We start from the raw sequence: 53,901 nt of genomic DNA on the forward strand, positions 1-53,901 counted from the left end.
TGGACGCCGAGACTCTGCCGATCGTGCAGGAGAGCATCGCCGAGCATCGCCTCGTCGACGCGGACATCGCGCTGGAGCTGCTGTCCGCCGAGTCGGACGGCCGTCTGATCGGCGTCACCGGCGGCGAACAGCGTCAGCACCAGAGCATGACGGAGTACGTCGGCAACGGTCATTTCCCGTACGGGCCCGGTCCGGTCGATTACGTGGAGCGCGCCTCGGGGCCGGGGACGACGCGGCGCGTCGTGGCGCTGGGGGTGCGCCTGCTGCACTTCGACGGACAGCCCCTGGCGATGACGCAGCGCGGCGCCGCGCCGCAGTTCGGGCGCAGGAGCGCATCGCTGGAGGTCATGGGGGCGGACTCCGACGTGGTCTCCGGCTTCCTCGCCGCGGTTCGCGCCCGGATGATCTCGCACAGCGTCCTGCGCGGGCGGGTGCTGTCCTTCGTGCCCACCGAGTACGGGCAGGACGCCGGTGCGACCTTCGTGCCGCGTCCGTCGGTCGCGGCGGAGGACGTCGTCCTCCCCGACGGCCTGCTCGACGGGGTCGTCCAGCACGTGATCGGGATCGGCGAGCACCGCGAGCTGCTGCGGGCCTCGGGGCAGCATCTGAAGCGCGGCGTGCTGCTCTACGGCCCGCCGGGGACCGGGAAGACGCTCACCGTCCGCCACCTGCTCACCCGTGCGCCGGACATGACCGTGGTGCTGCTGTCGGGCCCGAGCATCCGGTTCGTGTCGGCGGCGGCGGAGGTCGCGCGCACCTTCCAGCCGTCGATCGTGGTGCTGGAGGACATCGACCTCGTCGCGATGGAGCGGAACGCCTCGCCGCAGCCGCTGCTGTTCGAGGTGCTCGAGGCGCTGGACGGCCTGGACGGGGATGCCGACGTCGCCTTCGTGATGACCACCAACCGCGTCGAGGTGCTGGAGCGCGCCCTCGCCGAGCGACCCGGCCGGGTCGATCTCGCCGTGGAGGTGCCGCGGCCGGCGCGCGCCGAGCGCGAGCGGCTCTACCGCCACTACGCGCGGGGTCTCGGCTTCGGCGACGAGGCGCTGCGCGCGGCGACCGACGCGACCGAGGGCGTGACCGGATCGTTCGCGAAGGAGCTCGTGCGCCGCAGCGTGCTGCGCGCGGCCGAGCGCGGGGAGGCTCCCGGGGATGCGGACCTGTCGGCGGCGCTCGCGGAGCTCCTCGACGCACGGCAGGAGCTCACCCGGCGGATGCTGGGCGACGACCCCGGCGCCGGGGAGGGGAGTGCGCCGCAGGGCTTCCCGCCCCACGGCGCATACTGAGCGGGCGTCAGCGGGGGCCGGGCGAGACCGGACGCGTGTCGTCCTCGTCGACGGCGAAGCGATAGCCCACGTTGCGCACGGTGCCGATGATGTGCTCCTGGTCGCCGAGCTTCGCCCGCAGTCGCCGCACATGCACGTCGACGGTACGGGTGCCGCCGAAGTAGTCGTACCCCCACACCTCGCTGAGCAGCTGCTCGCGGGTGAAGACCCGGGACGGATGCGTGGCGAGGAAATGCAGGAGCTGGAACTCCTTGTACGTGAGGTCCAGGGGAGTGCCGCGCAGCTTCGCCGAGTACGACTGCTCGTCGATCGTGAGCCCGGACGTCTGCACGCGCACCGGCTCGGACGCGGGAGCCTCGCGGGACAGGGCGAGACGGATCCGGGCGTCGATCTCGGCCGGGCCGGCCCCGGTGAGCAGCACGTCGTCGATGCGCCATTCGCCGTTCACGGCGGTCATCCCGCCCTCGGTGACGACGAGCAGCAGCGGTCCCCGCAGCCCGGTCGTGCGGATGAGGGTGCACAGCGATTTGGCCGCCACGAGATCGGTGCGGGCGTCGACGATCACGGCATCGGCATCGGGTGCCGTGACCAGCTCCGCCGGCTGCGCGGGGATGACGCGGACGCGATGGCCCAGCAGCTCGAGGGCGGGAAGAACAGGCCCTTCGCTGCTGGGAGACGTCAGCACCAGGAGTTGCGCCACGCGGATCCTTTCCGTTTGACACTCTACTCAGCAGCGCAGGCACAGCGCGGATGGGTGACAATGGGCGCATGGCCGAACCCGTCCTCGCACCGCGCAGCCCCTTCGTCGGGCTCGTCGTCACCTGGGCCGCCGCCGCCGTCGCGGCGATCCTGATCGGGGTGATCGCGCCGGCAGGGCTGCTCATGCCCTGGTACGTGATCGGATTCGGGCTCTGCGTGCTGCTCTCGTTCACGGTGCAGCTGTTCCGCGGCGAGACCCGCGGGTTCATCCTCCGGGTCTCGGCCGGCTGCCTCGGTGCGCTCCTCGTGATGGGCATCGTCTCGGCGGGCTTCGGCGTCGCCGCGCTCTTCGGCGCCTGACCCCGCGCGCCGACGACCCTGTCGACCGCGTTAGAGTAGGGACATGGACATCGTCGCGCTCGAACTCTTCTTCGTCGGCCTGCTGGCTCTGGCGGGGCTTGCGATCGCCTTCTGCGCGGGAGCCGTACTGGTCAACCTGTTCCGCGGCCAGCGCTGACCGCTTCCGCCGGACTGACTCCGCCGATCCGGAAGGCCGCGCATGCTCGATCTCCCCTCTGACCTGCCCGCCGACATCGTTCCGCTGTCGTGGCTGCTCGGCGTCTGGGAGGGCACCGGCGTCATCGACTACGACGTGCCGGATCCCGACGGCGGCGAGGAACACCGGTTCCGCGGCGAGTTCGCCCACCGCGTGAGCTTCAGCCATGACGGCGGGCCGTTCCTGAACTACGCGGCGACGGCGACGTTCACGCCCGAGGAGGGCGAATCCGTCGCGCTCGTCGCCGAGTCCGGCTACTGGCGGCTGGCGCGTCCCGCCGACGCCCAGGACGCGGGTCCCGCACTGCTGCCGCCGCGCGAGAGCCGCTCCGCGGCGCGCACGGTCGACGACGTCGAGGCGTTGCGGCTGCCGGAGGGCGGTTTCGCGATCGAGGTGTCGATCGCGCACTCCGACGGCACGCTCGAGCTCTACCTCGGCCGCATCGACGGCCCGCGCATCGACATCGCGACCGACGCGATCGTCCGGGCCGAGGGCGCCAAGGAATACGGCGCGGCAAGCCGCATGTACGGTCTCGTCGACGGTCATCTGCTGTGGGCGTGGGACATCGCCGCCCTCGGCGCCGGGCTGGGCTCGCACGCTTCCGCGCGGTTGGCGAAGGTCTGATCGTGGCCGGCTTCCCGGCACTGCCCGGGGCGATCCTCGACGGCGACGCCGTGGCGCACTTCGGCGATCCGGTGCGCGAGCAGCGCGCCCTCGAGCGAGGCGAGGCGCTGGCCCCGCTCACCGACCGGACCGTGATCGAGCTGACTGGATCCGAGCGGCTCGGCTGGCTCGACTCGATCACCTCTCAGTCCGTCGCGCGCCTGGGCGCGGGTGAGAGCACGGAACTGCTCGTGCTGGATCCGCAGGGGAGGGTCGAGCACGTCGCCGCGGTCGTCGACGACGGCGCCTCCACCTGGCTGATCGCCGATGCCGCGGACGCCGAGCCGCTGGCCGTCTGGCTGCAGCGCATGGTCTTCCGCGCCGACGTCACGGTCTCCGTGCGTCCCGAGCTGACGGTGGTCGGGTTCTTCGCAGGCGCCGCCGCCGAGCAGCAGGCCGAGCGCGCCGCCCTCGCTCCGCAGGGGGTCGCCGTGGTCTGGACGGACCCGTGGCCCCGGGTGCAGCCCGGCGGGCACCAGTACTACGTCGGCGTCGGAGGCGACGGCAGCGAGCACCCCGGTGCCGGCTATCACTGGCGCACCGCCGTGATCGACGCCGAGGCCGCGGCCGGACTCGCCGCCGACCCCTCGACCGTCTGGGCCGGCGCGCTCGCCGCGGAGGCCCTGCGCATCGCGGCCTGGCGTCCGCGCTGGGCCGCCGAGGTCGACGAGCGGTCGCTGCCGCACGAGACCGACTGGATCCGCAGCGCGGTGCACCTGAACAAGGGCTGCTACCGCGGGCAGGAGACCGTGGCGAAGGTGCACAACCTCGGGCACCCGCCCCGCCGCATCGCGGCCCTGCACCTGGACGGCAGCGAGAGCGTGCTGCCCGCTCCGGGGAGCCCGGTGCTCGCGCAGGCGGCGGACGGAACCGCCGAGGACGAGGTCGGCCACGTCACCTCGGCGGCACGTCACCATGAGCTCGGGCCGATCGCGCTCGCCATCCTGTCCCGGCGCGCGCCCGCCGGCGACCTCGTCGTGCGCACCCCGGAGGGGGACGTCGCGGCGGCGCAGGAGGTCATCGTCCCCGCCGACGCCGGCGCCACGGCGGAGGTGCCGCGGCTGACCCGGCTCTCCCGACGGCCGTCCGCGCCGGATCCGCGCGGCGCGCACTGACGCGGTGCCGGCGGTGGGCGGCGCGACCGGGGAGGCGGGACCGATCGGCGCGAACACGGGGAGCGTCGCGCCGTCCCGGCCGCTGCGCATCCTGCTGATCGACAACTACGACTCGTTCACCTACAACCTGGTGCATCAGATCGCGGCCACCGCGGGGCAGGCGCCCACGGTGGTGCACAACGACTGGCCAGGCTGGCACCCGTCGGTGCTCGACGCCTTCGACGCGGTCGTGCTCTCGCCCGGCCCGGGGGATCCGCGGGTGCCGGAGGACTTCGGGATCTGCGCCGAGGTCATCCGCCTTGCGGCACGACGGCGCATCCCGCTGCTGGGCGTCTGCCTCGGGCACCAGGGCCTGGCGCACGCCTTCGGCGCCGTGGTCCGCCGCGCTCCGGAGCCCCGCCACGGGCGGCCTTCACCGGTCCTGCACGACGGCACCGGGCCGTTCCACGGGCTGCCGTCGCCGGTGGAGGTCATCCGCTACCACTCGCTGCTGATCGACGAGGTGCCGGAGGAGATGGTCGTCACGGCCCGCGCCGACGACGGCGTCATCATGGGCATCCGGCACCGGGAGCTGCCGCTGTGGGGGGTGCAGTTCCATCCCGAATCGATCGGCACCCGCGACGGTGCCCGCATGATGGCGAACTTCATCGCGCTCGTCCGGGAGGGACTCGACGACCGCCCGCGGCCGGCGGAGGTCCTCGAGCGCACACGGCCGGAAGGGGCCGCGCCGGAGGTCGCCGGCTCCCGGACCGCACCGCGCGAGATCCTGCGGCGCACGCTGACCCGTGCCGTCGACACCGAGGCCCTGTTCACGGCGCTGTACCGCGACGCCGCGCAGGCCGTATGGCTCGACGGGAACCGGCCCGGCGACGACCGTGCGCGCTATTCGATCCTCGGTGGCGGCGACACGCTCCCGACCGCGCTCGCCGATGTGCACGCCGGCACTGTCACGGTGCGCGACCGCGACGGGATCCGCGAGGTCCGGTCCGGGTTCTTCGACTGGCTGGAAGCCGAGCTGGCCGCGACCGCGGTCGTCGCGGGAGACCTTCCCTTCGCGCTGGGCTGGGTGGGCGCGCTCGGCTACGAGCTGCGGGCGGAGTGCGGCTCCCCGCACGAACGGAGGTCGGAGACGCCCGATGCCCTGCTCGTCCGACTCGATCGGACGCTCGTCGTCGACCATCGCGAGAACCGGATCCACCTCCTCGCCCTCGACGACGCGGGCTGGATCGAGAGCACGGCGGCTCGCATCGCCGCCCTCCCCGATGATGCCGCCGAGCGCTCCGCACCACCCGCGGAGCAGGGCGCGCCGCCGGTGCTCACCGCGCGGCACTCGCGTGCGCGCTACCTCGAGCTCATCGCCGCCGCGCAGGAGGAGATCGCGGCCGGGGAGACGTACGAGGCCTGCCTGACGAACCTGCTGCACGGTGAGGACGCCGCGGATCCTCTCGAGGTCTACCGGATGCTCCGCCGGCAGAACCCGGCCCCGTTCGGCGCGTTCCTGCGCATCGATGGGGTGAGCGTGCTGAGCACCTCCCCGGAGCGCTTCCTGCGCATCACCGCGGACGGCGCGGTCGAATCGAGCCCGATCAAGGGGACGCGTCCGCGCGGCGACACCCGGGCGGAGGACGAGCGGATCCGCGCCGAGCTCGCCGCTTCGGAGAAGGATCGCGCGGAGAACCTCATGATCGTGGATCTGGTCCGTCACGACCTCGGACGCACTGCGGAGCTCGGATCCGTGCACGTGGACGGGCTCTTCCGGGTGGAGAGTTATGCGACGGTGCACCAGCTGGTCAGCACCGTCCGCTCACGCCGCGCCGCGTCGCCCGTCGCGTGCGTGCGTGCGGCGTTCCCTCCCGGATCCATGACGGGCGCGCCGAAGCTGCGCACGATGGCCATCCTGGATCGACTGGAGGGCGGCCCGCGCGGGCTCTACAGCGGAGCCCTCGGGTACTTCTCCTTCGACGGGTCCGTGGACCTCAGCGTGGTGATCCGCACCATGATCCGCCACGATCGGGGCTTCGATTACGGCGTCGGGGGAGCGATCGTCTCCCTCTCCGATCCGGACGAGGAGTACGCCGAGACCGTGGTCAAGGCCCGCCCATTGCTGCGTCTGACCGGTGCGGTGTTCCCCGAGGCCTGAGTCCAGGCTCTATCGCTCGACGAAGAGGCGCGGGCGCGGGCCCTCGATGCGCGCGACGGCGATCTTCACCTCGGTGAACTCGTGCTCGAGTGCGTCGAGCTTCCGGCTGAGTCTCTGGTCGACGGCGTCGATCTTCCGGCTGAGTCTCTGGTCGACGGTGTCGATCTTCTGGCTGAGCTTGTGCTCGACAGCATCGATCTTCTCGTCGAGTCTCTGATCTCCGCTGTCCATCCGGACGATGAGCCGGTGCTCCATCGCGTCCATCCGTCGGATCACCCACGCGAAGCCCGCGAACATCGCGATGCCGAGCGTCAGCAGGCCGCCGATGCCGCTGCCGATCACGGCCAGGGTGTCCGTGGACATGTACATGCCCCCATTCTGTGCGTTCCGGGTGGTGAGGGCCAGCCTAGAGCGGCACTTGTACCTCTCGACGTCTCGTGCGGAATCGGTGCAGAAGCCGGCTCCTCCCGTCGCTGGGGAGGATCGTTCAGGCCGGGGCGACCGCGCTCCACGGCACGGTGAGCTCGCCCAGGCGCCAGCGGGTGCGGCCGCCGAGCACGGGGCGCCCGGCGGCGCGCAGGGCGGCGACCGCGGCGAGGAAGCGCTGCGTCGCCCCGAAGGCGGAGAGACCCGCGGCGCGCTCCCACTCCCGGTCGAGGTCGGTGAGCAGCGCGTGGATCCGCTCGCCCGGCACATTGTGGTGGATCAGGGCCTTCGGCAGCCGTTCGGCGACGATCGACGGGCGTTCCAGATCGGCCAGCCGCAGCGAGATCGTGAGGCGCTGCGGAGCCCCTGCCTCATCGACGTCGACGAAGCTCGCGATGCGTCCGATCTCGTCGCAGGTCCCCTCCACGAGCAGGCCGCCGGGGGCGAGGCGGGAGGCCATCCGCGCCCACGCGTCGGGCACGTCGGCCTCGTCGTACTGCCGCAGCACGTTCATGGCGCGGATCACCGCGGGGCGGCGGCCGTCGGGCAGCGGGACCTCGAACCCGCCGCGGGCGAAGGAGACGGGCAGGTCGGCGGGGAAGTGCCCCGCGCCGCGGCGCAGCTCGGCGAGCTGGGCGCGAGCGGTCGACACGCGCTCAGGATCGAGCTCGAGCCCGAGCACCTCGGCATCCGCGCGCACCCGCACGAGTCGCGCGGCGAGCTCGAACGCGGTCACGCCGCTGGCGCCGAAGCCGAGGTCGACGACGAGCGGATCCGCGGCGCGACGGAAGGCGTCGGAGGCGGCGATCCAGCGGTCGTTGCGGCGCAGCCGGTTGGTGCCGGTCGTGCCCCGCGTGGGCCGGCCGAGCGGTGAGGACGCCATGGCTCCATCCTGCCCGGTCCCGGTGGCCGGCGCGGTCCCGGCCTAGGCTTCTGTGCGTGCAGACGATCGAGATCGGGATCCCCGGGACGGCGGATGCGGACGGGATCGTGCGCACCTTCCTGACCGAGGTGGTCTCGCGATACCACGGAAGACCCGCGACGCACCGCGAGCGCGATGCGGTCCTCGCGGACGAGCCGTACGACGACCTCCAGGGCGACACCGGGATCCTGCTCCTGGCACGGGACGACAACGCCGTGGTCGCCTGCGCCGGAGCGCGCTTCGTGGACGGCCATGCCGAGCTCACCAAGGTCTTCACGCTGCCGGAAGCGCGGGGGAGGGGGATCGCGCGTCGGCTGGTCCTCCAGGTCGAGGAGGCGGCGCTCGACCGCGGGCTGCGGTCGCTCCGGCTGGACACCCGCTCCGACCTCGTCGAGGCGTGCGCGATGTACGAGAGCCTCGGGTTCCGCCCGGTCGAGGCGTTCAACGACGCCCCGTACGCCGATCGCTGGTACCGGAAGGACCTGACCCCGGCGGCGGGCACGCCGCCGACGGGGTCGTAGCCCGTCCGTCGGTCAGCGCGGCCCGCCGCCCATCGATCCGCCGGTGGGTGCGGTCCTCGTGTCCACGCGCACGGTGAGCGTCGCGGAGTAGCCCTTCGAGGTGTCGCCCGTCACCGCCGCCAGCTGCAACGCCCCGCCGTCGTCGCCGAAGACGTTGTCCGAGGTCAGGGACGTCTGGGCGAGGTTCTGCGCCGAGCCGTCGTAGCCGCTGGTCGTGTACACGGCGTCGCAGGCGGACTGCGGCAGCGCGATCTGCGACGTCGCGATCGCGTTCGCGGAGTCGGTGACGTCGGCGGCGCTCGGGTACACCTCGAAGTGGATGTGGGGCCAGCGGCCGGAATAGCACCCCGGGAAGATCGAGGTGAACGACACCCTGCCGTCGGCGTCCGCCACCTGCACGCCGCGCAGGTAGGTCTCGTTCTCGATGCCCGACGAGTACATCGAGTAGCCGCCGGCGGCGTTGCAGTGCCAGGCGTAGACGGCGACGCCGGCGAAGGGCGCGTCGCCGGACGCCATGTCGAGGATGTTCAGCGAGAACGTCAGCGGCACGCCGGCGGCGGTGGTGCCGCTGCCGATCGACGAGCGGATGTCCTGCCGGACGATCCCGGACTCGGTCAGCGCATCCGGGCCGTTCGAGCCGTCGCCCGGGTAGGGGCCGGCCGTCTCGTCCGGGATCTCCGCGGCAGGGACCGCGACGGTCGTGGCCGCCGCCGTGGCGGCAGGGGTGGTGCTGGTGACGGTGGGCGCCGGCGTCGAGCTGGCCGTGGACGCGGCGGTGGACGTGCTCGGCGTGCACGCGGCCAGCACGGCGCCGCCGGCGCCGAGGCCGACCAGGCTCAGCACCGTCCGGCGCGAGAACAGGGTGCGGAGGTCGAACGGCGCCCCCTGATCGACGACCTCCTCCTCGGGGCGGTCGAGCAGTCGGCCCTCGTAGGCGGGGCCCTGCGGAGTGCGGGTCGGGTCGGGGAAGGTGCTCATGTCCGGATCCTCTCGTGCGGTGACAGAAGGATCCTCTCGACCGCGTCGGGACCAGACCTGTGCGCCTGCTATGCGTCGCCTAAGGCGTCGCTGTCACGCAGGGACCCGCGACGCGGGAGCCGCGCCCGCACGCCGTAGGCTGTGAGCATGACGCGCACCCTCATCCTGCTCCGTCACGGGCAGAGCGAATGGAACGAACTGAACCTGTTCACCGGCTGGGTGGACGTCCGGCTGACCGAGCAGGGCAAGGGCGAGGCCCGCCGCGGCGGCGAGCTGCTCGCCGAGTCGGGCATCCTGCCCGACGTCCTGCACACCTCGCTGCTCAGCCGCGCGATCCAGACGGCGAACATCGCGCTCGACGCCGCCGACCGGTTGTGGATCCCGGTGACCCGCTCCTGGCGCCTCAACGAGCGCCACTACGGAGCCCTGCAGGGCAAGGACAAGGCGCAGACGCTCGAGGAGTTCGGTCCCGAGCAGTTCCAGCTGTGGCGCCGGTCCTTCGACGTTCCGCCGCCCCCGCTCGACGACGCGAGCGAGTTCAGCCAGGTGAACGACCCGCGCTACGCGGGCATCGACGGCGAGGTGCCGCGCACCGAGTCGCTCAAGCTCGTGATCGACCGTCTGCTGCCGTACTGGGAGTCCGCGATCGTCCCCGACCTCGAAGCGGGCAAGACGGTGCTCGTCACCGCGCACGGCAACTCGCTGCGCGGTCTCGTGAAGCACCTCGAGGGCATCAGCGACGACGACATCGCCGAGCTGAACATCCCGACGGGCATCCCGCTCGTCTACGAGCTCGACGACAACAACGTGCCGACCGGGCCCGGCCGCTACCTCGACCCCGAGGCCGCCGCCGCCGGCGCCGCCGCCGTGGCGAACCAGGGCAAGAAGTAGCACCCGGACCGACGACGGATCCCGTCCCGCCCGGTTCTCCGAACCGGCCCGGGGCGGGATCCGTCGTCGGTCCGCCTCCCGACGGAGGTCGGGGATGCGTCTCGAGAGGAGAAGATCCGCCCGGGCCGGAACGGCGGGGCGGATCTTCGACGATCTGACGGCGGCGCGGGGGATCAGGCGAGCCCGGATCCGGCCTCCGCCTCGGCCTGCGCCTCGACGGCGAGGGCGATGTCCTCCTCGTCGACGGCCCAGTCGCCGGTCGCGAGGTAGACGACCTTCTTCGCGACGGCGACCGCGTGGTCGGCGAAGCGCTCGTGGTAGCGGCTGGCCAGGGTCGCGTCGACGGTCGCGCCGGCCTCGCCCTTCCAGTTGTCGCTGAGCACCTTCTCGAAGACGCTCGCGTGCAGCTCGTCCACGTCGTCGTCGGCATTGCGGATCGTGTCCGCGAGACGCAGATCCTGGGTGCGCAGCAGCTCGCTCAGGGTGCGGGCGATCTCGACGTCGAGCTCTCCCATGCGGGTGAACGTGCCCTTGAGGCCCTTGGGGATCGCCCGCTCCGGGAAGCGCAGGCGCGCGAGCTGGGCGATGTGCTCGGACATGTCGCCCATGCGCTCGAGCGACGCGCTGACGCGCAGCGCGGTGACGACGATCCGCAGGTCGCGGGCGACGGGCTGCTGGCGGGCGAGGATCTCGATGGCCTGCTCGTCGAGCGCGACCGCGAGCTCGTCGATGCGGGCGTCGTCGGCGATGACCTCCTCGGCCAGCGCCACGTCGCTGGTGGCGAACGAGCGGGTGGCCTTCTCGATCGACACGGCCACGAGGTCGGCGATCTCGACGAGCTGCGCCTGCAGGTCCTCGAGAGACTGGTGGAAGACTTCGCGCATGGCTGCGCACCTTTCGTTCGGTGACCCTGGCTCCGGCACGGTGCGGGTCGCACGGCGGCCCGCGGCGCGGGCACGGGGCGGTGCCCGCCACGGGTCGTGACGCGCACGAGCCGATTCTGTTCGGCGAAGGTTAACGGTTGGTGCCGTGCTCGTGAACAGTAGCGCGCCAGGGGGTGGGACGGCCGGGAACCCGCCGATTCCGGGGGTGAACGACCTCTACGCTGGAGGCATGGACAGCACCCTGCTCGCCCTGCTCGCCCTCGGGCTGGGGGTCGCGATCGGCGCGGGCATCGCCGCGATGATCGTCGCCGCGATGCGGGCGCGCACGGCCGCCGAGCAGCAGGCGTCCAGTGAGCTTCCGGACGGTCTGACCGACGTGCTGGCCGCGATGGACGACGCCGCCTGCGCGGTGGATCCGTCCGGGCTCGTGACCGCTGCGAGCACCGCCGCCGGACGCTTCGGCATCGGAATCGGCGCCACGCTGGAGAACCCCGAGCTGCGCCAGCTCGTGCGCGCGGTGCGCGAGGGCGGCAGTGAGACGGCGACCCTGCGTCTTGCCCGCGGCGGGCGGAGCCTGGATCCGCGGCTGGTCGCCGCACGCGCGAGCCGCATCGGACCGCGCCTGAGCCTCCTCATCATCCGCGACATCACCGAGCAGGAGCGCCTCGAGCAGATGCGCACCGACTTCGTCGCCAACACCAGCCATGAGCTGAAGACGCCCGTGGGCGCCGTGAGCCTGCTGGCGGAGGCGATCGAGTCCGCCGCCGACGATCCCGCCCAGGTGCGCGCCTTCGCCTCGCGTATCCAGGCAGAGGCAGCGCGTCTGGGACAGCTCACCGGACGGATCATGAGCCTGTCCCGGCTGCAGTCCTCCGACGGCCTCGGCCGCTTCGGCCCGGTCGCGATCGACGAGGTCATCGCGGCGAGCGTGGAGAGCCATGCGGTGCAGGCCTCCTCCGCGGGTGTGGAGCTGACGCGCGGCGGCGACCGCGGAGCGTGGGTGCAGGGCGACGCGCAGATCCTCATCGAAGCGGTCGGGAACCTCATCGCCAACGCGATCGTCTACTCGCCGCGCGGATCCCGCGTGGGCGTCGGCGTGCGCGTCGACGACGGCGTGGTCGAGATCTCGGTGTCCGACCAGGGCATCGGCATCGAGGAGGCGGACCGCGACCGCATCTTCGAGCGGTTCTACCGCGCCGACGAGGCCCGGTCCCGCCGCACCGGAGGCACCGGCCTCGGGCTGTCGATCGTCAAGCACGCCACTCAGCGCCACGGCGGGGAGGTGCGGCTGTGGTCGCGCCCTGGTCGCGGCTCCACGTTCACCATGCGCCTGCCGCAGATCGCGGCGCCCGAGATCGAGGACGATCCGGGCGCGCGCAAGAAGCCGGCCAAGGACAAGAGCAAGAACAAGAAGAAGCGGAAGGCCCGCAAGGCCTCCCGTTTGGCCGCGCCGCCCGTGATCAGCACGGACCAGCCCCGCACCGATTCCGGAGAACTCGTATGACCCGCATCCTCCTCGTCGAAGACGAGCCCGATCTCGCCGACCCGCTCGCGTACCTGCTGCGCCGGGAGGGCTACGAGGTCGAGATCGCCGAGGACGGCCCGACCGCTCTCACCCTGTTCCGCGAGAGCGGCGCGGACATCGTCCTGCTCGACCTCATGCTCCCGGGGATGCCGGGCACCGAGGTGTGCCGCCAGATCCGCACCTCCTCGGCCGTCCCGATCATCATGCTCACCGCGAAGGACTCCGAGGTCGACATCGTGGTGGGGCTCGAGCTGGGCGCGGACGACTACATCACGAAGCCGTACTCGTCGCGCGAGCTGCTCGCCCGGATGCGGGCCGTGCTGCGCCGCGTCGTCCAGGCCGAGGACGACGTCGACGAGCGCATCCTCGAGGGCGGCAGGGTCACCGTCGACATCGACCGGCACACGGTCGCCGTGGACGGGGAGGTCATCAACATGCCGCTCAAGGAGTTCGAGCTGCTCGAGGTGCTGATGCGCAACTCGGGCCGCGTGCTCACGCGCGGCCAGCTGATCGACCGGGTCTGGGGCAGCGACTACTTCGGCGACACGAAGACCCTCGACGTGCACATCAAGCGGATCCGCTCCCGCATCGAGGAGAACCCGTCCGAGCCGGTGATGCTCGTCACCGTGCGCGGTCTGGGCTACCGCTTCGAGGGCTGAGCGCGCCGCGCAGAAGCGGAAGGCCCCCGGATCCGAGGGATCCGGGGGCCTTCCGCGTGGTCTGCGCCGAGTCAGCCGACGGGGGTCTCGCTGGCCGTCGGGGTCGGCTCGACCGCCGGGGCGACCGGGGTCGTGGTCGGCGTCGGGCTGGGCGGGGCGGTCGGCACCAGCGTGGAGTAGTAGGGCAGGGTGCCGTCGAGCACCGGGATCGCGTACTTGATGCCCTCGGCGTCGCCGGACTGGAAGTAGACGTCGACCGTCTCGCCCGCCTTGGTGTCCAGGCCCTCGAACGTCAGCGGCTGGGCGTCGTCGCCGCCGAGGCTCACCGACTTCTGGCCGGCGACGCGCACGCTCTGGGCGGGGCCGTCGCCGACGGTGATGTGGATCGTGGCGGAGTCGGACGTGGTGTTCACCAGACCGGCCACGAGGTTGCCCGTGGTGCCGGACTCGTCGGCGACGAAGAAGGCGTTGCGGACCTCGATCGGACCGCTCTTGGGCACGTTCGCGCCGTCGGAGGCCGAGTAGTCGATCGTGGTCGCCTGCGGAGTGATCCCCGCGCACCCGGTGGCGCCGACGATGATCAGGGCGCTGAGGGCGATGGACGCAGCAAGGCGCGATTTCACGGGTCCTCCAGAAAATTCACGTGATGATCCAGCACCATTCTAGGGGCACGCGCCGCAGGCGCACGGCTCGGCCCACGCGCGCGATGGCGGGAGGGGAGCGGCCGGGGGCGCGAACCTTAGCGCATTCTGGCTGTGGTATCCTGGAGGTTGCCGAAAGGACACGACTTTATGCTTTTTGAGGTTGGTGAGACCGTGGTCTATCCGCACCACGGCGCCGCGACGATCATCGAGGTCAAGGACCGTGTGATCAAGGGGGAGACCAAGAAGTACCTGAAGCTGAACGTCACGCAGGGAGACCTCATCATCGAGGTGCCTGCCGAGAACGTCGACCTGGTCGGCGTTCGCGACGTGATCGGCCAGGAGGGACTGGATCGGGTGTTCGAGGTGCTCCGCGCCCCGTTCACCGAGGAGCCGACCAACTGGTCGCGCCGGTATAAGGCGAACCTCGAGAAGCTCGCCTCGGGCGATGTGATCAAGGTCAGCGAGGTCGTCCGCGACCTGTGGCGCCGCGACCAGGATCGCGGTCTCTCCGCCGGCGAGAAGCGCATGCTGGCCAAGGCCCGTCAGATCCTCACCTCCGAGCTCGCGCTCGCGGAGAAGATCGACGAGGAGAAGGCCGGGACGCTCCTCGACGAGGTCCTCGCCTCCTGAGCTCTGCGTGAGAAGGGGTGGATGCCGCGGCATCCACCCCTTCTTCGTGTCCGCGGTGCGGTCCGAGGGGCTCAGATCGACCGCTGGTAGCTGCGGATCGCGCTCAACGCCCAACCGAACGCGAGCACGGCCAGCAGGACGAGGCCGCCGGCCTGCCACCACCCTTCCGCGGGGTACGAGCCGGTGAGGCCGCCCCGGCCGAGTTCGACGGCCCAGGTCATCGGGTTGCCGCGCGAGACGTTCTGCACCCACTCGGGCATCGCCGCGGCGGGCATCATCGTGGTGGACAGGAACGTCGCCGGCAGCACGATCAGCTGCGAGAGGCTGATCAGCGCGATCTGACTGCGCGACACGAGCGCGACCGCCGTGGACGCGCAGCAGAAGATCGTTGCGAGCAGCGTCGCGACGCCCAGCGCGACGAGCACGCCGCCGACGCCGCCGGGGTAGCGCGCGCCGCCCAGCCAGCCGATGCCGAGCACGACGAGCGACTGCAGCACGTTGATCGCCAGCTGCTGCAGGAGCTGCCCCGCGATGATCGACGAGCGCCGCAGCGGCGACGTGAGGTACTGGTCCATCACGCCGGAGTCGATGTCGTCGATGTAGCCGGTGCCGGCCCAGGCGCCGGAGTACAGCACCGTCATCATCAGGATCCCGGGGACGAGGTAGTCGATGTAGCCGTGCCCGCCGAACGCGGGGAGGGCGCCCAGAGTGCGGAAGACCTGCCCGAACAGCAGGATCCAGATCACCGGCTGGATGAGGCTCATGACGGGTCCCCAGGCCTGACGGATCGAGACGATCGACCAGCGCCGCAGCACCTGCCCGGTCTGCGTGAACCAGCCGGGGCGCGCCGGGGCGGTGCCGAGGGCGGGGGAGAGGGCGATCGCGCTCATGCGGCGACTTCTTCCGTGAGGGCGGCCGCGGGTGCGTCGCCGAAGGTGTGGCCGACGAAGTGCAGGTACACGTCGTCGAGGGTGGGGTGGGAGGCGGCGACCTGGCCGTAGCGGATTCCGGCGCCGTCGAGGGCGGCGATGACCGCGCCGACCGCGGAGGCGGCGTCGTCGGTGCGGGCGACGAGCAGGCCGTCGACGCCGGCCGCCTCGACGAGCACGTCGCGCAGTCCGGGCACGGACGAGACCGCCGCGCGCACGGCGACCGGATCCGGCTCCACGAGGGTCACACGGACGGCGTCGCCGTGCAGCGCCGCCTTGAGCTCCTCCGGCGTGCCCTGGGCGACGGCCCGCCCGCGGTTCACCAGCAGCAGCTCGTCGGCGAGCCGGTCGGCCTCCTCCATGTAATGCGTGGTGAGCACGACGGTGAGGGCCTCCTCGCCGGCCAGCCGCCGGATCTCGGCCCACATGGCCGCGCGAGCCTCGGGGTCGAGGCCGGTGGTGGGCTCGTCGAGGAAGAGCACCTGCGGGCGATGCACGAGCGCGGCGGCCACGTCGAGGCGCCGTCGCATCCCGCCGGAGAAGGTGCGCACCGGCCGCCGCGTCGCGTCGTCGAGGCCGAACTCGGTCAGGAGCCGTGCGGCGCGCGCTCGGGCATCGGAGCCGCCGAGGCCCCGCATGCGTGCGGCGATCTCGAGGTTCTCGGTTGCGGTGAGGTTCGGATCCGTTCCGGTGCCCTGGGAGACGTAGCCGATCGCTGCGCGCACGTCGGCGGGGGCGTCGTTCACGTCGTGGCCGGCCACGCGGGCGCGGCCCGCGGTGGGGCGGGACAGCGTGGTGAGGATCTTGGTGGTGGTGGACTTGCCGGCGCCGTTCGGGCCGAGCAGCCCGAAGACACGACCGGCCGGGACGGCGAAGCTCAGGCCGTCCAGGGCGCGGACAGCGGGGCGGCGGCCGCGGCCGCGGTACTCCTTGACGAGGTCTTCGGCGATGATGGCATCGCCGTCGTTGCGCTGGTGTGCGGGCATGACGAACATCCCTTCCGTTCTGAGGGCTTTTCTGCGTGGAGATGGAGGGCGGATCCGGTCTGCCGAGGGGTGCCGGATCCGCCGGTCGGTCAGCGGCGGTCGCCGCTGCGCGGTGCGAAGAGCATGCGTGCGAGGAGGAGCATCATGGCGGCGAGGCCGCCGACGAACGCCACGGGCGCCCACCACCAGCCGACCGTGAAGACCAGCACGACGATCGCCGCCAGGGTGAGGAACCAGATCACCGCCGTATAGATGCCGAAGCGGGCGGCGGACTCCGGATCCGTCTCGAAGCGGTTCGGAGGCATCTGCGTGATCGCGCCGCGGGTCCAGGCCTTGTGGCGATTGGTCTGCGTCGCGCCGAGGTAGGAGAACAGCGCGAGGGATCCGGCCAGGAGCACGGCCGCGAGGATCACGAGCCAGAGCTGGTCCAGGGCGAGTGCGAAGCCTCCTCCGAGGCCGAGCGCGAGCAGGGTCCCGCCCGTGGCAAGGCCGAAGCCGATGGCGCGGGCGGCCGGCAGCGGGTGGTTCGTCGTGGTCTCCTGCAGCAGTGCGTCCGCCGTGACGATGCCGAGCGCGATCGCGACGACCGCACCGAGACCGGCGACGGCGAGCGGGGCGGCCGGGTGCACGAGCAGGACGACGAGGAGGATCCCGACGAGGGCGGCGGTGGCGAGGAGGCTCAGCAGCACGGTCCGCACCACGAATCCGGGCTTCGGTCGCACCCTGTTCCGGGCGGTGAGCGCCTCCCAGCCGAGGGAGCGCACGGCTTCGGCCGGCTCGTCGTCGAGGAGGGTGCGGACATCGCCGAGCTCGACGATCGCCCGCTGCGCGGCTTCGGCGGGGGAAGCGCCCGCGGCGACCAGCTCGTCGACCTGCGCCGCGATGTTCGCGCGGATCTCCTCCTTCAGGTCCTGTGCGGCCGGTGTCATCTCGACCCCGGCGAAGGCGTCGTCCAGCAGGCGGTGGATGTCGGTGTTCATGTGCTCAGTCCTTCGCGTCCAGAAGCGTGTCGATCACGCGGCGGGTGGCGACCCAGGCCGCGACGTTGCGCCGGTACACCGCGCGGCCGGCGTCGGTGATCCGGTAGTACTTGCGGCGTCCGCCCTGCGTCTCGTCGCCCCAGTAGGACTCGACCAGTCCGTCCTTCTCCAGACGGCGGTAGGTCGCGTAGAGGGTGGCCTCCTTGATCTCGTGGTCTCCTCCGGTGGCGTCCCGGATGGTCTTGTAGATCTCGAAGCCGTAGCGGTCGCCGCCGCGGAGCATCCCGAGCACGATCGTGTCGGTGTGCCCGCGCAGGAGGTCCGCGGAGAAGGCGTCATCGTTCATGTCAAGTACTGTATCAGATCAAGTACTGGTTCAGGCAAGAGTTTGCGCCGTTCTGCAGGGAGGCTCGGCCGTTGTGCAGGGCGAAGAGGGTCGGCGCGCGGTGCGTCCGGCACCGTTCCGCGATGTGATGCGCCCGGCGAGGAGGGTGGATCCTGCAGAATGGCGGCGGCTCCCTGCAGAACGTCGCGAGTCGGCGCGCGCTAACGTGAGAGCGTGACCGACCTCCCCGCGCCGCTCGTGCGCACCGCCGTCATCGTCGTGGCCGCCGGCTCCGGCACCCGGCTCGCCGCGGGGGCGCCCAAGGCGTTCGTGCCGCTCGACGGCCGCACGATCCTGGAGCACGCGCTCGACGGCGTCTTCGCGGCCACGCCGGCCCAGGTGATCCTCGTCGTCCCCGCCGGGCTCGAGGCCGAGGCGACGGACCTGGCGGCGGATCGTCCCGTCCGGGTCGTCGCCGGCGGCGACACCCGGCAGCGCTCCGTGGCGGCCGGACTCGCGGCGCTCGCCGAGGGCGTCGACACGGTGCTCGTGCACGACGCGGCGCGGGCGCTGACCCCGCCGGCGCAGTTCGCGGCGGTGGCCACCGCCGTCGGCCCCGGGGTCGGTGTCATCCCGGCGCTGCCCGTCGTCGACACGCTCAAGCGCGTGAACGGCGAGGACGTCATCGCTCCGGTCGACCGCGCCGAGCTCGCCGCCGCGCAGACCCCGCAGGGCTTCCCGCGCGCCGAGCTCCTCGCCGCCTACGCGCAGGCCGCGGAGCAGGGCGTGGAGTACACCGACGACGCGGCGCTCTTCGCCGCGGCCGGGGGAGCGGTGCGTCACGTCCTCGGATCCGAGGAGGCCTTCAAGATCACCATCCCGCACGACCTGGAGCGCGCCCGCATGATCCTCTCGTCCTCGTCCCAGCACGCGGCCGAGGGGCCGGTCGTCCCTCGCGTCGGCATCGGCACGGACGTGCACGCCTTCGCCGCGGGCGGCACGCTGCGTCTGGGCGGCCTGGACTGGCCGGGAGAGCCCGCCCTCGAGGGCCACTCGGACGGCGACGCCGTCGCGCACGCGATCGTGGACGCGCTGCTGGGCGCCGCGGGGCTCGGCGACATCGGGCTGCACTTCGGCACCGCGCACCCCGAGTACGCGGGCGCGCACGGGGAGGTCTTCCTCGCCCGCACCGCCGAGATCCTCGCGGAGGCCGGATTCGCGATCGGCAACGTCTCCGTGCAGTTCCAGGGCAATCGCCCCCGGTTCAGCGCCCGTCGCACCGAGGCCGAGCGGAGCCTGTCGGCGGCGCTCGGCGGAGCACCCGTCGCCGTCTCCGCGACGACGACCGACGGGCTCGGCTTCCCCGGACGCGGCGAGGGCATCGCGGTCACGGCTGTGGCTCTCGTGCATCCGATCGCCCTGAGCTGAATCCCTAACCGTAGGGATCCTCCGGATTCGGATCCGACACCGGGCGCGCGTGCTTACGCTGGGGGGCGCGGCCACCTGCCGCGTTCAGCAGACGTCGTAGAGAGGTCATCGTCATGCGCGCACTCGTCCACTCCTCCTTCGGGGATCCCGCCGAAGTCCTGACCGTCCAGGATGTGCCGACGCCCGAGCCCGGACCGGGGCAGGTGCGGCTGCGCGTGCTGCTGGCCACCGTGCACAACCACGACCTGCTGACCGTGCGCGGCCTCTACGGATACAAGCCCGAGCTGCCGGCGCGCTCCGGCACCGAGGCCGTCGGCGTCGTCGACGCGGTCGGAGAGGGCGTCGACGCGGGTCTCGTCGGGCGCCGGTTCACCGTCGGCGGTGCGTTCGGGGCCTGGGCCGAGTTCGTGCTCGCCCCCGCGGCGGGGCTCATCCCCGTGCCCGACGACATCCCGGACGAGCAGGCCGCGCAGCTCGGATCCATGCCGTTCAGCGCGATCAGCGTGCTGGACTCGCTGGGGCTCGCGGCCGGAGACTGGATGATCCAGAACGCCGCGAACGGCGCCGTCGGGCGCATGGTCGCCCAGCTCGGCGCCGCGCGCGGTGTGCACGTGGTCAGTCTCGTCCGGCGTGCCGAGGGGATCGCCGAGCTCGAGGCGCAGGGCGTGCGCAACGTGGTCGCGACGGATGCCGAGGACTGGCAGGATCAGGTGCGCGCTCTCACCGGGGGATCCCCGATCCGTGCCGGCATCGACTCGGTCGGCGGCGACGCCAGCGGCCAGGTCGCGGCGATGCTCGGTGAGGGCGGGCTGCTGGTCGTCTTCGGCGCGATGGCCTCTCCGACCATGCGGATCTCCTCGGGCGATGTGATCTTCAAGCAGCTGACCGTGCGCGGATTCTGGGGCTCCAAGGTCGCCGCGGCCATGCCCGCCGAGCAGCGCGGAGCCCTGTTCGGCGAGCTGCTGCAGCGGATCCGCGAGGGCGTGCTCACGCTGCCCGTCTCCGCGGTCCTGCCGTTCGAGGGGATCGCGGAGGCGTCCGAGGGCAACCTCCGCGCCGGACGCGAGGGCAAGATCCTGCTGCAGCCCTGACCGCACCCGTTCCGGGGAGCGATGTCGGCGCATTCCGACCCGGAATCGCGGCGCGCACCGCTCCCCGGAACTGTCAGGGGCGCCCCGGTAGGCTTGAGCGGTGACGATCCGCCTCCATGACACGCGCGCGCAGGAACTGCGCGACTTCGTTCCGCTCGATTCCTCGAACGTGACGATGTACGTGTGCGGACCCACCGTGCAGTCCGGCCCGCACATCGGGCACGTGCGCGCGGCACTGAGCTTCGACCTGCTGCGGCGCTGGCTGCAGCGGCGCTACGGACGCGTCACGTTCGTCCGCAACGTCACGGACATCGACGACAAGGTGCTCGCGAACGCGACGGATGCCGAGTCGTGGTGGGGCCTGGCCTACCGGATGGAGCAGGAGTTCTCGGCCGCCTACGCCGCGGTCGGGATCCAGCCGCCCACCTACGAGCCCCGGGCGACGGCGTCGATCCCGCAGATGCAGGAGCTCATCGCGCGCCTCATCGAACGCGGTCATGCGTACCCCGCGGCCGACGGCTCGGGCGACGTGTACTTCGATGTGCGCAGCTGGGCCGGCTACGGCGAGCTCACACGTCAGTCCGTCGACGCGATGGAGGCCGCAGAGGACGCGGATCCCCGCGGCAAGCGCGCCCCGCAGGACTTCGCGCTGTGGAAGGGGGCGAAGCCGGGGGAGCCGGCCGACGCGACCTGGGCGTCTCCGTGGGGCGCCGGGCGTCCGGGCTGGCACATCGAGTGCTCGGCCATGGCGCGGCGCTACCTCGGCGCCGAGTTCGACATCCACGGCGGCGGTCTCGACCTGCGCTTCCCGCACCACGAGAACGAGCTGGCGCAGTCCACCGCGGCCGGCGACGCGTTCGCCCGCTACTGGGTGCACAACGGCCTCGTGACGGTCGACGGGCAGAAGATGTCGAAGTCGCTCGGCAACTTCACCCTCGCCGCCGACGTGCTCGCGCAGCACGACCCGCTCGTCGTCCGTTACGCGCTCGCCGCGGCGCACTACCGCTCGAGCCTCGACCTGTCCGATTCGTCCTGGACCGAGGCCGAGGCGGCGCTGGGCCGGATCCGCACCTTCCTGGAGCGCGCGCAGCGCACGGCCGGTGGGGACGAAGGGCCGGCAGCGGAGTCCCTCCCCGCCGCGTTCGCCTCTGCGATGGACGACGACCTCGGCGTGCCGCAGGCCCTCGCGGTCGTGCACGAGACCGTGCGCGCGGGCAACGCCGCCCTGGACCGCGGCGACGTCGACGAGGTCCGCATCGCGCTGGGCGCGGTGCGGGCGATGACCGGCGTGCTCGGGATCGACCCGTTCTCGCCGGAGTGGCGCGGGACCGGATCCGACACGAAGACCACCACGGCGCTGGATGCGCTCGTGCAGGCGATGATCGCCCAGCGCGCGCAGGCCCGCGCCGACAAGGACTGGCCCGCCGCCGACCGCATCCGCGATGCGATCGGTGCGGCGGGCATCACCCTGGAGGACACTCCAGACGGAACTCATTGGAGCATCGATGGCTAAGCCGAGCCGCCCCGGAGCGGGCAACAGCAAGAAGAAGGGCGCCACCAAGGGCACCGGCGGCAACGGTCGCAAGGCGCTCGAGGGCCGCGGCAACACCCCGAAGGCCGAGGACCGCGCCTGGCACGTCGCGGGCAAGCGCAAGGCGGCGCAGGAGCGCTACGCCGCGGCCGGGGGCAAGGGCCGTCCCGGATCGCGGGCGGGACAGAAGCCGCAGTCGGGATCCAACCCGAACCGCCGCGTGTCGTCGTCGGCGGCCTCGAACGACACCGAGACCGTCACCGGGCGCAACTCGGTGCTCGAGGCTCTGCGCACCAAGATCCCCGCGACCACGATGTACATCGCGCAGCGCGTGGAGATGGACGACCGCGTCAAGGAGATGCTCGCCATCGCCCGGCACCGCGAGATCCCCGTGCTCGAGGTCACCCGTCAGGAGCTGGACCGCATGGCCGGCTTCGACGGCGTCCACCAGGGCGTCGCGCTCAAGGTGCCGCCCTACGAGTACGCGCACCCGCAGGACCTCCTCGAAGAGGTCATCGACCGCGGCCAGACCCCGCTGTTCGTGGCGCTGGACGGGATCACCGACCCGCGCAACCTCGGCGCGATCATCCGCTCGACGGCCGCGTTCGGCGGCCACGGCGTGATCCTGCCGCAGCGCCGCTCGGCGAGCGTGAACTCGGCGGCCTGGAAGACCAGCGCGGGAGCGGCGGCCCGCATCCCCGTCGCGCTCGCGGCGAACCTCACCAGCATGCTCAAGGAGTTCAAGAAGCAGGGCGTGTTCGTGCTCGGCCTGGACGGCGGCGGCGACGTCTCGCTGCCCGCGATCGAGCTCGCGGACCGTCCGGTCGTGATCGTGGTCGGCTCGGAGGGCAAGGGGCTGTCGCGCCTGGTCACCGAGACCTGCGATCAGATCGTCTCGATCCCGATCTCCGCGGCGACCGAGTCGCTCAACGCGGGCATCGCGGCCTCAGTCGCGCTGTACCAGGTCTCGACCGTCCGGGGCGCGAAGGGCTGACCGCGGGGCCCGAGGCGCGATGCCGCCGGAGCCGGTGCGCCGTCCCGGCGTACCGCGCCCGGGCATGACCGCCCGCGCACGGCGTTGATCCGGAGTGCACATCCGTGCAGGGATCGCGCCGGCGCGGAATAGCGGGCGGGCGCGGATCCTTCCACTCTCCGTACCCAGTGCAGCAACGGAAGGAAACGCGCATGGCCCGCATCATCGTCATCGGAGGCACCGGCTTCGCCGGACGTCACATCGTCCAGGAGGCCGCGGCTCGCGGGCATGAGGTCGTCTCGATCTCGCGCTCTGTGCCGTCCGCCCCGGTCGCGGGCGTGACGGACGTGCAGGGCAACGTGCGCGACCTCGCCTCGCTCGGCGACGTCTTCGACGGCGTCGACGCGGTCGTCTCGGCCCTGAGCCCGCGCGGCGACATGGAGGACGCGGTCCTCGGCGTGCTGGCCGAGCTCGTCGCGAAGCTCAGCGGCACGGACACGCGCCTGGGCGTCGTGGGCGGCGCCGGCGGCAGCCTCACCGCGCCCGGCGGCCCGCGCCTGATCGACGTCGACTTCCCCGAGGAGTACAAGCACGAGGCCCAGGTCGGGGTAGACTCGCTCGCCCTGCTCGAGGCCACGGACGGATCCCTGGACTGGTTCCTCGTCCACCCCGCCGAGGTCTTCGGCCCCTGGGCCGAGGGCGAGCGCACCGGCGTCTACCGCGACGGCGGGGACGTCGTGGTGCGCGATGCCGACGGCAACTCGACGATCTCCGGTGCCGACTTCGCGCTCGCCGTCGTCGACGAGATCGAGCAGGGCAACCACCACCGGGAGCGCTTCACCGTCGGCTACTGATGGATCCCGCTCCGGGTCGTCGAGCGAGAGCGTCCTTGGCGTCCTCGCTCGACGACCCGGAAACCGCCGCCCGGTCTCCGGCAGTGCCGCGGGCTAGACCAGATCCCGCCAGTCGACGTCCGGATCCTCGTCGTCCAGAGGCACGGATCCGGTGATCACCGGCAGGGACATGGTCTCGGTGGGCGGGCCCATGATGGTGGCCTCGTCGCGGCGATGCCGCAGCACGTCGTTGATGTACGAGGTGAGCACCTCCGCGAGCGGCACTGAGCGGCCCTCGCGCTGCGACATGTACCAGCGGTGCTCCAGCACCTGGTGGAAGACCTCGGCGGGCTCGAGCTTGGCGCGCAGGTCGTACGGGATCGCGCGCACCACGGGCTCGAACACCCGGGTGAGCCACTCGTGCGCGTACATCTCCTCGTCGGCCCACTGCTTGGTCGAGCGGGCGCGGAACTCGTCCAGGTCGTTCAGCAGCCGCCGTGCCTGGTTCTCCTCGACATCGAGGCCGGTGAGGCGGATGAGCCGGCGCTGATGATGCCCGGCGTCGACGACCTTGGGTTCGATCTCCACGCGCGTGCCGTCGGAGGTGGTCTGGATCGACATCTCGCCGATGTCGAAACCGAGCGCGTTCAGCCGCTCCACCCGCTCCGTGATCCGCCACGCCTCGCCCGCCGCGAACGACTCGTGCGCCGTGAGCGCGGCCCACAACGACCGGTAGGACGAAACGATCCCATCGGCGATGGCGACCGCGTCCACGCCGCGCTCCAGGCGTCCTCCGGCGGCGAGGTCGAGGATCTCCCCGGCGATGTTGGTGCGAGCGAGGTCCAGATCATAGGCGCGCTGGCCGTCGGTGAGGCCCTCCTCGTGCAGTTCGCCGGTCTCGGCGTCGACGAGGTAGGCGGCGAACGCCCCGGCATCCCGGCGGAACAGGGCGTTCGACAGCGACACGTCGCCCCAGTAGAAGCCCACGTTGTGCAGGCGCACCAGCAGCAGCGCGAGGGCGTCCACGAGGCGGGTCGCGGTGTCGGGTCGCAGCACGCGCGTGAACAGTGCGCGGTACGGCATGGAGAACCGCAGGTGCGAGGTGACCAGCACGGCGGGCAGGGGAGCGCCCTTGGCGTCGGTGCGGCCGGCGATCACGGCGACGCGCGACACGCACGGCACGTCGAGACGGGCGAGGTTGCCGAGCATCTCGTACTCGCGCCGGGCCATCTCCTCGGTCGTCTCCTTCACGGCGACGACGGATCCGGAGAGATCGGCGAAGCGCACGAGGTGACGAGACAGCCCCTTCGGCAGGGACACGATCACCTCGGAGGGCCATTTCGCCAGCGGCAGGGACCAGGGCAGCGACAGCAGCCCGGGATCCACGGCGCTCGCGGTGATGCTCAGTGCATCCTTCATGTCTGCTCCTCGGCCCTCGTGGTCCCGGGCTCGGCGTGGACGGGCCCGGGAACGACGACGCGGCGCGGGGGAGGACCCCCGCGCCGCGTCGCGCGATCAGTGGATCAGGAAGCCGCGATCGGCTTCTTGTTGAGGCGCTCGCCCGACTCGAGGTCGAACGCGTGCACGTGACCCGGGTTCGCCGCCAGGGTGACGGTCTCGCCCGCGTTCGGGTGGTTGCGGCCGTCGACGCGCGCGACCAGGTCGGTGCGCTTGCCGTTGATCTCGGTGTGACCGTAGAGGTAGCCGTCGGCGCCGAGCTCCTCGACGAGGTCGACCGTGACCGAGAGGCCCTTGCCGTCGGCGGGGCCCACGGTGATGTCCTCGGGGCGCACGCCGACCGTGATCTGGGAGCCGCTCGTGCCGGCGACGGTCTCGCGCTCGAGCGGGACGACCTCGGTGCCGAACTGCACGCCGCCGTCAGCGAGGTCGGCGCTGAACAGGTTCATCGCGGGCGAGCCGATGAAGCCGGCCACGAAGACGTTCTGCGGGTTCTCGTACAGGTCGCGCGGCGAGCCGACCTGCTGCAGCAGGCCGTCCTTCAGCACGGCGATGCGGTCGCCCATGGTGAGCGCCTCGGTCTGGTCGTGGGTGACGTAGACGGTCGTGACGCCGAGACGGCGCTGCAGCGACGCGATCTGGGTGCGGGTCTGCACGCGCAGCTTGGCGTCGAGGTTCGACAGCGGCTCGTCCATGAGGAACACCTGGGGCTGGCGGACGATCGCGCGGCCCATCGCGACGCGCTGACGCTGACCACCGGAGAGCGCCTTCGGCTTGCGGGTCAGGTACTGCTCGAGGTCGAGGAGCTTGGCGGCCTCGAGGACGCGCTGCGCACGCTCCTCCTTGCCGACGCCGGCGATCTTGAGCGCGAAGCCCATGTTCTCGGCGACCGTCATGTGCGGGTACAGCGCGTAGTTCTGGAAGACCATCGCGATGTCGCGGTCCTTCGGCGGGACGTCGGTCACGTCGCGGTCGCCGATGAGGATGCGGCCCGCGTTGACCTCTTCGAGGCCGGCGAGCATGCGCAGGGAGGTGGACTTTCCGCAGCCGGAGGGGCCGACCAGAACCAGGAACTCGCCGTCGGCGATGTCGATGTTCAGCTTGTCGACCGCGGGGCGGGTGCCTCCGGGGTAGAGCCGGGTGGCCTCGTCGAAGGTCACAGTTGCCATTGTCTTCTCCTTCACCGGCAGGTACGTGCCGGACGATCCGTAGTGAAAAAGCGACGAGGGTGAACCCGCCGTGGCCCGCCATCGGGCCGGGTTCAGTATGACACGAGAGCTTCGGCACGGTCCAGTGCTGCTGAAGCGCTTTCCGGCGGGACCTCGCAGGGATCGGCCAGTGCTCGTCTGGGCATTTCTCAGCCTGCCTGGCTAGCATCGAACCCGTGCCGCGCCGCGCCCGTTGGCGGCCGGACATCGGGATGGCCCATCCCCAACGAACCAAGAGGAACGATGTCGAGCGACGAAACGCCGAACGTCCCCACGCCTTCGCACTCGCGTGCGGCCGTGCGGGAGAAGGCCCAGCAGGTGAACGCCCAGCAGTCCCGCGCCCGGATCATGCGACGCGTGATCCTCGGGCTCGTCGCCGTCGTGATCGTCGGCGCCGCCGGCGGTGCCGTGGCCTGGGCGGTGGGATCGGCCGTGTCGAAGCCCTCGCTCAGCCCGTCGAACCTGAAGGACGACGGCGTCCTCGTGACGAAGGGCGACCTCGCGGCCGCGCGCGCCGCGTCCGCCCCCACCCCGACGCCGACCGTCGCGGGTTCGGCCGACCCGTCCGCCTCGTCGACGCCGACCCCCGACCCGACCTCCTCCTCCGGCCCGGTCGACATCCACGTGTACGTGGACTACCTCTCCCCGGGCGCCGGCGACTTCGAGCGCGCCAACGCCAAGCAGCTCGCCACCTGGGTCGACCAGGACGCGGCGACCGTGACCTACCACCCGGTCGCGCTGCTCACCGCCAACTCGAACGGCACCAAGTACTCGCTGCGCGCCGCGTCGGCGGCGGCCTGCGTCGCGGCGCGGCAGCCCGACGTGTTCTACGCCTTCAACCACGCGCTGCTCATCGACCAGCCCAAGCAGGACACGGACGGCAAGAGCGACAAGGACCTGATCCAGCTCGCGGTCGACAGCGGCGTCAAGGACACCTCGGGCATGCAGGGCTGCATCGAGGACAGCACCTACGACTCCTGGGTGAAGGATGTCACGCAGCGTGCCGTCGACGGCCCGCTGCCCGGCTCGAAGAAGGCCGCCCTGACCGGCGCGCCGACGATCGTCGTGAACGGCCAGGTCTACGCCGGCTCGCTCACCGACGCCGCCGAGTTCAGCCAGTTCGTGCTCTCCGTGGCGAGCGACTCGTACTACGGGACGCCCGGGCCCACCGTCACGCCGACGCCGAGCCCGACCGCGACGCCCTGACGCCACCGGGGCCGGCCGCGGAGCTTGCTACGCTGTGGAGCGGTCGCGCCGCACGGCGACGACCGTGACGCCTCCTTAGCTCATCTGGTAGAGCAGCGGCCTTGTAAACCGCAGGTGGCCGGTTCGAGTCCGGCAGGAGGCTCCGATCCTCAGGACGGTGCGCTCAGGGCGCCGTCGTCATCGTCGCGGACTGCACCCACCGGGTCGCATCGGCGGACGCGAGCAGTGCGTCGTCCATGAGGGCGCGGGTGGGCTCGCCCTCCAGCCAGTCGTCCGCGAAGGCGGCGGGGATCAGCACCGGCATCCGATCGTGGATCCCGGCCAGCCGATCGGGTGCGGGCTGCATCACGATCGAGTAGCAGGTGAACCAGGATCCGTCCTCGGTACGACCCCGCTGGGTGACCGCGGCCATGCCGAACAGGGCGCCGTCCAAGCCGAACTCGTGCCAGGTCTTCGACGGCTTCTGCATCTCGAACCACCGGGTCGCGGGAACGATCGCGCGGCCGCGCAGACCGCCGGGGCGCTCCTGCAGACGCTCGGAGCGGGTGTTGATCGACGGGAACCGCGACGGCTTGCCGTCGATCAGGAATCCCCACCACGCCTCCTCGAGCGCTGCTCCGGATGCGGCCGGTACGAGGATCGGATTGAGGTTGCGCAGCAGTCGCCCGGTCGGACGGACCGCTTCGTCGGCATTGCGCCGCGCCCAGGCGCGGATGCCCTCCATGAGTTCCTCATCGGCCTCCTCGATCAGCTGCTGATCGCTGAAGCGGGGATCCAGACCGTAGCTCGCGCACATGTCTGGAGCGTAGCGCGGGGCACCGACAAGGGCCGGTCCTGGGCGGATCCGGCCGCGGGTAGGCTCGGAACGGTGACCGCTCCTCCGCCGCTCCCGACTCGCGGTCGCACCGCCCTGGCGCTCGGCGGCGCGGTCGCGATCGGCGCGATGACCGCGATCCAGGCACGGGTTAACGGCCAGCTCGGGGTGCGGCTCGACAACGGCATCCTCGCGGGCTGGGTCTCGTTCGCCGTCGGCCTGGTGCTGCTGAGCGTCCCCGTGCTGCTCAGCCGGGCGGGGCGTGCGGCGCTCGCCCGGGTCTGGCGCGGAGTGCGCACCGGGCACGTGCCGTGGTGGATGCTGCTCGGCGGCGCCTGCGGTGCGCTGACGGTCTCGACCCAGGGGCTCGTCGCGGGGATCCTCGGCGTCGCACTGTTCACGGTGGGCGTGGTGGCCGGTCAGGCCCTGCACGGCCTGCTGCTCGACCGGGTCGGATTCGGGCCGGCGGGTGTGGTCGCGATCACCCCGGGACGCCTGATCGGAGGGCTGTTCGCCCTCGTCGCCGTCGGGTTCTCCCTCGGCGGGGACGTGCTCTCTCGTGCGCCGCTGTGGATGCTGGTGCTGCCCTTCCTCACCGGCGCGGGCATCGCCTTCCAGTCCGCGGTGAACGGGCGGCTGGGGCAGCGGATCGCCTCCCCGCTCGGCGCCACCTACATCAGCTTCCTCGGCGGCGTGCTCGTGCTCTCCGTCTCCGTCGGCGTGAGCCTGCTCGTCACCGGCGCGCCCGAGCCGCTGCCCGCGGCGTTCCCGGGCGACCTGTGGCTGTATCTGGGCGGGCTGCTCGGCGCCGCCTACATCCTGCTCGGGGTCGTCATCGTGGCGCGCACCGGCGTGCTCCTGATGGGCCTCGGAGCCGTGCTCGGACAGCTCGTGGTCTCGGTGCTGATCGATGCGATCTGGCCGCCCGCCGCGGGGCCGGCGCTGTGGCAGATCGTCGCCATGGTGCTCGCCGCAGGGCTCTCGGTGCTGATCGCGCTGCCGTGGCGGCGCCGCCCGGTCAGCTCCGCTTCGCGGCCTTCCTGAGCCGTCGTTCGGCCTTCTTCGCCTTCTTGGCGGCCTTCTGCGCCTTCTCGGCCGCTTTCTTCCGCTTCTTCCCAGCGTTCTTCTTCGGCTTCGTGCCGTGGGGATCGACCCTGCCGGGATCCGGCGAGGCGTCGTCCGCGTCCGTGCGCTCGGCGGGCATGCGGGAGAGCAGGGACTCGGCGTCGACGGGCTTGCGCCGGCCGGGCTCCTTGCCGGGCTTCCCGCCGACGTACAGCCATCCGAGCAGTTCCTCCTCCGGACCGAGTCCGTGCGCGCGTGCCACGGCGGCGCTGCGGGTGTATCCGCCGGTGCGCCAGATGACGCCCCAGCCCGCCTCGTCGAGCAGCAGGCTGAGCACATGCGCGACGCCGGAGGCGACGGCCTCCTGCTCCCAGCGGGGCACCTTGTGGCTGCCGCGGTAGCTCGCGACGACGGCGATGAGCAGCGATGCGCGCAGCGGCTTGGACGACGGGGACGAGTCGCCCTCGGCCTCGGCGATCGCGGCCGCCAGCCGGTCCCGGTCCCGGCCGCGCAGCTCGATCAGGCGCCAGGGGCGCAGCGAGGAGTGGTCGGCGACGCGCCCGGCGGCGGCGACGAGCGGGAGCAGCTGCTCACGGGTCGGCGCCTCGGGCGTCACCTTCGACCACGACTGCCTGCGGGTGACGGCTTCGAGTGCGCTCATGCGTCCGCGGCGCCCTCGTCCGGCTGGAAGGACAGCGCGATCGAGTTCATGCAGTAGCGGTCGCCGGTGGGGGTGCCGAAGCCGTCCGGGAAGACATGGCCCAGGTGCGAACCGCAGGCGGCGCAGCGCACCTCCGTGCGGACCATCCCGAGGCTGCTGTCCTCGATGAGCTCGACGGCCTCCGGGCGCACCGACTCGTAGAAGCTCGGCCAGCCGCAGCCGGAGTCGAACTTGGTGCCGCTGCGGAACAGCTCCGCGCCGCAGGCGCCGCAGGTGTAGAGGCCGGCGCGCTGCTCGTCGAGCAGCTCACCCGTCCACGGGCGCTCCGTCGCCGCCTCGCGCAGCACGGCGTACTGCTGCGGTGCGAGCTCGGCGCGCCATTCGGCGTCGGTCTTGGTCACGCGGTGCGACATGGATCCTCCCGGGGTCGGATCCATTCTCCCGCTTTCTCGGGCGTCGAGGGGCGCAGACCGGGGCGCGCCTCCCGGTGCCAGGAGGGTGCGGACGTAGCCTGAGGGGGTGACCGAGCTGCTCAGCGACCGCGAGCGCGCGATCCTCGAGTTCGAGGCGCGCCGCCCCGGGCACTCCAGCGCGAAGGAGGAGGCGATCCGCGGCGAGCTGGAGCTGGCCCCGGCGCGCTACTACCAGCTCCTGGACCGCGTGATCGATTCGGAGCAGGCCCTCGTCGCCGACCCGATGCTCGTTCGCCGGCTGCGCCGGATCCGCGACGACGCCGCGGCGCGCCGGGCCGACCGCACCGCCCTGTCCGCGGGCTGACGGCGCGCCGGGCGGATCCGCCTGTCGTTCATGGAATCCACCGGAACGGGCCGGATAACATCGGGGAATGCCTGAATCCGCCCGCGACCGATTCGACGAGATCCCGCACGCGCAGGGCCGCGTCGGCGCCCATCGCGCCGAGAACCCCGGGATGCGCGGCTGGTTCGTGCTGCTGTGGGCGGCCGTCGCCACGGTCGTGCTCATCGCCGTGGGCATCTTCGCCGCGATGCTGGCCATGGGCAAGATCAGCTTCGACCAGGGCACGCCGATGCCCAGCGTGTCGCGGACGGCGACCGCGAGCGCCCCGCCGCTCGACAAGACCTACGCGGTGTTCGTCCTCAACGCGACCGGCGCGAACGGCCTGGCCGCGGCCACGCGCGACACGATCGTGAACGCGGGCTTCGCCGCGGATGCCGTGGTCGCAGGGGATGCCGACTCGCAGGACTTCCCGACCTCCACCGTCTACTACAAGACGGCCGCGGACGAGAACGCCGCACGGGCGCTCGCCGACCTCGTCGGGGCGAAGGAGATCGCGCAGAGCGACCGCTACGGCGACGATGTGGTGCCCGGCCAGAAGCAGCTGACCGTCGTGCTCGGGATGGACCTCGCGAAGAACGCGCCGACCACCGAGCCGACGCCCGCCGACACCTCGGGCGACGGCTCCGCGGGCTGAACGCCGCCGCGTGCGCCGCGGCTTGCACTCTCAGGGGGCGAGTGCCAGACTGGGTTTAGCACTCTACTGATCTGAGTGCTAAACCCAATGTCTACGTCCAGGAGGGACGACAGAACTCATGGCAAAGATCATCGCTTTCGATGAGGAGGCCCGTCGCGGCCTCGAGCGCGGCCTGAACATCCTGGCCGACGCGGTCAAGGTGACCCTCGGCCCGCGTGGCCGCAACGTCGTGCTCGAGAAGAAGTGGGGCGCCCCCACCATCACGAACGACGGCGTGTCCATCGCCAAGGAGATCGAGCTCGACGACCCGTACGAGAAGATCGGCGCGGAGCTCGTCAAGGAGGTCGCGAAGAAGACCGACGACGTCGCCGGAGACGGCACCACGACCGCCACCGTGCTCGCCCAGGCGCTCGTCCGCGAGGGCCTGCGCAACGTGGCCGCCGGAGCCGACCCGATCAGCCTGAAGAAGGGCATCGAGAAGGCCGTCGCCGCCATCACCGCCGAGCTGCTCGCCTCCGCCAAGGAGATCGAGTCCAAGGAGGAGATCGCCGCCACCGCGTCGATCTCGGCCGCTGACCCGGAGATCGGCGAGCTCATCGCCGAGGCCATCGACAAGGTTGGCAAGGAGGGCGTGGTCACCGTCGAGGAGTCCCAGACCTTCGGCACCGAGCTCGAGCTCACCGAGGGCATGCGCTTCGACAAGGGCTACCTGAACCCGTACTTCGTCACGGACCCGGAGCGCCAGGAGGCCGTCTTCGAGGACCCGTACATCCTCATCGCGAACCAGAAGATCTCGAACATCAAGGACCTTCTCCCCGTCGTCGACAAGGTGATCCAGGACGGCAAGGAGCTCGTCATCATCGCCGAGGACGTCGAGGGCGAGGCTCTCGCGACGCTCGTGCTGAACAAGCTCAAGGGCATCTTCAAGTCCGTGGCCGTCAAGGCCCCGGGCTTCGGCGACCGCCGCAAGGCGCAGCTGCAGGACATCGCGATCCTCACCGGCGGCACCGTGATCACCGAAGAGGTGGGTCTCAAGCTCGAGAACACCACGCTCGCCGAGCTCGGCCGTGCGCGCAAGGTCATCGTCACCAAGGACGAGACCACCATCGTCGAGGGTGCGGGCGAGCAGTCCCAGATCGAGGGTCGCGTCACGCAGATCCGTCGCGAGATCGAGAACACCGACAGCGACTACGACCGCGAGAAGCTGCAGGAGCGCCTCGCCAAGCTCGCCGGCGGCGTGGCCGTCATCAAGGCGGGCGCGGCCACCGAGGTCGAGCTCAAGGAGCGCAAGCACCGCATCGAGGACGCCGTGCGCAACGCGAAGGCGGCTGTCGAGGAGGGCATCGTCCCCGGCGGCGGCGTCGCGCTCATCCAGTCCGGCAACAAGGCGCTCGACGCGCTGGCGCTGCAGGGCGACGAGGCGACCGGCGCGAACATCGTGCGCGTCGCGATCGAGGCCCCGCTGAAGCAGATCGCGCTCAACGCCGGTCTGGAGCCGGGCGTCGTGGCGCACAAGGTCTCCGAGCTCCCCGCCGGTCAGGGCCTGAACGCGGCCTCGGGCGAGTACGTGGACATGTTCTCCGCGGGCATCATCGACCCGGCCAAGGTCACCCGCTCGGCGCTGCAGAACGCCGCGTCGATCGCCGGCCTGTTCCTCACCACCGAGGCGGTCGTGGCCGACAAGCCGGAGAAGGCGTCGGCTCTGCCGGCCGACCCGTCCGGCGGCATGGACTTCTGAGTCCAGACCTCCATCCAGAAGGCTCCCGGGATTCATCCCGGGGGCCTTCTGCGTCCACGGACGGCTCAGCGGAAGAGGGCCATGGAGTCGGTCTCGGCCTGGGCGTAGAACTGCGCCGCAGAGCCGAGCGCCTGCCCGATCGCCGCGAGCGCCTGCTCCACGTGCGCCTGGGCGCCGCGCCACTGCTCGGCCGCGTCCTGGCAGGCGACCGAGGCCGCGCCGGTCCACGAGGACTGCAGCTGCGTGAGCTGCGCCATCATGGCCGCGGCGTCGCTCTGCAGCCGTTCGGCGGTGGCGCTCACCGAGAGCCTCGTGGTGGCGACGGCGTCGGTGTCGACGGTGAAGACGGACATGGGAACCCTTTCGTCGGGGGCATCGGATGCCTCCGACGCTAGGCATCCGCGTGGGCGCCGGGAGCGGGGCTCCCGGAACCGGTGGGGAGCCCGGGACCCGGGCCGGCTGTGCGGACCGGTCGGGTCCGCATCCGATCAGTGCGACAGGTCGAGCGGCTCGATGGGCTGAGTGTCCTGCAGCAGATGCTCGGGGGTCGCGCGCGACGGCGCGAGCGGCAGCGAGACCGTGAACGTCGCGCCTCCGCCCTCGGTCTCCGTGACCTGCACCGAGCCGTTCAGGGCGCGCACGATCGAGGCCACGATGGCGAGCCCGAGCCCGGCTCCGCCGGTGTCGCGCGTGCGGGACGAGTCGGCCCGCCAGAACCGCTGGAAGATCTGGTCCCGGATCTGCTCCGGTACGCCCTCGCCGTGGTCGACGATCGAGAACCAGCCCACGCCGCGACGACGGTCCGCCCCGACCACGACCTCGATCGGGGAGTCGCCGGGGGAGAAGCGGCGGGCATTGCCCAGCAGGTTGGCGATCACCTGGCGCACCTTGTTCTCCTCGCCGAGCACGATCGGCGGAGTGGAGACGGGCGCGACGATCGCCTCGGAGAAGTCGATCTCCGGCACCGTGCCGCCCTCGCGCGGTCGGCGGCGCAGGATGGCGGGGATGCGGCCGCGGGTGCTCACGGTGCGCGTCGGGGGAGCGGGGCGGGTGATCGCGGTGGCCGACGGCTCCGGTTCCGGCTTCTCCGCGGTCATGTCCACCACGGTCACGGTGCGGTCGGGCGCCGCCGCCCGCAGGTCGAGGGCGGCGTCCTGCGCGAGCGGGCGCAGATCGAGCGGCTCGATCGTGAGCTCCCGCTGCTCGTCCAGACGCGCGAGGGCGAGCAGATCCTCGACGAGCACGCCCATCCGCAGCGCCTCCTTCTCGATCCGGTCCATCGCCCGCGCGGTGTCCTCGTCGCCCTTGATCGCCCCCATCCGGTACAGCTCCGCATAGCCCCGCACGCTGACCAGCGGGGTGCGCAGCTCATGGCTGGCATCGCCGACGAAGCGGCGCATCTGCTGCACGGAGCGGTCCCGCTGCGCGATCGACGCGTCCAGGCGGTCGAGCATCGTGTTGATGGCGCCGTTGAGACGGCCGACCTCCGTGGTCGGCTCGAGGTCGGTGAGGCGCTGGCTGAAGTCACCGGCGGCGATCGCCATCGCCGTGGACTCGACGCGACCGAGCCGGCGGAAGGTCAGCGTGACCAGGCCGCGCGTGGCGAGGGCGGCGATGATGATCGTGACCAGCGCGACCGTCGTGAACACCCCAAAGAACGTCGCGATGATGCGATCGGGCTCGTCCAGCGACAGCGCGACGACCTGGATGAAGGTGATGTTGGAGGTGGGATCCTCGCGCACGGCGACCGCGGCGCGGAACTCGGATCCGTCTGTGCCGCGCAGCACGATCGGGTCGGTGCGGCCGGCGTCGAGCGTGGCCTGGGCGAGCGTGTAGGTCGGGGGGAACTCGGGCTTCGAGGCCTTCGGCGCCCCGCCGCCGGAGAACACGAGGGCGCCCTGGGCGTCGTAGACGGCCACGAAGTACTCGGACAGTCCGAGGCGTTCGTCCTTCAGTGCGGCGCTGAAGCCCGTGCCGTCCGTGCTCGGCGTGATCGTCGCCAGGTCGCTCGTCACGAGCGCGGGGAGCTGGGATTCGACGTTGTCGATGAGGAGGTTGCGCAGGATCGGCATGGTCCCGATCCCGGTCACCACCAGCCCGAGGGCGAGCACGCCGACGGTGACGCCGGTCACCTTCGCGCGAAGGCTGATCCGGCGCCACCATCGCGTGATCGCGTCGGTCTCGCCCATCCGCTACGCGGTCTTCCCCACCTTGAGCATGTAGCCGAACCCGCGCTTGGTCTGGATCACGGGCTCTTCGGTGTGCGGGTCGATCTTGCGGCGCAGGTAGGAGATGTAGCTCTCCACGATGCCCGCGTCGCCGTTGAAGTCGTACTCCCAGACGTGGTCGAGGATCTGCGCTTTCGACAACACGCGGTTGGGGTTGAGCATGAGGTAGCGCAGCAGCTTGAACTCCGTCGGGCTGAGCTCGATCGGGCTGGATCCGACGAACACGTCGTGCGTGTCCTGGTCCATCGACAGCTCGCCGGCGCGGATGATCGACTCCTCGTCGGCCTGCATGGTGCGGCGGAGGATCGCCTGTGCGCGGGCGACGATCTCGTCGAGGGCGAAGGGCTTGGTGACGTAGTCGTCGCCGCCCGCGTTGAGTCCCTCGATCTTGTCCTCGGTGTCGTCCTTCGCCGTGAGGAAGAGGATCGGCGCCGTGAAGCCGGCGCCGCGCAGGCGCTTGGTCACGCTGAACCCGTTCATGTCGGGCAGCATCACGTCGAGGATGATGAGGTCTGGCTCCTCCTCGAGCACGGCCGAGATGGTGGCCGCGCCGTTGGCCACCGTCTTCACCGAGAAACCGGCGAAGCTCAGGCCCGTGGAGAGGACATCGCGGATGTTGGGTTCGTCGTCGACGACCAGGATGCGCGCTTCAGTCATGCCCCCATTATGGTGACCGGATCCGTGTTCGCGCTGATTGCGACCTTTTCCCTGGCGAAGCACCGGCTCCGGGTGCAGAGTGAAGCCATGAAGATCGACATCATCGAGCACGAGGGCCCCTACCGGGTGGGCGTCATCGTCGGCAGCCTCTCCAAGGAGTCCATCAACCGCCGTCTCGCGCACGCGCTGACCCTTCTCGCGCCCGAGGGATTCGAGTTCTTCGACATCTCCTATGCCGACCTTCCGTTGTACAACCGCGACTTCGACGTCGACTATCCGCAGGTCGCACTCGACTTCAAGGCCCAGGTCGCGAGCGCGGATGCGCTGCTGTTCGTCACGCCCGAGTACAACCGGTCGCTGCCCGGACCGCTGAAGAACGCGATCGACTGGGGCAGCCGGCCCTGGGGGCAGAACGTGTGGGCGCACAAGCCGACGGGCGTCGTCGGCGCCTCGATGGGGGCGATCGGCACCGCGGTGGGGCAGCAGTCGCTGCGCGGAACCCTGGGCTTCCTCAACGCCCGTCAGATGACCGCACCCGAGGCCTACATCCACTACTCGCCCGGCCTCATCGACGACGACGGACGGGTCACGACGCCGGGGACCGCGGAGTTCCTGCGTCAGTTCATGACGGCGTTCGCCGAGTTCACGGCGCGGGTGCTGACGGTCATCCCGCAGACCTGAGCGTCGGTCTCGCGGTCATCGCGACGGAGCATCCGGATATGACTGACGATGAGCGGGGAGGCGAAGCCGCCTGCTGGCTCTCCCGGGTGTGCCCGGAATGCGGGGCGCTGATCGACGACCTCTCCGCGCCGTGCTGGCGGTGCGGCCTGAGACCGGGGGAGGAGCCCCGCGACTGAGGCCGCACGTCGCCTCGGGGTCAGGCGGCCTCGAGCTCGTGCGCGTCCATGATCGTGTAGCTGTAGCCCTGCTCGGCGAGGAAGCGCTGGCGGTTCTGCGCGTAGTCCTGGTCGACCGTGTCGCGGGCGATGAGCGTGTAGAAGCTCGCCGTGTGGCCGGACTGCTTCGGGCGCAGCAGGCGCCCGAGCCGCTGCGCCTCCTCCTGCCGGGAGCCGAAGGATCCGGACACCTGGATCGCGACCGACGCCTCGGGCAGGTCGATCGAGAAGTTCGCGACCTTCGACACCACGAGCAGTTCGATCTCGCCCTCGCGGAACTGACGGTACAGCTGCTCGCGCTCGTCGACCGGCGTCGCCCCCGTGATCGACGGGGCGTTCAGCGCCTCGGACAGCTCCTCGAGCTGATCGAGGTACTGCCCGATCACGAGGATGCGCTCGCCGGGGTGCTTCGCGATGAGCTCCCGCACGGCGGTGATCTTCGCGGGCGCCGAGGCGGCGAGGCGGTAGCGCTCGTCGTCGGTCGCGGCGGCGTACTCGAGCCGGTCGTCCGGCGGCAGGTCGACCCGCACCTCGTAGCAGGCGGCGGGGGAGATGAAGCCCTGTGCCTCGATCTGCTTCCACGGCGCGTCGAAGCGCTTGGGACCGATGAGGCTGAACACGTCGCCCTCGCGGCCGTCCTCGCGCACGAGCGTGGCGGTCAGGCCGATCCGGCGGCGCGCCTGGAGGTCGGCGGTCAGCTTGAACACGGGGGCGGGCAGCAGGTGCACCTCGTCGTAGACCACGAGGCCCCAGTCCATCTCGTCCAGCAGCGACAGGTGCGCGTACTGGCCCTTCCGCTTCGCGGTGAGGATCTGGTAGGTCGCGATCGTGACGGGCTTGACCTCCTTCACCTGCCCCGAGTACTCGCCGATCTCCTCGGGGGTGAGGCTGGTGCGCTTGATGAGCTCGTCGCGCCACTGCCGCGCGGAGACGGCGTTCGTGACGAGGATCAGCGTGGTCGTCTTGGTCGCGGCCATCGCGCCGGCGCCGACGATCGTCTTGCCGGCGCCGCAGGGGAGAACGACGACGCCGGATCCGTCCTTCGCGAACGCGTCGACGGCGTCCTGCTGGTACGGACGCATCGTCCAGCCGTCCTCGGCCAGGGTGATCTCGTGCGGCGTTCCCGGCGTGTAGCCGGCGAGGTCTTCGGCGGGCCAGCCGATCTTCAGCAGCTCCTGCTTGATCTGCCCGCGCGCCCACGCGTCCACGACGTAGGTGTCGGCCGAGGGATGGCCGATGAGCAGCGGCTGGATCCGCTTGTTCCCGGCGACCTGGGTGAGCACCGCCGGATCCGTGGAGCGGAGGATCAGCACGCCCTCGTCGTCGCGCTCGATGACGAGACGGCCGTAGCGGTTCACGGTCTCGCGGATGTCGACCGACACCGACGGCGGCACCGGGAACCGGGACCAGCGGTCGAGGGTGTCCAGCATGTCGTCGGCGGTGTGGCCGGCCGCACGGGCGTTCCACAGGCCCAGCCGGGTGATCCGGTAGGTGTGGATGTGCTCGGGCGCGCGCTCCAGCTCGGCGAAGATCGCGAGCTCATGGCGGGCGCTCTCGGCGTCGGCGTGCGCGACTTCGAGCAGCACGGTGCGGTCGCTCTGGACGATCAGCGGGCCATCAGACATAGCGGCCCAGTCTACCGGTCCGGGGAGCCATCGGTCCTCCCCGGGGTGCGGCTCGCTCGGCGCCCCCGGGGTGCGGTTCAGGAAGCCGGATCCTCGATCGCGCGGGTGGAGAGGATCGAGCGGATCGGCAGGGTGCGCTCGACATCGCTCGCCCGGTCGCGTCCGCGCAGACGGCCGCCGCCGAAGCCGGTGACCTCGAGCACGAGCTCGCGCGCGGTGCCGTCGGGCATCGCGACCTCCACGGCGAGGACGGCGCGCTGCTTCGCCGCGTGCTCCAGCTCGCGCTCGAGCCAGGCCGCGTCGGCGTCCTCCTCGCGGGCCGCCCGCAGGCGGGCGATGAGCGCCGCGTACACCTCCGTGTCATCGCGGGCCGCCGGCGCGCTCGCCACCGTGGTGCGCACGGGCCGCTCGACGGCGCCGTCGGCGTCGACGAGCGCGGCGGGGTAGTGCTCATCCGTGAGCGCCCAGAACACCGTGTCGCGGTTCACGCGCGTCGCCAGCACGGCGTCGCCCCGCACGGTCGTCTCCGGCACGAGCCCGAGCGGCCGCAGCGCCTGGTCCACGCCGATCGCCTGCAGCAGATGCTCATCGGCGCTGCGCACCTGAGTGCGGCCGGTCTCCGGATCCGTTCCGACCCGCACCTGTCCGTGCCTGCTGGCGCTCTGCGCGAGCAGGTAGCGCAGCGGCTGTGGCACGCCCGTCAGCGAGATGCCCTCGAGGAAGGCCAGCACGCCCTCCTCGGTCTCCCCGGAGGAGAGCGCCGCGCTCAGGGTGTCCGCCGTGAACCGGTAGGAGGACGCCTGGCTCGCGGACTCCCGCGCCGCCATCGTGCGCAGGCGCAGGTCGAGCGCGGGGAGGAGCGGCCCCGGGGCGATCGCGGTCAGGTCGTTCTGCAGGAAGATCCGGTCCACCTCGGCCGGCACAAAGGCGCTCAGCGGGTGCGGATCCGGATCCGCGCCGAGCCGGGGAGCCCGAGCCCAGGGGGTCTCGGCGCCCGACGCGCTCGTGGCGCCGTCCGGGCCGTCGGCGAGGAGCCCGAGCAGGCGCGCCTGGCGGATCAGCGCGTCGGCGCGGTCCGGCCAGGCCGGATCCCACGGGTGCTCGTCCGCCCAGGAGAGCATCGGCGTCCAGCCGCCCTCGTGCGTCCGCAGCGCGGAGGGCAGCGCCGCGCGGAAGCCGGCGACCAGCCGCGCCCAGCGCTCCGGACCCGCCAGCCGAAGCCAGGCGGCGCCCTCATCCGACAGTCGCAGCGTGCGCTCGACGGCGAGCAGCAAACCCGCCTCGGCGCCGAGCGCCAGCACATCGTCGAGGAGCGCCGGGTCGTCGGGCATCCCGCGTTCGATGAGACGGCGCTTCTCGGACAGCCCGACCGTCCCGCCGGCGAGCAGCGCGAGGGGGCTCTCCTCGGCCAGCAGCAGCGCATCGGCGAGCGTCGCGACCGTGGTGAAGGCCCGCTCGGCCGCACGGGCGACGGCGGCCTCGTCCGGTTCCGGCGCGGGGCCCGTCGGGTGCGGCTCTGCGAGTCCGCGCCCCGCCACGGCGGCGGCGATCGACGGCGGCAGACCGCCGTCCGAGGGCGGGAGCAGGGCGAGGGCGCGCAGCGCGTCCGCTGCGCCGCCGGGGTCGGCTCCCGCCGCAGCGGCCGAGAGGCCGACCGCCTCGGCCTGGGTCAGCCGGGGAAGGGCCTTCGCGACGGAGGACGGATCCAGCAGCGCCTCTGCCGCGTCGAAGAAGTCGTTCCAGGACGCATCGGGACGCACGTCCCGATGACGGAACAGTGCCGCGAGCTGTGCGTCCGTGCGCGCGGACAGCGCCTCGGCGAGAAGGCGCGCGTGGGTGCTCATGGGAGAACAGCTCGCAGGGCGTCAGGAACGCCGGGCTGCGCGGCCTCTCCGCACGGAGCTCATGATGAGCAGCGCGATGATCATGACAAAGGCGATCGGCAGACCCCAGAACGGGAAGACGCCGACGACCGGCCAGGCGCCGTGCGCGAAGTCGGCCTGCTTCATGCCGACCGCGGTGCCGATGATGATCGCGAAGAAGCAGACGACCGAGAGGGCCGCGAGCGTCAGCGCGCCGAAGGTGAGGTACCGGTCGATCGGGCGGATCTCCGGTTCGGGGGCTGGCGGCCGTGTGCTCATCCGTCCCAGCCTACCCGCCCCGCGACCGGTAGGCTGGTGGGTGCGGGCTTCCGCACTCCACCCGATCGGATCCCCCGGATCCTTTCGTCCCGAACGATGCAGCGAGGTTTCTCCCATGCCCACCGGCAAGGTCAGGTTCTACGACGACGAGAAGGGGTTCGGCTTCATCACCACGGATGACGGCCAGGACGTCTTCCTGCACGCCACGTCCCTCCCCGCCGGGTCCGCGGTCAAGGCCGGCACCCGCGTCGAGTTCGGCGTCGCCGACGGCAAGCGCGGCCTGCAGGCGCTGTCGGTCCGCGTGCTCGAAGCCCCGGTCAGCCTCGCCAAGACGAAGCGCAAGCCGGCGGACGACATGGCCGTGATCGTCGAGGATCTCGTGAAGCTGCTCGACGGCATCGGCGGCGATCTTCGCCGTGGCCGCTACCCCTCCTCCAGCCACGGGCGCAAGATCGCGGCCGTGCTGCGCAACGTGGCCGAGGACTTCGATGCCTGAGAGCGACGCCGAGCAGGCGGTGTCCGCGACGGACGCGCCCGTCGTGGACGCCGTCGCCCCCGCGGTCGAGAAGCAGTTCTCGGCCGATGAGCCCGTCGCCGTGCTGCCCGCGAACGAGCGTCTGCTCGGGGCGCGGGATCTGGCGCTCGCCGCCCTGCATGAGATCACTCCGGCGGCGTCGGTCGGACCGGCCGCGGGGTATCTGCCCGAGGTCGACGGCGTGATCTCGCTGCGCTTCGAGAACCGCCTGGGGGGCTACCCGGGCTGGTACTGGACCGTTTCGGTCGCGCAGGTCGGCGACGAGGAGCCGACCGTGCTCGAGGCCGAGCTGCTGCCGGGCGACGGCGCGCTCCTCGCACCGGAGTGGGTGCCGTGGGCCGAGCGTCTCGCCGACTACCGCGCGCACCAGGCCGAGCTCGCCGCCTCGGCGCAGCACGATGCCGCCGAAGGATCCGGGGAGCTTGCCGGCGAGGATCTCGAGGGGGAGTCCGACGTCGACGACCTCGATGAGGACGACCTGGACGACGATCTCGATGAGGACGACGACGCGCCCCGCCTGCACGCGGGCGATCTCGACGGCGTGGACATCGACCAGCTCGACGAGTCCGCGGCGGACGCCGACGACTCCGAGGACGACGACGTCGATGAAGAGGACGACGCCGACGACACCGAAGAGGACGAAGAGGACGACGCCGAGGAGGAGTGAGTCTCCTCCCTCGTGGCCGCGTTTCGTCTCGGTCGCCTGCGGCGTCCTCGCTCAACGACCCCGGTCGGCAGCGCTGCAGGTCGGGGTCGTTGAGCGAGCACCGGCGAAGCCGGAGTGAGACGAAACGCGGTGCTCCGTCCGGGGCTCAGGCGTCCCGGTGCTCCAGCACGTAGTCGATCGAGCGGATGAGCTGACGCACGTCGTCCGGCTCGATCGAGACGAAGGTCGCGATGCGCAGCTGGTTGCGGCCGAGCTTGCGGTACGGCTCGGTGTCGACGATGCCGTTCGCGCGCAGGGTCTTGGCGATCGCGGAGGCGTCGACGGAATCGTCGAAGTCGATCGTGGCGACGACCGGGGAGCGGTCGGCCGGGTCCGCGACGAAGGGGGTCGCGACCGAGGACGCCTCGGCCCAGCGGTAGAGCTCCTGCGACGACTCGTTCGTGCGGCCGGCGGCCCAGGAGAGTCCGCCGTTGCCGTTGATCCACTGCAGCTGGGAGTCGAGGAGGTGCAGCGTGGTCAGTGCCGGAGTGTTCAGCGTCTGATCGAGGCGAGAGTTGTCGAGGGCGTTCTTCAGGCTGAGGAACTCCGGGATGTACCGGTCGGAGGCCGCGATCCGCTCGATCCGCTCGATCGCCGCGGGGGACACCGCGGCGAACCAGAGGCCGCCGTCGGAGCCGAGGTTCTTCTGCGGGGCGAAGTAGTAGACGTCGGTCTCCGTGACGTCGAAGTCGATGCCGCCCGCGGCGCTCGTCGCGTCGATCACGGTGAGCGCCCCCTCTGCGGCGACGCGGCGGATCGGGGAGGCGACGCCCGTGGACGTCTCGTTGTGCGGCCAGGCGTAGACGTCCACGCCCTCGACGACCTCCGCCTCGGCGCGGGATCCGGGCTCGGCGTTGCGGACGTCGGGCGCCTGCAGCCACGGGGTCTTCGCGGCCTTGGCGAACTTGCCGCCGAACTCGCCCGAGACGAGGTTCTGGCTGCGGTTCTCGATGAGGCCGAACGCGGCGGCGTCCCAGAAGGCGGTGGATCCGCCGTTGCCGACGATGATCTCGTAGCCCTCGGGCAGGCGGAACAGCGACGCCAGGCCCTCGCGCACGCTGCGCACGAGACCCTTGACGGGCGCCTGCCGGTGCGACGTGCCCAGCAGGCTCGATCCCACGGCCGCGAGGGCGCTCACCTGCTCCGGGCGGATCTTGGACGGACCGCAGCCGAAGCGGCCGTCGACGGGCAGAAGTTCGCGGGGAATCTCGATCGCCATGCACAGATTCTAGGTGTCGGCGCGGGGGCGCCCGCGACCGTGTGACGCCGCGCGACGGTCCGTGCGCGGGGGAACGAGGATCCTGCGCGGCCAGGCACGCGACCCCCGTCGTGCGCGCCGGGCCCGTGCAGAGCCGGTGCACACCCGCAGAAGGTAGGCTTGCCTAACAGCCAGCGCCTGCAGAGGCGGCACGACCACCAGGGGGATCCATGGCCGATCTGATCGACACCACGGAGATGTACCTCCGCACCATCCTCGAACTCGAGGAGGAGAACATCGTGCCGCTGCGCGCCCGGATCTCCGAGCGCCTCGGGCACTCCGGCCCCACGGTGTCGCAGACGGTCGGCCGCATGGAGCGCGACGGCCTGGTCGTCGTCTCGGAGGATCGCCGCCTCGAGCTGACCGACGCCGGCCGCCGGAAGGCCGTCGACGTGATGCGCAAGCACCGTCTCGCCGAGCGCCTGCTCTCCGACGTGATCGGGCTGGACTGGGCCTACGTCCATGAGGAGGCCTGCCGCTGGGAGCACGTGATGAGCGAGCAGGTGGAGCGGCGCCTGGTCGAGCTCCTCGGGCACCCCACGGAGTCGCCGTACGGCAACCCGATCCCGGGGCTGGACCAGCTCGGCGGCACCCCGGCGCGCACCTTCGACGAGGGCGTCATCGGTCTCGTCGAGCACATGAACACCGCGGGCACCCCGACCGAGGGCACCGTGCGCCGACTCGCGGAGCCGGCGCAGGTGGATCCGGAGCTGCTGGAGCAGCTGCGCGACGCGGGGGTCGTCCCGGGGGCGCGCGGCCGGTTCCGCTTCAACGAGGGTTACGTGCTCATCGAGGTCGACGGCAAGGACGAGGGGCTCGAGCTGCCCGTCGAGCTGGCGTCGCACATCTTCCTCGTCGCCTGAGCGTCGTCGTCGCCGGAGTGCTCCGCGCGGGAGCCGGCGTCCGCCGCAGCCTGGGCATCACCTGAGTGCCGGGCCCGGAATCCGCGGGAAATCAACGTTCAGCGGATCCCTAGGTCGGTGTGACGCGTTCGTGACTTTCCGGTAGCGTCGAAAGGGCCGTCGTCCTACCCGCCGACGGAGTCCACGGCGCTCGCCTCCTCGGTCCGTCGCCGCCGCGGACAGACGTGTGTCCGCGCCCTGTGCGGACCGAACGCACGACGACGGACCGACGCGGCAGCGCGTCGAGGCCGGAGGACAGACTTTGCCTGAGACCACGATCGAGACGAAGACCGCCGCGACGCCCGACCGCTCGCCGGCAGGCTCCCGAGCCGCCGGGCTGGTGCGTCCCGTGCGCACCGTTGCCATCCTGGGTGCCGTCGGCGCGCTCGTCGCCGCCATCGCGCTCCCCGCCTTCGCCTCCGCCAGCGGGCCGGCCACGGCCGCCCCCGTGACCACGGAGCAGCTGGCGGCCGACAACGCGCAGTCCATCGTGGTCGCCTCCGAGGCGACGCAGGCGCCGAGCGCACGCGAGCAGTTCACCGCGACGACTCCCGACGAGATCGAGAAGCGCAAGGCGGAGGAGGCCGCGGCCGCCCGCGCCGCGGCCGCCGCCGCGACCGTGGCGTCGGCCTCGCGCCCCTCCATCGCCGGTCTCGCCCTGGTGGCGCCGGGCTCGGGGGCCGTCCGCTACCCGGTGACGAGCTTCACGCCCGGCGAGGGGCCCGGATCCGGTCGCGGCCATGAGGGCTGGGACATGATCGCGCCCGAGGGCACCCCGATCTACGCCGCGGCCGCCGGCACCGTGACCGCCTCGGCCGAGAGCATCGGCGGGTACGGCGTCTCGATCATGATCATGAGCAACATCAACGGCACCATGGTGGAGACCCGTTACGGGCACATGGTCTACGGGAGCCGGATGGTGCAGGCCGGAGAGCAGGTCTCGGCGGGACAGCTCATCGGCCTGGTCGGGAACACCGGCAACTCCTACGGATCCCACCTGCACTTCGAGGTGCGCATCGGCGGCTCCGTGATCGACCCCGAGCCCTGGCTGGCTGCCAACGCCGGCTGATCCCGTCGCCCGCCGACCGCGGATCCCGTCGCCCGCCGACCGCGGATCCCGTCGCCTGCCGACCGCGGATCCCGTGTGCTCGGGGGCATGCCCGGAGATGTTCCTGGGAATCGAGGGGTGACAGCATCATCACGATCGGGTAACGTCAGGGAGGTCGTCGGCGAGAAGCCCGCCGTCGATCACCGTGGCGGTAGCCTCCCGGTTCGTCACCGTCACGGTCACCCGAGCACGGCGCAGGTCGTCGTGCATGCGAATTCGGACGGACCGGCGCTCGCGCCGAGGCCTGGAGGAAGCCCTGTGGCTGGAGAACTCGAGCAGACCTCGACGTCCGAGACGGCACGCGTGAGAACGCGGGAGAGGTCGGTCGGGCGATCCGTGGTGCGACCGCTGCGCACGGTGGCGATCCTCGCCGCCGTGGGGGCGCTCGTGACGGCGATCGCGCTTCCCGCCCTGGTCACCGGGGCGCCCGCCTCGGCCGGAGCATCCCCGGCCACCGCGCAGCAGCTCGCCGCGCACAACGCGCAGTCCATCGTCGTCGCCTCCGAGGCGACGCAGGCGCCGAGCACGCGCGAGCAGTTCACCGCCACCACGCCCGACGAGATCGCGAAGAAGAAGGCCGACGAAGAGGCCGCACGCGCCCTCGAGGCCGCCAAGGCCGCCGCCCTCGCGTCCCTCTCGTCGCCGACCACTGCTTCGGTCCGCACGAGCATGCCGTCCATCGCCCTGCCCGGACAGGTGATCTACCCGATGGCGGCCGGCAGCTACACGCTGAGCGACGGCTTCGGTGCCGCCCGGACCGGCCGCAGCCACATGGGACAGGACTTCGCCGCGCCGATCGGCACCCCCATCTACGCGATCTCGGACGGCTGCGTGCAGATCTCGCAGAGCGACTACGGCGGGTACGGCGACACGGTCCAGATCTCCCACCCGGCCCTCAGCGGCTCGGGTGCGCTCTCCACGCTGTACGGCCACATGAGCTACCGTGCGGTCTCCGTCGGGCAGTGCGTCACCGCGGGGCAGTACCTCGGCGAGGTCGGCAACACCGGCTGGGTCTCCGGATCCTGTCTGCATTTCGAGGTGCTGATCAACAACACCGAGATCGACCCGCTCGCCTGGCTCCAGGCCAACGTGCTCTGAGCCCGGCGAACGACCGGCACGGGTTCTCCTCGCGTCCTCTCGGCGTGCCCGGAGCCGCGCGGTCGGCGAGCCGACACGGGCGGCGTTCACCGGATGTTCCCCGCCTCGTCGTCGGCCCATGGGTTAGCCTGAGTCCGTCGTCGCAAGGGCGGAGGAACACGATGGGACGAATACCGGGACACCGAACCACGGATGCACTCGGTCGACTCGTCCTTCGGCATTGCCCGCTGGATCTGCACGGATCACCCGTGCGCTCACGGCGCTGTCTCTCGTAGACAGCGCCGTTTTCGTATCCAGCGGACCCTCCGCCTGCGCACGGTCGAGAGCCCGGGAAGCCGTCCCGGGCGAATCGAAGGGATGCAGGATGCGCACACTGGTGCTCAACGCAGGGTACGAACCGCTCGCGATCGTGTCGTTCCGACGCGCTCTCGTCCTGGTGATGAACAAGAAGGCGTCGGTCGTCGCATGCGTCGACGACGATCCGGTCTGGGCGGCGAACGCGCGTTTCGACCGGCCCGCCGTGATCGTGCTCAGTCGCTACGTGCGGATGCCGAGAACCCGGTACGCGCCGGTGACGAGACGAGGGGTGCTGCGCCGCGACGGCAACCGCTGCGGCTACTGCGGGAAGTCCGCCTCCACGATCGACCACGTGCTGCCGCGCTCCCGCGGCGGCAAGAACTCCTGGGAGAACCTCGTCGCGTGCTGCCTGCGCTGCAACAACGTCAAGAGCGACCGCACGCCCCAGGAGATGGGGTGGGCGCTCAGGCTCACCCCTGCGCCGCCGCGCGGGACGGGATGGACGGTGCGCGGCTCCGAGCGCACCGACCCCCGCTGGGAGCCCTATCTGGCGATGGCCGCATAGGGCGCACGCCGGATCGTTAGACTGGTGCTGCGCCTTCGTAGCTCAGTCGGATAGAGCGGCCCTCTCCTAAAGGGCAGGTCGCAGGTTCGAATCCTGTCGGGGGCACGAGCAGGAAGGGACCGCCCGGAGGGTGGTCCCTTCCTGCTCTGTCGTCTCCGGCTGCCGAGGCTCCGTTGGCCAGGAGGCCCTGCTCTGTCGTCTCCGGCGGTGGGCGCACTTCAAGGTGCCTTTTGTACGGCTCGACAATCACACTCACAATGGGGTTACGAACAAAGAGTGAGGTGTTGAAGTGGAGCAGAGCAGCGCAGCCGGACAGCGCCCCGTCGTCGTGGAGGTCTGGGCGGACCTCGGGTGCCCCTGGTGCTATGTCGGCAAGCACCGGCTTCAGCGCGCAATCGAAGACCGGCCCGACGCGGGCCGCTTTCAGCTGAGGATCCGATCGTTCGAACTCAACCCGGATTCCCCGAAAGAGCCGGAGCCGATCGCCGCCGTCTTCATGCGCAAGCACGGAGGTGATCCTGCGGTCGTCCTCGAGGCGGAGAAGCGCATCCAGGGCATCGCGAAGAGCGAAGGGCTGGCGTTCGACCTCGACCGCATGAACGCCAACACGTTCGACCTGCACCGCGTGATGCACTTCGCCGAGGAGACGGGCAAGGGGCTCGAGTTCTTCTCGCAGGTCCAGGATCGGTTCTTCTCCGGCGAGATCGACCCTTACGATGCGGACGTCGTCGTCGACGTGGCGGAGTCTCTCGGCCTCGACGGCGACCGCGTGAACTCGATCCTCGACGGCGACGAGTTCGCCGATGCCGTCCGCGCCGACGCCTCCGAAGGCGCCGCGCTGGGCGCGCAGGGGGTGCCGTTCATGGTGTTCGGCCGCCGGCTCGCGGTGTCCGGCGCCCAGTCGGTGGCCATCTACGGCCAGGCCCTCGACCAGGTGGTCGGACTGCTCTCGTCCGAGAATCCGGGGGCGTGACCGAGCAGGCCCCGGTCTCTGCGTCCCCTTGCCTCACCTCCTACCCGATCCCACGAAAGGAGCCACGCCCATGCGCGCTCTGCAGATCACCGAGTACGGCGACAACAGCGTCCTGACCATCGCCGAGGTGGCGCTACCAGCCCCCGTCGCCCGACAGGTCCTCATCGATGTCGAGGCCGCGGCGCTGAACCCGCTCGATGCGACGCTCCGCGCCGGATACGCCCAGGCGCTCATGCCTCTGCGGTTCCCCGCGACCCTCGGCGGCGATGTGGCGGGCGTGGTCGCCGGCGTCGGGCCGGACGTGACCGAGTTCGCCGTCGGCGACCGCGTCTACGGCAACGCGTACACGCTGCTGGGAGGCAGCGGTGCGATCGCCGAGCAAGCCCTTGTCCAGGCCGATAATCTCGCACCGATCCCCGTGGGCCTGGACTTCGTCGATGCCGCGTCGATGCCGGTTGCCGGAACGACCGCCGTCGAGGCGATCGATCACAGCCTGAAAGTGCAGCCCGGGCAGCGGGTCTTCATCAGCGGTGGCTCGGGCGCCGTCGGTTCGGCAGCCGTCCAGCTGGCCAAGCACCTCGGTGCCTACGTCGCCACCACCGCCAGCGGAGACGGTGTCGACCTCGCCCGCGCGCTGGGCGGAGACGAGGTGTTCGATCACGCGAGCAGTGACTTCTCCGAGCATCTCAGCGACTTCGACGCCGTCCTCGACGGTGTGGGCGGCGCCTCTCTGGACAAGGCCTACGGCATCCTCAGGCGCGGCGGCACGCTCGTCAGCGTCAGTGGTGAGATCGACCAGGCCCAGGCGGACCAGCGGGGGCTGACGGTCATCAGACAGGGCGCGCAGTCCGACGGCGTCCTGCGCGAGCTCACCGCGTACCTCGCCGATGGCGTGATCACTCCACGAGTGGGGCGCATCTACCCCTTGGAGGAGGCAGCGGCCGCCTTCGCGGCCCTGGAGAACCGCAGCGTGCGGGGCAAGATCGTCATCGTGCCCTGACCACCCGCCGTCAGGCGAGCCCCGGATGGCGTGTTCGGAGGACGCCCTCCAGGTCCGCAGGCCCAGGTCAGCAGGCGCGCGCGCACGCTCACCCGAGCGCCGCCGACGGGTCGGAGGAGTGGGGGCTGCGGTCCGCGGCGGTCTTCTCGCGTCCGACGCCGGTCAGCTCGTGCGCACGTCGGCTGGCGGCGACGTCCTCGTGATGGCTGGCCGCCCAGCCGGCGAGCGTCATCACGGCCTCCAGCAGCGAGCGGCCGAGCGTGGTCAGGGCGTACTCGACCCGTGGCGGCACCTCGGCGTATGCGGTGCGCGTGACCAGACCGTCGCGTTCCAGGGCCTTCAGCGTCACCGTGAGCATTCGCTGGGAGATGCCGGGAATGCTCGCCTGCAGGTCGGAGTAACGCAGCGGTCCGGATCCCAGGGTGCTGATGATCAGGACCGTCCACTTCTCCCCGATCCGATCGAGCACCTCGCGGATGAACGTGCTCTCCTCCGGCCATGCCTGGCACGGCCCGCTGATCGTCTTGGCCCTGGCCATCTCGCACACCCTTCATCCCGGAATGGCTGCAGACCGTCCGGTCTGCTACCGCACTACAAGTATGTGACCAGGACGGAACAGGAACGCGCTCCCTCACCAGATCTCCGAAGGCCGCGGCCTCGTGTCGCATTCCCCGGCGGGAGGCAACGGAAAGGGGTCATCCCGCGGGATGACCCCTTTCCGCTGCGTATCGCGGACTGCTTCTTATCGCGGTCAGTGCGCGGCGCGGTACGCCGCGACCACGTCGGCCGGGATGCGGCCGCGCTCGGAGAGCTTGTGGCCGTTCTCGCTGGCCCAGGCCCGGATCGACGCGGTCTCCGGGTTGCGGTTGGGACGCTTGGACGCGGCGGAGGGACGGCCACCGCCGACCCGCTGCGTGCGTCGTGCGGATGAGATGTAGGACGCGAGCGCGGCGCGCAGTTCTGCCGCGTGCGCGCTGGTCAGGTCGATCTCATAGGCGGATCCGTCGAGCGAGAAATGCACGGTCTCGCCTTCTCCGACCTCGAGAACCGTGCCGTCGATATCGTCGACGAGCTGATGAACGATTTTGCGTGCCATGTCGACAAACCTACGGGCAGGAAATGCGCTTGGCAATCATTGGAATGCGGAATGTCAGGAATGACCGGGGTCGATGAGTTTCAGCCCGATAATGCATCCCACCAATCCGAGGATGAGCAGGATCCGGATCCAGGAGACATCCGAATCGCCGGTGATCATTGCCCAGATCACCGTGAGGGAGGCGCCGATTCCGACCCAGATCGCATAGGCGGTGGCGGTCGGGATCTCGCGCATCGCCCAGCCCAGTCCGAACATCGATGCCGCGAGGCCGACGACGAAGACGACCGTCGGCCACAGTCTGGTGAAGCCCTCGGATTTGCCGAGCGCCGTCGCCCAGACGGCTTCGCACATTCCCGAGATGATGAGCACGATCCACGCCATGGCGGGCCTCCTGAGAGCCAGTCTTTTCGCTGTCCGGGTACTGGCCCGCCTCGTCCGGGTGCGCAATGCGCTGTGTTCAGGATAGCGAGCGCACCTGTGCAGGAGCAGGGCAGGATCGTTCCGCAGTCGGCGACGTTCAGGGAATCAGGCCGTCGCGACGTGCCCGTGCCACGGCCGCATGCCGGGTCGGAGCATCGAGTTTCGCCATCGCAGTGCCGAGGTACGCCTTCACCGTGGATTCGCGCAGTCCCAATTCTTCGGCGATCCCCGCATTCGTCTGCCCGAGGGCCGCGCAGGCGAGCACATCGAGTTCCCGCGGCGAGAGACGCACTTCGGAGGTGCTCGGCGGGCGCGCGGACGAGGCGAGCGCGAGCAGTCGGCGTTCGACGTCGCCGATGCGCGCGCGCACGCTCGTGTCCTGCACCAGGGCCGCGATCGAGCGCAGCTCGGCGAAGCTCTCGCGCAGCTCTTCACGATGAGCCGGGGTCAGCGTCGGCGGGGGAGAGGGGGCGCTGGTCGTGCGCACGCGGCGCTCGACCTCTTCGCGGATGCGCAGCTCGACCGCCAGCGCGTCCGCGATCTGCATCGCCGGGGCTGTCGCGACCCCGTCGGAGGACGGCTCGTCCCACGAGCCGGCGTACAGCACGCCGCGCGGACGACCCGAGACGACCACCGGGATCGCCAGCAGGGTGCGCAGGCCCTCGCCGAGCACGTATCCGTCGTAGTCGTGGGTGATCTGCTGCGACGAGCCATAGTCGTGGGTCATCCGCGGGCGCAGCTCGGTCATCGCCCGTCCGCCGAGTCCCCGCTGCGGCTGGACGCGCAGACCTTCGAGGCTGCGGGTGCGGGAGCCGACGATCGACGTGACCGGCACCTCGCCGTCGGAGAGCAGCCCGCCGAACGCGACCGGGAAGCGGGTGCGGCGGATCAGCTCGCGCACGGCCTGCGCGACCAGATCCGCATCGGATCCGACTGTCTCGAAGGTGCTCACCGACTACCAGCTTCCGGAGGCGACGTCTACGTCTGCGTCCTTTGTCGCGTCGACGCTATCACCTGGCCGGGAGGAGCATCGAGCCCTCGCCCTCCCGCTTGCGGACCGGGTCGCGTCCGCCCCGGCGGCCTACACGCCGGGGCGGACGCCGTCCACGGGCGGGCGGCGCTTGGCGGCGTCGGCCTCGAGGTCCAGGAGGTATCGCTTGCGTTCCGGGTGCGCGCCGTACTCGCCGGGGGAGCCGTCGGCGCGCACCACCCGGTGCACGGGCACCACGATCGAGAACGGCGTGTTCCGGCACGCCGTGCCGACGGCCCTGGCCGCCCCCGGGCTGCCCGCGAGCGCCGCCACCTCGCCGTAGCTCGCGCTCTCGCCCCAGGGGATCTCGCACACCGCCTGCAGCGCGCGGCGCGTGAAGCCGTGCGCGAGCCGCCAGTCGAGCGTCAGCTCAGCATCGAAGTGCACGGGCTCGCCGTCGAAGTAGGCGCGCAGCAGCTCGTCGACCTCGGCGCCGGCCCCCGGATCCGGCTCGGGCAGGGCGTGCAGCATCCGCGAGACGGCTTCGAGCGCCCAGGGCGAATCGCGGTGCATCCCTTCCGGGAGGTCGAACGAGACCAGGCCGTCGTCGGAGAAGACGAGAAGGGCGTCCCCGAACGGGGTGTCGGCGAAGTCGTAGCGGAAGCTCATGTCCCCATCCTCGGTCACGTCGCCGACGGGGGCAGCGGAGGAGGCGCAATCGGTGCACTGAAACCGGAAAAGGCCCGCTGTGGAGGAAGAAAGCGGCTGAATCCGGCAAAACCCAGCGGATCAGACGACTCCATCCGCCCGACACGCCTAGTCTTTGTCGTGTGTGGCGACGTGACGGGAAGAACGCGGAGGAGAAGTCCGTGACGCCCGGCGACGTCGACGTGGCGGAGCCGGGAGTGCGCGTCGCCCATGCGGCGACGACCGAGCGCGCACGTCTGCGCGCCGAGGCGGCCCAGCTCGGCGGCCCCTCGCCGCTGACCGCGTACCGCGACGTCTCGGCGAGCGGGATCGACATCTCCCGCGCCCATCCCGGCAGCCTGCCGCAGTTCATCACCGGCCGCTCCACCCTGCTGTCGAACCTGTTCCGGGACGAGGTGGGCCTGCGTAACGCGCGACTCGCGGCCGATCGGATCACCGCGAAGAACACCGAGCTGCGGACCGTGCGCGGGCTCGACGCGGTGCATCTCGCCGTCGGACTGTGCACCTGGCGCATCGGCGGCGTGGACTACGCCGCGCCGATGCTGCTGCGCCCCCTGGCGATCCGCCGCCACTATGCCGACTACGAGCTGAAGCTGCACGGTCAGTTCTTCCTCAACCCGGAGCTGGTGCGCATCGCGCGCGACCATTTCGGCATCACCATCGACGACGCCCGGCTCGCCGCCCTCGCCTATCAGAACGGGGTGTTCGCGCCCCAGCCGGCGATCGACATGCTGCGCGCGGCGACGAAGTCCGTCGACACGTTCTCCGTCCAGCCCCGGATGGTGGTCTCGACGTTCGCGGACGTGGGCACCGCGATGGCCCGCGACGCGCACGATCTCGACCACCCCATGCTCAACGCCCTCGCCGGCCATGCGGCCGACCGGGAGCGCGTCACCGCTCCCGGCCCGATGCCGTCGACGGCGGGCCCCGACGACCGGGCCCCCGCCTCGGACAACCTGCTCCTCGATGCGGATCACGAGCAGGAGCAGGTGCTCGCCCGCATCGCCGCGGGCCATTCGCTCACCGTGTCGACGCTGCCCGGCACCGGCGGCACCCAGACCGTCATCAACGCGATCGGCGAGCTCGTGCGCGCCGGGCGTCGGGTGCTCGTCGTCTCTCCGCGCCGCTCCACGCTCGACGGCGTGCGGCACCGCCTCAGCGGCATCGGCCTCGACGGCTTCGCGGTGTCGCCGGCGTCGGTGCGCCGCGACCTCGTGCGGGCGATCGGGCGCAACGAGAAGGCCGCCGCGCCCAAGCTCGCCGAGATCGACGACGCCCTGCTGCGGTTGCGCACCGTGCTGCGCGACTACCGGCGCGCACTCACCGAGAAGGATCCGGCTCTGGGAGCCAGTGTGCTGGATGCCACCCGGATGCTGACCCGGCTCGCCCTGCTCCCCACGCCGCCGACCACAACGGCGCGCCTCGGGCGCGCGGCGCTGCAGAGCCTCGCGGAGGATCGGTCGCAGGCCGCCGAAGCCCTCGCGCAGGCCGCGCGACTCGGCG

At 71.4% G+C, this 53,901-nt stretch carries 56 protein-coding genes, 2 tRNA genes, 1 pseudogene and 1 riboswitch (2 of these 60 cut by a window edge); of the genes and pseudogenes, 32 read left to right on the plus strand and 27 right to left on the minus strand.

Going from position 1 to position 53,901, the window contains the following annotated elements; all coding sequences use genetic code 11:
* Positions 1 to 1,286, plus strand: the 3' portion of a protein-coding gene (locus J8G10_RS14145) for an ATP-binding protein (protein ID WP_251446127.1). 136 nt of this gene lie to the left of the window's left edge; 1,286 of the gene's 1,422 nt are visible here — the last part of the coding sequence; the start codon falls outside the window, past its left edge; its stop codon occupies positions 1,284 to 1,286.
* A gap of 7 nt (positions 1,287 to 1,293) precedes the next feature.
* On the opposite strand, the gene J8G10_RS14150 is transcribed toward J8G10_RS14145, so the two are convergent.
* Positions 1,294 to 1,986 carry a response regulator transcription factor gene (locus J8G10_RS14150; protein ID WP_251446130.1) on the minus strand — a complete coding sequence of 231 codons (693 nt, stop codon included), beginning with the start codon at positions 1,984 to 1,986 and terminating at the stop codon, positions 1,294 to 1,296.
* Between the two features lie 68 nt (positions 1,987 to 2,054).
* Here J8G10_RS14150 and J8G10_RS14155 point away from each other — a divergent pair, with 68 nt between their 5' ends.
* The 4 genes from J8G10_RS14155 to pabB all read left to right on the plus strand — a co-directional run bounded on the left by J8G10_RS14155 (position 2,055) and on the right by pabB (position 6,459).
* Entirely contained in the window at positions 2,055 to 2,345 is a 291-nt protein-coding gene (locus tag J8G10_RS14155; protein WP_251446133.1) for a hypothetical protein, read from the plus strand.
* Positions 2,346 to 2,544: 199 nt separating this feature from the next.
* Positions 2,545 to 3,165, plus strand: a complete 621-nt coding sequence (locus J8G10_RS14160; RefSeq protein ID WP_251446136.1) for an FABP family protein — start codon at positions 2,545 to 2,547, stop codon at positions 3,163 to 3,165.
* Between the two features lie 2 nt (positions 3,166 to 3,167).
* On the plus strand, positions 3,168 to 4,319 hold the full coding sequence (locus tag J8G10_RS14165) for a folate-binding protein (protein ID WP_251446139.1): 1,152 nt from the start codon (positions 3,168 to 3,170) through the stop codon (positions 4,317 to 4,319).
* A gap of 13 nt (positions 4,320 to 4,332) precedes the next feature.
* Positions 4,333 to 6,459, plus strand: a complete 2,127-nt coding sequence (pabB, locus tag J8G10_RS14170; protein ID WP_251446142.1) for an aminodeoxychorismate synthase component I — start codon at positions 4,333 to 4,335, stop codon at positions 6,457 to 6,459.
* A gap of 9 nt (positions 6,460 to 6,468) precedes the next feature.
* Here pabB and J8G10_RS14175 read toward each other — a convergent pair whose 3' ends face one another.
* Entirely contained in the window at positions 6,469 to 6,828 is a 360-nt protein-coding gene (locus J8G10_RS14175) for a hypothetical protein (RefSeq protein WP_251446145.1), read from the minus strand.
* Positions 6,829 to 6,946: 118 nt separating this feature from the next.
* Positions 6,947 to 7,768 (minus strand): class I SAM-dependent methyltransferase, encoded by an 822-nt coding sequence (locus J8G10_RS14180; protein ID WP_251446147.1) that lies wholly within the window; start codon positions 7,766 to 7,768, stop codon positions 6,947 to 6,949.
* A gap of 56 nt (positions 7,769 to 7,824) precedes the next feature.
* Here J8G10_RS14180 and J8G10_RS14185 point away from each other — a divergent pair, with 56 nt between their 5' ends.
* Positions 7,825 to 8,328: a GNAT family N-acetyltransferase gene (locus J8G10_RS14185; protein WP_251446151.1), complete on the plus strand. Its 504-nt coding sequence runs from the start codon at positions 7,825 to 7,827 to the stop codon at positions 8,326 to 8,328.
* A gap of 12 nt (positions 8,329 to 8,340) precedes the next feature.
* Here J8G10_RS14185 and J8G10_RS14190 read toward each other — a convergent pair whose 3' ends face one another.
* Entirely contained in the window at positions 8,341 to 9,306 is a 966-nt protein-coding gene (locus J8G10_RS14190; RefSeq protein WP_251446154.1) for an intradiol ring-cleavage dioxygenase, read from the minus strand.
* Between the two features lie 147 nt (positions 9,307 to 9,453).
* Between J8G10_RS14190 and J8G10_RS14195 the strand changes: the two genes are divergently transcribed.
* Positions 9,454 to 10,197 (plus strand): phosphoglyceromutase, encoded by a 744-nt coding sequence (locus tag J8G10_RS14195; protein WP_285814333.1) that lies wholly within the window; start codon positions 9,454 to 9,456, stop codon positions 10,195 to 10,197.
* Positions 10,198 to 10,370: 173 nt separating this feature from the next.
* Here J8G10_RS14195 and phoU read toward each other — a convergent pair whose 3' ends face one another.
* Positions 10,371 to 11,081, minus strand: coding sequence for a phosphate signaling complex protein PhoU (phoU, locus tag J8G10_RS14200; protein WP_251446160.1), 711 nt, complete (start codon positions 11,079 to 11,081; stop codon positions 10,371 to 10,373).
* Positions 11,082 to 11,310: 229 nt separating this feature from the next.
* Between phoU and J8G10_RS14205 the strand changes: the two genes are divergently transcribed.
* Both J8G10_RS14205 and J8G10_RS14210 read left to right on the plus strand, forming a co-directional pair.
* Entirely contained in the window at positions 11,311 to 12,585 is a 1,275-nt protein-coding gene (locus J8G10_RS14205; protein WP_251446163.1) for a cell wall metabolism sensor histidine kinase WalK, read from the plus strand.
* Entirely contained in the window at positions 12,582 to 13,265 is a 684-nt protein-coding gene (locus tag J8G10_RS14210) for a response regulator transcription factor (protein WP_251446166.1), read from the plus strand. The genes J8G10_RS14205 and J8G10_RS14210 overlap by 4 nt, the downstream gene beginning before the upstream one ends.
* Before the next feature lie 71 nt (positions 13,266 to 13,336).
* Here the strand turns inward: J8G10_RS14210 and J8G10_RS14215 are convergent, their stop codons facing one another.
* Complete coding sequence (locus J8G10_RS14215; RefSeq protein WP_251446168.1) at positions 13,337 to 13,888, minus strand: DNA modification methylase; 552 nt, start codon at positions 13,886 to 13,888, stop codon at positions 13,337 to 13,339.
* A gap of 168 nt (positions 13,889 to 14,056) precedes the next feature.
* Here J8G10_RS14215 and J8G10_RS14220 point away from each other — a divergent pair, with 168 nt between their 5' ends.
* Positions 14,057 to 14,539 carry a CarD family transcriptional regulator gene (locus tag J8G10_RS14220; RefSeq protein WP_251446171.1) on the plus strand — a complete coding sequence of 161 codons (483 nt, stop codon included), beginning with the start codon at positions 14,057 to 14,059 and terminating at the stop codon, positions 14,537 to 14,539.
* Between the two features lie 71 nt (positions 14,540 to 14,610).
* On the opposite strand, the gene J8G10_RS14225 is transcribed toward J8G10_RS14220, so the two are convergent.
* The 4 genes from J8G10_RS14225 to J8G10_RS14240 all read right to left on the minus strand — a co-directional run bounded on the left by J8G10_RS14225 (position 14,611) and on the right by J8G10_RS14240 (position 17,780).
* Positions 14,611 to 15,429, minus strand: coding sequence for an ABC transporter permease (locus J8G10_RS14225; RefSeq protein WP_251446174.1), 819 nt, complete (start codon positions 15,427 to 15,429; stop codon positions 14,611 to 14,613).
* Positions 15,426 to 16,454 carry an ABC transporter ATP-binding protein gene (locus tag J8G10_RS14230; protein WP_251446177.1) on the minus strand — a complete coding sequence of 343 codons (1,029 nt, stop codon included), beginning with the start codon at positions 16,452 to 16,454 and terminating at the stop codon, positions 15,426 to 15,428. The genes J8G10_RS14225 and J8G10_RS14230 overlap by 4 nt, the downstream gene beginning before the upstream one ends.
* Positions 16,455 to 16,543: 89 nt before the next feature.
* Positions 16,544 to 17,434: a permease prefix domain 1-containing protein gene (locus J8G10_RS14235; protein ID WP_251446180.1), complete on the minus strand. Its 891-nt coding sequence runs from the start codon at positions 17,432 to 17,434 to the stop codon at positions 16,544 to 16,546.
* 4 nt (positions 17,435 to 17,438) lie between these two features.
* Entirely contained in the window at positions 17,439 to 17,780 is a 342-nt protein-coding gene (locus J8G10_RS14240; RefSeq protein ID WP_045273464.1) for a PadR family transcriptional regulator, read from the minus strand.
* Positions 17,781 to 17,993: 213 nt separating this feature from the next.
* Between J8G10_RS14240 and ispD the strand changes: the two genes are divergently transcribed.
* From ispD to J8G10_RS14265, 5 genes are all read left to right on the plus strand, one after another.
* Positions 17,994 to 19,187 carry a 2-C-methyl-D-erythritol 4-phosphate cytidylyltransferase gene (ispD, locus tag J8G10_RS14245; protein ID WP_251446183.1) on the plus strand — a complete coding sequence of 398 codons (1,194 nt, stop codon included), beginning with the start codon at positions 17,994 to 17,996 and terminating at the stop codon, positions 19,185 to 19,187.
* Positions 19,188 to 19,300: 113 nt separating this feature from the next.
* Entirely contained in the window at positions 19,301 to 20,278 is a 978-nt protein-coding gene (locus J8G10_RS14250; protein ID WP_251446186.1) for a zinc-binding dehydrogenase, read from the plus strand.
* 100 nt (positions 20,279 to 20,378) lie between these two features.
* Complete coding sequence (gene cysS / locus J8G10_RS14255; protein ID WP_251446189.1) at positions 20,379 to 21,791, plus strand: cysteine--tRNA ligase; 1,413 nt, start codon at positions 20,379 to 20,381, stop codon at positions 21,789 to 21,791.
* On the plus strand, positions 21,784 to 22,803 hold the full coding sequence (gene rlmB / locus J8G10_RS14260; protein ID WP_251446192.1) for a 23S rRNA (guanosine(2251)-2'-O)-methyltransferase RlmB: 1,020 nt from the start codon (positions 21,784 to 21,786) through the stop codon (positions 22,801 to 22,803). The genes cysS and rlmB overlap by 8 nt, the downstream gene beginning before the upstream one ends.
* Before the next feature lie 191 nt (positions 22,804 to 22,994).
* Complete coding sequence (locus J8G10_RS14265; protein WP_251446195.1) at positions 22,995 to 23,636, plus strand: NAD(P)-dependent oxidoreductase; 642 nt, start codon at positions 22,995 to 22,997, stop codon at positions 23,634 to 23,636.
* A gap of 93 nt (positions 23,637 to 23,729) precedes the next feature.
* On the opposite strand, the gene J8G10_RS14270 is transcribed toward J8G10_RS14265, so the two are convergent.
* Both J8G10_RS14270 and J8G10_RS14275 read right to left on the minus strand, forming a co-directional pair.
* Complete coding sequence (locus tag J8G10_RS14270) at positions 23,730 to 25,034, minus strand: DUF4032 domain-containing protein (RefSeq protein ID WP_251446198.1); 1,305 nt, start codon at positions 25,032 to 25,034, stop codon at positions 23,730 to 23,732.
* Positions 25,035 to 25,138: 104 nt separating this feature from the next.
* The gene (locus J8G10_RS14275) at positions 25,139 to 26,242 is read right to left on the minus strand and encodes an ABC transporter ATP-binding protein (RefSeq protein WP_251446201.1); all 1,104 of its coding nucleotides are present in this window, start codon (positions 26,240 to 26,242) and stop codon (positions 25,139 to 25,141) included.
* Between the two features lie 282 nt (positions 26,243 to 26,524).
* Between J8G10_RS14275 and J8G10_RS14280 the strand changes: the two genes are divergently transcribed.
* Both J8G10_RS14280 and J8G10_RS14285 read left to right on the plus strand, forming a co-directional pair.
* Entirely contained in the window at positions 26,525 to 27,487 is a 963-nt protein-coding gene (locus J8G10_RS14280) for a thioredoxin domain-containing protein (RefSeq protein WP_251446204.1), read from the plus strand.
* 69 nt (positions 27,488 to 27,556) lie between these two features.
* Positions 27,557 to 27,629, plus strand: a tRNA-Thr gene (locus tag J8G10_RS14285).
* A gap of 21 nt (positions 27,630 to 27,650) precedes the next feature.
* On the opposite strand, the gene J8G10_RS14290 is transcribed toward J8G10_RS14285, so the two are convergent.
* A complete protein-coding gene (locus J8G10_RS14290) occupies positions 27,651 to 28,283 on the minus strand; it encodes an SOS response-associated peptidase family protein (RefSeq protein WP_251446207.1) in 633 nt (210 codons plus the stop codon).
* 114 nt (positions 28,284 to 28,397) lie between these two features.
* Here J8G10_RS14290 and J8G10_RS14295 point away from each other — a divergent pair, with 114 nt between their 5' ends.
* Positions 28,398 to 29,345, plus strand: a complete 948-nt coding sequence (locus J8G10_RS14295) for a DMT family transporter (RefSeq protein ID WP_251446584.1) — start codon at positions 28,398 to 28,400, stop codon at positions 29,343 to 29,345.
* Positions 29,346 to 29,499: 154 nt separating this feature from the next.
* Here the strand turns inward: J8G10_RS14295 and J8G10_RS14300 are convergent.
* Positions 29,500 to 30,027: pseudogene (locus tag J8G10_RS14300) on the minus strand (nitroreductase family protein); the annotation flags it as partial.
* A complete protein-coding gene (gene msrB, locus J8G10_RS14305; RefSeq protein WP_251446210.1) occupies positions 30,024 to 30,440 on the minus strand; it encodes a peptide-methionine (R)-S-oxide reductase MsrB in 417 nt (138 codons plus the stop codon). The gene msrB and the pseudogene J8G10_RS14300, both read right to left, overlap by 4 nt.
* 106 nt (positions 30,441 to 30,546) lie before the next feature.
* On the opposite strand from msrB, the gene J8G10_RS14310 reads away from it, so the two are divergent.
* From J8G10_RS14310 to groL, 3 genes are all read left to right on the plus strand, one after another.
* Complete coding sequence (locus tag J8G10_RS14310; protein WP_251446213.1) at positions 30,547 to 30,804, plus strand: DUF3263 domain-containing protein; 258 nt, start codon at positions 30,547 to 30,549, stop codon at positions 30,802 to 30,804.
* Positions 30,805 to 30,871: 67 nt separating this feature from the next.
* Positions 30,872 to 31,477, plus strand: a complete 606-nt coding sequence (locus J8G10_RS14315) for a LytR C-terminal domain-containing protein (protein ID WP_251446217.1) — start codon at positions 30,872 to 30,874, stop codon at positions 31,475 to 31,477.
* Positions 31,478 to 31,595: 118 nt separating this feature from the next.
* The gene (gene groL / locus J8G10_RS14320) at positions 31,596 to 33,215 is read left to right on the plus strand and encodes a chaperonin GroEL (protein WP_251446220.1); all 1,620 of its coding nucleotides are present in this window, start codon (positions 31,596 to 31,598) and stop codon (positions 33,213 to 33,215) included.
* A gap of 65 nt (positions 33,216 to 33,280) precedes the next feature.
* Here groL and J8G10_RS14325 read toward each other — a convergent pair whose 3' ends face one another.
* From J8G10_RS14325 to J8G10_RS14335, 3 genes are all read right to left on the minus strand, one after another.
* The gene (locus J8G10_RS14325; RefSeq protein WP_251446223.1) at positions 33,281 to 33,568 is read right to left on the minus strand and encodes a WXG100 family type VII secretion target; all 288 of its coding nucleotides are present in this window, start codon (positions 33,566 to 33,568) and stop codon (positions 33,281 to 33,283) included.
* Between the two features lie 135 nt (positions 33,569 to 33,703).
* A complete protein-coding gene (locus J8G10_RS14330) occupies positions 33,704 to 35,404 on the minus strand; it encodes a cell wall metabolism sensor histidine kinase WalK (RefSeq protein WP_251446226.1) in 1,701 nt (566 codons plus the stop codon).
* Positions 35,405 to 35,407: 3 nt separating this feature from the next.
* Entirely contained in the window at positions 35,408 to 36,100 is a 693-nt protein-coding gene (locus J8G10_RS14335) for a response regulator transcription factor (protein ID WP_251446229.1), read from the minus strand.
* A gap of 87 nt (positions 36,101 to 36,187) precedes the next feature.
* On the opposite strand from J8G10_RS14335, the gene J8G10_RS14340 reads away from it, so the two are divergent.
* Entirely contained in the window at positions 36,188 to 36,781 is a 594-nt protein-coding gene (locus tag J8G10_RS14340; protein WP_251446232.1) for an NADPH-dependent FMN reductase, read from the plus strand.
* 196 nt (positions 36,782 to 36,977) lie between these two features.
* On the opposite strand, the gene J8G10_RS14345 is transcribed toward J8G10_RS14340, so the two are convergent.
* The 3 genes from J8G10_RS14345 to J8G10_RS14355 all read right to left on the minus strand — a co-directional run bounded on the left by J8G10_RS14345 (position 36,978) and on the right by J8G10_RS14355 (position 40,762).
* Positions 36,978 to 38,621 carry a DNA repair helicase XPB gene (locus J8G10_RS14345; protein WP_251446235.1) on the minus strand — a complete coding sequence of 548 codons (1,644 nt, stop codon included), beginning with the start codon at positions 38,619 to 38,621 and terminating at the stop codon, positions 36,978 to 36,980.
* A gap of 77 nt (positions 38,622 to 38,698) precedes the next feature.
* On the minus strand, positions 38,699 to 40,465 hold the full coding sequence (locus tag J8G10_RS14350; protein ID WP_251446238.1) for a helicase-associated domain-containing protein: 1,767 nt from the start codon (positions 40,463 to 40,465) through the stop codon (positions 38,699 to 38,701).
* 21 nt (positions 40,466 to 40,486) lie between these two features.
* Entirely contained in the window at positions 40,487 to 40,762 is a 276-nt protein-coding gene (locus J8G10_RS14355) for a multidrug ABC transporter ATPase (protein WP_251446241.1), read from the minus strand.
* A 115-nt stretch (positions 40,763 to 40,877) separates the two neighbouring features.
* Here J8G10_RS14355 and J8G10_RS14360 point away from each other — a divergent pair, with 115 nt between their 5' ends.
* Both J8G10_RS14360 and J8G10_RS14365 read left to right on the plus strand, forming a co-directional pair.
* Positions 40,878 to 41,258 carry a cold-shock protein gene (locus J8G10_RS14360; RefSeq protein ID WP_251446244.1) on the plus strand — a complete coding sequence of 127 codons (381 nt, stop codon included), beginning with the start codon at positions 40,878 to 40,880 and terminating at the stop codon, positions 41,256 to 41,258.
* Entirely contained in the window at positions 41,251 to 41,964 is a 714-nt protein-coding gene (locus tag J8G10_RS14365; protein WP_251446247.1) for a DUF3027 domain-containing protein, read from the plus strand. Before J8G10_RS14360 ends, J8G10_RS14365 begins: the two co-directional genes overlap by 8 nt.
* Before the next feature lie 145 nt (positions 41,965 to 42,109).
* On the opposite strand, the gene serC is transcribed toward J8G10_RS14365, so the two are convergent.
* Complete coding sequence (gene serC, locus J8G10_RS14370) at positions 42,110 to 43,222, minus strand: phosphoserine transaminase (RefSeq protein WP_251446250.1); 1,113 nt, start codon at positions 43,220 to 43,222, stop codon at positions 42,110 to 42,112.
* 209 nt (positions 43,223 to 43,431) lie between these two features.
* Here serC and J8G10_RS14375 point away from each other — a divergent pair, with 209 nt between their 5' ends.
* From J8G10_RS14375 to J8G10_RS14405, 7 genes are all read left to right on the plus strand, one after another.
* Positions 43,432 to 44,124, plus strand: a complete 693-nt coding sequence (locus J8G10_RS14375) for a metal-dependent transcriptional regulator (RefSeq protein ID WP_251446253.1) — start codon at positions 43,432 to 43,434, stop codon at positions 44,122 to 44,124.
* 301 nt (positions 44,125 to 44,425) lie between these two features.
* The gene (locus J8G10_RS14380; protein ID WP_251446256.1) at positions 44,426 to 45,232 is read left to right on the plus strand and encodes a M23 family metallopeptidase; all 807 of its coding nucleotides are present in this window, start codon (positions 44,426 to 44,428) and stop codon (positions 45,230 to 45,232) included.
* 342 nt (positions 45,233 to 45,574) lie between these two features.
* Positions 45,575 to 46,369, plus strand: coding sequence for a M23 family metallopeptidase (locus tag J8G10_RS14385; RefSeq protein WP_251446259.1), 795 nt, complete (start codon positions 45,575 to 45,577; stop codon positions 46,367 to 46,369).
* Positions 46,370 to 46,733: 364 nt separating this feature from the next.
* Entirely contained in the window at positions 46,734 to 47,231 is a 498-nt protein-coding gene (locus J8G10_RS14390; protein ID WP_251446262.1) for an HNH endonuclease, read from the plus strand.
* Between the two features lie 31 nt (positions 47,232 to 47,262).
* A tRNA-Arg gene (locus J8G10_RS14395) sits at positions 47,263 to 47,336 on the plus strand.
* A gap of 184 nt (positions 47,337 to 47,520) precedes the next feature.
* The gene (locus J8G10_RS14400; RefSeq protein ID WP_251446265.1) at positions 47,521 to 48,204 is read left to right on the plus strand and encodes a DsbA family oxidoreductase; all 684 of its coding nucleotides are present in this window, start codon (positions 47,521 to 47,523) and stop codon (positions 48,202 to 48,204) included.
* Between the two features lie 70 nt (positions 48,205 to 48,274).
* The gene (locus J8G10_RS14405) at positions 48,275 to 49,204 is read left to right on the plus strand and encodes an NADP-dependent oxidoreductase (RefSeq protein WP_251446268.1); all 930 of its coding nucleotides are present in this window, start codon (positions 48,275 to 48,277) and stop codon (positions 49,202 to 49,204) included.
* An 88-nt stretch (positions 49,205 to 49,292) separates the two neighbouring features.
* On the opposite strand, the gene J8G10_RS14410 is transcribed toward J8G10_RS14405, so the two are convergent.
* From J8G10_RS14410 to J8G10_RS14430, 5 genes are all read right to left on the minus strand, one after another.
* The gene (locus J8G10_RS14410) at positions 49,293 to 49,742 is read right to left on the minus strand and encodes a helix-turn-helix domain-containing protein (RefSeq protein WP_251446271.1); all 450 of its coding nucleotides are present in this window, start codon (positions 49,740 to 49,742) and stop codon (positions 49,293 to 49,295) included.
* A 213-nt stretch (positions 49,743 to 49,955) separates the two neighbouring features.
* On the minus strand, positions 49,956 to 50,300 hold the full coding sequence (locus tag J8G10_RS14415) for an Lsr2 family protein (protein ID WP_251446274.1): 345 nt from the start codon (positions 50,298 to 50,300) through the stop codon (positions 49,956 to 49,958).
* Positions 50,301 to 50,354: 54 nt separating this feature from the next.
* Positions 50,355 to 50,681 (minus strand): multidrug efflux SMR transporter, encoded by a 327-nt coding sequence (locus tag J8G10_RS14420; RefSeq protein WP_251446277.1) that lies wholly within the window; start codon positions 50,679 to 50,681, stop codon positions 50,355 to 50,357.
* An 11-nt stretch (positions 50,682 to 50,692) separates the two neighbouring features.
* Positions 50,693 to 50,757, minus strand: a riboswitch (guanidine-III (ykkC-III) riboswitch).
* A 60-nt stretch (positions 50,758 to 50,817) separates the two neighbouring features.
* Positions 50,818 to 51,672: a LuxR C-terminal-related transcriptional regulator gene (locus tag J8G10_RS14425; protein WP_251446280.1), complete on the minus strand. Its 855-nt coding sequence runs from the start codon at positions 51,670 to 51,672 to the stop codon at positions 50,818 to 50,820.
* Between the two features lie 129 nt (positions 51,673 to 51,801).
* On the minus strand, positions 51,802 to 52,359 hold the full coding sequence (locus J8G10_RS14430; RefSeq protein ID WP_251446283.1) for a methylated-DNA--[protein]-cysteine S-methyltransferase: 558 nt from the start codon (positions 52,357 to 52,359) through the stop codon (positions 51,802 to 51,804).
* Positions 52,360 to 52,559: 200 nt separating this feature from the next.
* Here J8G10_RS14430 and J8G10_RS14435 point away from each other — a divergent pair, with 200 nt between their 5' ends.
* A protein-coding gene (locus tag J8G10_RS14435) for an AAA family ATPase (protein ID WP_251446286.1) crosses the window boundary here: on the plus strand, positions 52,560 to 53,901 show its 5' portion. The gene runs 2,318 nt beyond the window's last position; only the first 1,342 of its 3,660 coding nucleotides appear in the window; it begins with the start codon at positions 52,560 to 52,562; the stop codon falls past the right edge of the window.

The sequence above is a fragment of the Microbacterium sp. USTB-Y genome, assembly GCF_023703415.1.
Lineage (GTDB): Bacteria > Actinomycetota > Actinomycetes > Actinomycetales > Microbacteriaceae > Microbacterium.

What these genes read in the sequence shown, in the direction of transcription:
- J8G10_RS14280 (WP_251446204.1), top strand. Translation starts at nt 26,525, where the DNA reads ATGTCGAGCGACGAAACGCCGAACGTCCCCACGCCTTCGCACTCGCGT.
- J8G10_RS14180 (WP_251446147.1), bottom strand. Translation starts at nt 7,768, where the DNA reads ATGGCGTCCTCACCGCTCGGCCGGCCCACGCGGGGCACGACCGGCACC.
- J8G10_RS14390 (WP_251446262.1), top strand. Translation starts at nt 46,734, where the DNA reads ATGCGCACACTGGTGCTCAACGCAGGGTACGAACCGCTCGCGATCGTG.
- J8G10_RS14270 (WP_251446198.1), bottom strand. Translation starts at nt 25,034, where the DNA reads ATGAAGGATGCACTGAGCATCACCGCGAGCGCCGTGGATCCCGGGCTG.
- J8G10_RS14160 (WP_251446136.1), top strand. Translation starts at nt 2,545, where the DNA reads ATGCTCGATCTCCCCTCTGACCTGCCCGCCGACATCGTTCCGCTGTCG.
- J8G10_RS14275 (WP_251446201.1), bottom strand. Translation starts at nt 26,242, where the DNA reads ATGGCAACTGTGACCTTCGACGAGGCCACCCGGCTCTACCCCGGAGGC.
- J8G10_RS14340 (WP_251446232.1), top strand. Translation starts at nt 36,188, where the DNA reads ATGAAGATCGACATCATCGAGCACGAGGGCCCCTACCGGGTGGGCGTC.
- J8G10_RS14360 (WP_251446244.1), top strand. Translation starts at nt 40,878, where the DNA reads ATGCCCACCGGCAAGGTCAGGTTCTACGACGACGAGAAGGGGTTCGGC.
- serC (WP_251446250.1), bottom strand. Translation starts at nt 43,222, where the DNA reads ATGGCGATCGAGATTCCCCGCGAACTTCTGCCCGTCGACGGCCGCTTC.
- J8G10_RS14190 (WP_251446154.1), bottom strand. Translation starts at nt 9,306, where the DNA reads ATGAGCACCTTCCCCGACCCGACCCGCACTCCGCAGGGCCCCGCCTAC.
- groL (WP_251446220.1), top strand. Translation starts at nt 31,596, where the DNA reads ATGGCAAAGATCATCGCTTTCGATGAGGAGGCCCGTCGCGGCCTCGAG.
- J8G10_RS14195 (WP_285814333.1), top strand. Translation starts at nt 9,454, where the DNA reads ATGACGCGCACCCTCATCCTGCTCCGTCACGGGCAGAGCGAATGGAAC.
- J8G10_RS14420 (WP_251446277.1), bottom strand. Translation starts at nt 50,681, where the DNA reads ATGGCGTGGATCGTGCTCATCATCTCGGGAATGTGCGAAGCCGTCTGG.
- J8G10_RS14230 (WP_251446177.1), bottom strand. Translation starts at nt 16,454, where the DNA reads ATGCCCGCACACCAGCGCAACGACGGCGATGCCATCATCGCCGAAGAC.
- J8G10_RS14405 (WP_251446268.1), top strand. Translation starts at nt 48,275, where the DNA reads ATGCGCGCTCTGCAGATCACCGAGTACGGCGACAACAGCGTCCTGACC.
- J8G10_RS14410 (WP_251446271.1), bottom strand. Translation starts at nt 49,742, where the DNA reads ATGGCCAGGGCCAAGACGATCAGCGGGCCGTGCCAGGCATGGCCGGAG.
- J8G10_RS14365 (WP_251446247.1), top strand. Translation starts at nt 41,251, where the DNA reads ATGCCTGAGAGCGACGCCGAGCAGGCGGTGTCCGCGACGGACGCGCCC.
- J8G10_RS14225 (WP_251446174.1), bottom strand. Translation starts at nt 15,429, where the DNA reads ATGAGCGCGATCGCCCTCTCCCCCGCCCTCGGCACCGCCCCGGCGCGC.
- J8G10_RS14175 (WP_251446145.1), bottom strand. Translation starts at nt 6,828, where the DNA reads ATGTACATGTCCACGGACACCCTGGCCGTGATCGGCAGCGGCATCGGC.
- J8G10_RS14265 (WP_251446195.1), top strand. Translation starts at nt 22,995, where the DNA reads ATGGCCCGCATCATCGTCATCGGAGGCACCGGCTTCGCCGGACGTCAC.
- phoU (WP_251446160.1), bottom strand. Translation starts at nt 11,081, where the DNA reads ATGCGCGAAGTCTTCCACCAGTCTCTCGAGGACCTGCAGGCGCAGCTC.
- J8G10_RS14315 (WP_251446217.1), top strand. Translation starts at nt 30,872, where the DNA reads ATGCCTGAATCCGCCCGCGACCGATTCGACGAGATCCCGCACGCGCAG.
- J8G10_RS14375 (WP_251446253.1), top strand. Translation starts at nt 43,432, where the DNA reads ATGGCCGATCTGATCGACACCACGGAGATGTACCTCCGCACCATCCTC.
- J8G10_RS14335 (WP_251446229.1), bottom strand. Translation starts at nt 36,100, where the DNA reads ATGACTGAAGCGCGCATCCTGGTCGTCGACGACGAACCCAACATCCGC.
- J8G10_RS14350 (WP_251446238.1), bottom strand. Translation starts at nt 40,465, where the DNA reads ATGAGCACCCACGCGCGCCTTCTCGCCGAGGCGCTGTCCGCGCGCACG.
- J8G10_RS14325 (WP_251446223.1), bottom strand. Translation starts at nt 33,568, where the DNA reads ATGTCCGTCTTCACCGTCGACACCGACGCCGTCGCCACCACGAGGCTC.
- J8G10_RS14355 (WP_251446241.1), bottom strand. Translation starts at nt 40,762, where the DNA reads ATGAGCACACGGCCGCCAGCCCCCGAACCGGAGATCCGCCCGATCGAC.
- J8G10_RS14220 (WP_251446171.1), top strand. Translation starts at nt 14,057, where the DNA reads ATGCTTTTTGAGGTTGGTGAGACCGTGGTCTATCCGCACCACGGCGCC.
- J8G10_RS14345 (WP_251446235.1), bottom strand. Translation starts at nt 38,621, where the DNA reads ATGTCTGATGGCCCGCTGATCGTCCAGAGCGACCGCACCGTGCTGCTC.
- J8G10_RS14210 (WP_251446166.1), top strand. Translation starts at nt 12,582, where the DNA reads ATGACCCGCATCCTCCTCGTCGAAGACGAGCCCGATCTCGCCGACCCG.
- J8G10_RS14235 (WP_251446180.1), bottom strand. Translation starts at nt 17,434, where the DNA reads ATGAACACCGACATCCACCGCCTGCTGGACGACGCCTTCGCCGGGGTC.
- J8G10_RS14250 (WP_251446186.1), top strand. Translation starts at nt 19,301, where the DNA reads ATGCGCGCACTCGTCCACTCCTCCTTCGGGGATCCCGCCGAAGTCCTG.
- J8G10_RS14415 (WP_251446274.1), bottom strand. Translation starts at nt 50,300, where the DNA reads ATGGCACGCAAAATCGTTCATCAGCTCGTCGACGATATCGACGGCACG.
- J8G10_RS14430 (WP_251446283.1), bottom strand. Translation starts at nt 52,359, where the DNA reads ATGAGCTTCCGCTACGACTTCGCCGACACCCCGTTCGGGGACGCCCTT.
- msrB (WP_251446210.1), bottom strand. Translation starts at nt 30,440, where the DNA reads ATGTCGCACCGCGTGACCAAGACCGACGCCGAATGGCGCGCCGAGCTC.
- J8G10_RS14290 (WP_251446207.1), bottom strand. Translation starts at nt 28,283, where the DNA reads ATGTGCGCGAGCTACGGTCTGGATCCCCGCTTCAGCGATCAGCAGCTG.
- rlmB (WP_251446192.1), top strand. Translation starts at nt 21,784, where the DNA reads ATGGCTAAGCCGAGCCGCCCCGGAGCGGGCAACAGCAAGAAGAAGGGC.
- J8G10_RS14205 (WP_251446163.1), top strand. Translation starts at nt 11,311, where the DNA reads ATGGACAGCACCCTGCTCGCCCTGCTCGCCCTCGGGCTGGGGGTCGCG.
- J8G10_RS14330 (WP_251446226.1), bottom strand. Translation starts at nt 35,404, where the DNA reads ATGGGCGAGACCGACGCGATCACGCGATGGTGGCGCCGGATCAGCCTT.
- J8G10_RS14240 (WP_045273464.1), bottom strand. Translation starts at nt 17,780, where the DNA reads ATGAACGATGACGCCTTCTCCGCGGACCTCCTGCGCGGGCACACCGAC.
- J8G10_RS14155 (WP_251446133.1), top strand. Translation starts at nt 2,055, where the DNA reads ATGGCCGAACCCGTCCTCGCACCGCGCAGCCCCTTCGTCGGGCTCGTC.